This window comes from Streptomyces sp. NPDC029138, assembly GCF_055564375.1.
In genome coordinates this window covers 15,002-71,159 of the sequence record NZ_JBVHWM010000054.1, presented here as the reverse complement: position 1 = coordinate 71,159, position 56,158 = coordinate 15,002, and the positions used below count along the sequence as shown (strand labels likewise).

44 protein-coding genes, 1 tRNA gene and 1 other RNA gene are annotated in these 56,158 nt (G+C 72.2%); 30 read left to right on the top strand and 16 right to left on the bottom strand.

From position 1 onward, the window contains the following. From ACZ4WH_RS31945 to ACZ4WH_RS31925, 5 genes are all read right to left on the bottom strand, one after another. A partial coding sequence (locus ACZ4WH_RS31945; protein ID WP_468187390.1) for a glycosyltransferase family 2 protein occupies positions 1–919 on the bottom strand: 919 nt, incomplete at its 3' end. Positions 920–1,073: 154 nt separating this feature from the next. Further along, positions 1,074–1,982: a carbohydrate ABC transporter permease gene (locus tag ACZ4WH_RS31940; RefSeq protein ID WP_468187388.1), complete on the bottom strand. Its 909-nt coding sequence runs from the start codon at positions 1,980–1,982 to the stop codon at positions 1,074–1,076. After that, positions 1,979–3,322: a carbohydrate ABC transporter permease gene (locus ACZ4WH_RS31935; protein ID WP_468187386.1), complete on the bottom strand. Its 1,344-nt coding sequence runs from the start codon at positions 3,320–3,322 to the stop codon at positions 1,979–1,981. Before ACZ4WH_RS31935 ends, ACZ4WH_RS31940 begins: the two co-directional genes overlap by 4 nt. A gap of 7 nt (positions 3,323–3,329) precedes the next feature. Next, on the bottom strand, positions 3,330–4,709 hold the full coding sequence (locus ACZ4WH_RS31930) for an ABC transporter substrate-binding protein (RefSeq protein WP_468187384.1): 1,380 nt from the start codon (positions 4,707–4,709) through the stop codon (positions 3,330–3,332). A gap of 285 nt (positions 4,710–4,994) precedes the next feature. Then, positions 4,995–8,993 (bottom strand): FHA domain-containing protein, encoded by a 3,999-nt coding sequence (locus ACZ4WH_RS31925; protein WP_468187382.1) that lies wholly within the window; start codon positions 8,991–8,993, stop codon positions 4,995–4,997. A 397-nt stretch (positions 8,994–9,390) separates the two neighbouring features. Here ACZ4WH_RS31925 and ACZ4WH_RS31920 point away from each other — a divergent pair, with 397 nt between their 5' ends. The 4 genes from ACZ4WH_RS31920 (at position 9,391) to ACZ4WH_RS31905 (ending at position 14,911) form a co-directional block, all read left to right on the top strand. Beyond that, positions 9,391–11,127 (top strand): serine/threonine-protein kinase, encoded by a 1,737-nt coding sequence (locus ACZ4WH_RS31920; protein WP_468187380.1) that lies wholly within the window; start codon positions 9,391–9,393, stop codon positions 11,125–11,127. Positions 11,128–11,238: 111 nt separating this feature from the next. Further along, positions 11,239–12,465: a serine/threonine-protein kinase gene (locus ACZ4WH_RS31915; RefSeq protein ID WP_468187378.1), complete on the top strand. Its 1,227-nt coding sequence runs from the start codon at positions 11,239–11,241 to the stop codon at positions 12,463–12,465. An 84-nt stretch (positions 12,466–12,549) separates the two neighbouring features. Next, complete coding sequence (gene prfB / locus ACZ4WH_RS31910) at positions 12,550–13,656, top strand: peptide chain release factor 2 (protein ID WP_468187376.1); 1,107 nt, start codon at positions 12,550–12,552, stop codon at positions 13,654–13,656. A 295-nt stretch (positions 13,657–13,951) separates the two neighbouring features. Next, positions 13,952–14,911: a hypothetical protein gene (locus ACZ4WH_RS31905; protein WP_468187374.1), complete on the top strand. Its 960-nt coding sequence runs from the start codon at positions 13,952–13,954 to the stop codon at positions 14,909–14,911. 119 nt (positions 14,912–15,030) lie between these two features. Here the strand turns inward: ACZ4WH_RS31905 and ACZ4WH_RS31900 are convergent, their stop codons facing one another. Further along, positions 15,031–15,231 carry a hypothetical protein gene (locus ACZ4WH_RS31900; RefSeq protein WP_468187373.1) on the bottom strand — a complete coding sequence of 67 codons (201 nt, stop codon included), beginning with the start codon at positions 15,229–15,231 and terminating at the stop codon, positions 15,031–15,033. Between the two features lie 262 nt (positions 15,232–15,493). Between ACZ4WH_RS31900 and ftsE the strand changes: the two genes are divergently transcribed. The 5 genes from ftsE to ssrA all read left to right on the top strand — a co-directional run bounded on the left by ftsE (position 15,494) and on the right by ssrA (position 19,512). Further along, entirely contained in the window at positions 15,494–16,183 is a 690-nt protein-coding gene (gene ftsE / locus ACZ4WH_RS31895; protein ID WP_031159396.1) for a cell division ATP-binding protein FtsE, read from the top strand. 42 nt (positions 16,184–16,225) lie between these two features. Then, the gene (ftsX, locus tag ACZ4WH_RS31890; protein ID WP_468187371.1) at positions 16,226–17,143 is read left to right on the top strand and encodes a permease-like cell division protein FtsX; all 918 of its coding nucleotides are present in this window, start codon (positions 16,226–16,228) and stop codon (positions 17,141–17,143) included. A gap of 68 nt (positions 17,144–17,211) precedes the next feature. After that, entirely contained in the window at positions 17,212–18,399 is a 1,188-nt protein-coding gene (locus ACZ4WH_RS31885; RefSeq protein ID WP_468187369.1) for a S41 family peptidase, read from the top strand. An 81-nt stretch (positions 18,400–18,480) separates the two neighbouring features. Next, complete coding sequence (smpB, locus tag ACZ4WH_RS31880) at positions 18,481–19,023, top strand: SsrA-binding protein SmpB (RefSeq protein ID WP_468187396.1); 543 nt, start codon at positions 18,481–18,483, stop codon at positions 19,021–19,023. A gap of 119 nt (positions 19,024–19,142) precedes the next feature. Further along, positions 19,143–19,512, top strand: a transfer-messenger RNA (tmRNA) gene (gene ssrA / locus ACZ4WH_RS31875). 92 nt (positions 19,513–19,604) lie between these two features. Here the strand turns inward: ssrA and ACZ4WH_RS31870 are convergent. Further along, positions 19,605–20,885 carry an MFS transporter gene (locus ACZ4WH_RS31870; protein ID WP_468187367.1) on the bottom strand — a complete coding sequence of 427 codons (1,281 nt, stop codon included), beginning with the start codon at positions 20,883–20,885 and terminating at the stop codon, positions 19,605–19,607. Positions 20,886–20,969: 84 nt separating this feature from the next. Between ACZ4WH_RS31870 and ACZ4WH_RS31865 the strand changes: the two genes are divergently transcribed. From ACZ4WH_RS31865 to ACZ4WH_RS31855, 3 genes are all read left to right on the top strand, one after another. Next, positions 20,970–21,947 (top strand): LysR family transcriptional regulator, encoded by a 978-nt coding sequence (locus ACZ4WH_RS31865; RefSeq protein WP_468187365.1) that lies wholly within the window; start codon positions 20,970–20,972, stop codon positions 21,945–21,947. Positions 21,948–22,815: 868 nt separating this feature from the next. Continuing rightward, on the top strand, positions 22,816–23,499 hold the full coding sequence (locus tag ACZ4WH_RS31860) for a hypothetical protein (RefSeq protein ID WP_468187363.1): 684 nt from the start codon (positions 22,816–22,818) through the stop codon (positions 23,497–23,499). Positions 23,500–23,521: 22 nt separating this feature from the next. Continuing rightward, positions 23,522–25,672: a bifunctional polysaccharide deacetylase/glycosyltransferase family 2 protein gene (locus ACZ4WH_RS31855; RefSeq protein WP_468187361.1), complete on the top strand. Its 2,151-nt coding sequence runs from the start codon at positions 23,522–23,524 to the stop codon at positions 25,670–25,672. A 9-nt stretch (positions 25,673–25,681) separates the two neighbouring features. On the opposite strand, the gene ACZ4WH_RS31850 is transcribed toward ACZ4WH_RS31855, so the two are convergent. From ACZ4WH_RS31850 to ACZ4WH_RS31835, 4 genes are all read right to left on the bottom strand, one after another. Beyond that, positions 25,682–26,017, bottom strand: a complete 336-nt coding sequence (locus ACZ4WH_RS31850) for a hypothetical protein (protein ID WP_468187394.1) — start codon at positions 26,015–26,017, stop codon at positions 25,682–25,684. Between the two features lie 183 nt (positions 26,018–26,200). After that, complete coding sequence (locus tag ACZ4WH_RS31845) at positions 26,201–26,734, bottom strand: DUF6879 family protein (RefSeq protein WP_468187392.1); 534 nt, start codon at positions 26,732–26,734, stop codon at positions 26,201–26,203. A 135-nt stretch (positions 26,735–26,869) separates the two neighbouring features. Continuing rightward, a complete protein-coding gene (locus ACZ4WH_RS31840; RefSeq protein WP_468187359.1) occupies positions 26,870–27,067 on the bottom strand; it encodes a DUF397 domain-containing protein in 198 nt (65 codons plus the stop codon). A gap of 7 nt (positions 27,068–27,074) precedes the next feature. After that, complete coding sequence (locus ACZ4WH_RS31835; RefSeq protein WP_468187357.1) at positions 27,075–27,926, bottom strand: helix-turn-helix domain-containing protein; 852 nt, start codon at positions 27,924–27,926, stop codon at positions 27,075–27,077. 227 nt (positions 27,927–28,153) lie between these two features. Between ACZ4WH_RS31835 and ACZ4WH_RS31830 the strand changes: the two genes are divergently transcribed. Together ACZ4WH_RS31830 and ACZ4WH_RS31825 are read left to right on the top strand one after the other, a co-directional pair. Then, on the top strand, positions 28,154–28,630 hold the full coding sequence (locus ACZ4WH_RS31830) for an ATP-binding protein (protein ID WP_468187355.1): 477 nt from the start codon (positions 28,154–28,156) through the stop codon (positions 28,628–28,630). A 56-nt stretch (positions 28,631–28,686) separates the two neighbouring features. Continuing rightward, a complete protein-coding gene (locus tag ACZ4WH_RS31825; RefSeq protein WP_468187353.1) occupies positions 28,687–29,043 on the top strand; it encodes a hypothetical protein in 357 nt (118 codons plus the stop codon). Between the two features lie 269 nt (positions 29,044–29,312). Here ACZ4WH_RS31825 and ACZ4WH_RS31820 read toward each other — a convergent pair whose 3' ends face one another. Together ACZ4WH_RS31820 and ACZ4WH_RS31815 are read right to left on the bottom strand one after the other, a co-directional pair. After that, positions 29,313–30,464, bottom strand: a complete 1,152-nt coding sequence (locus ACZ4WH_RS31820; protein ID WP_468187351.1) for a uroporphyrinogen-III synthase — start codon at positions 30,462–30,464, stop codon at positions 29,313–29,315. 86 nt (positions 30,465–30,550) lie between these two features. Continuing rightward, positions 30,551–31,924, bottom strand: coding sequence for a nitrate/nitrite transporter (locus ACZ4WH_RS31815; protein ID WP_468187349.1), 1,374 nt, complete (start codon positions 31,922–31,924; stop codon positions 30,551–30,553). A 620-nt stretch (positions 31,925–32,544) separates the two neighbouring features. On the opposite strand from ACZ4WH_RS31815, the gene ACZ4WH_RS31810 reads away from it, so the two are divergent. From ACZ4WH_RS31810 to ACZ4WH_RS31785, 6 genes are all read left to right on the top strand, one after another. After that, positions 32,545–33,141 carry a CGNR zinc finger domain-containing protein gene (locus tag ACZ4WH_RS31810; RefSeq protein WP_468187347.1) on the top strand — a complete coding sequence of 199 codons (597 nt, stop codon included), beginning with the start codon at positions 32,545–32,547 and terminating at the stop codon, positions 33,139–33,141. Between the two features lie 348 nt (positions 33,142–33,489). Next, positions 33,490–34,074 carry a sigma-70 family RNA polymerase sigma factor gene (locus ACZ4WH_RS31805; protein WP_009188888.1) on the top strand — a complete coding sequence of 195 codons (585 nt, stop codon included), beginning with the start codon at positions 33,490–33,492 and terminating at the stop codon, positions 34,072–34,074. A gap of 62 nt (positions 34,075–34,136) precedes the next feature. Beyond that, on the top strand, positions 34,137–34,904 hold the full coding sequence (locus tag ACZ4WH_RS31800) for an anti-sigma factor family protein (RefSeq protein WP_468187345.1): 768 nt from the start codon (positions 34,137–34,139) through the stop codon (positions 34,902–34,904). Between the two features lie 69 nt (positions 34,905–34,973). Then, on the top strand, positions 34,974–37,331 hold the full coding sequence (locus ACZ4WH_RS31795) for a HelD family protein (protein ID WP_468187343.1): 2,358 nt from the start codon (positions 34,974–34,976) through the stop codon (positions 37,329–37,331). A 376-nt stretch (positions 37,332–37,707) separates the two neighbouring features. After that, on the top strand, positions 37,708–39,123 hold the full coding sequence (locus ACZ4WH_RS31790; RefSeq protein ID WP_468187341.1) for an NAD-dependent malic enzyme: 1,416 nt from the start codon (positions 37,708–37,710) through the stop codon (positions 39,121–39,123). Between the two features lie 323 nt (positions 39,124–39,446). Continuing rightward, complete coding sequence (locus tag ACZ4WH_RS31785; RefSeq protein ID WP_014673024.1) at positions 39,447–39,728, top strand: HU family DNA-binding protein; 282 nt, start codon at positions 39,447–39,449, stop codon at positions 39,726–39,728. A gap of 188 nt (positions 39,729–39,916) precedes the next feature. Here the strand turns inward: ACZ4WH_RS31785 and murA are convergent, their stop codons facing one another. Beyond that, positions 39,917–41,257: a UDP-N-acetylglucosamine 1-carboxyvinyltransferase gene (gene murA / locus ACZ4WH_RS31780; RefSeq protein WP_468187339.1), complete on the bottom strand. Its 1,341-nt coding sequence runs from the start codon at positions 41,255–41,257 to the stop codon at positions 39,917–39,919. Between the two features lie 278 nt (positions 41,258–41,535). Between murA and ACZ4WH_RS31775 the strand changes: the two genes are divergently transcribed. The 8 genes from ACZ4WH_RS31775 (at position 41,536) to ACZ4WH_RS31740 (ending at position 51,577) form a co-directional block, all read left to right on the top strand. Continuing rightward, on the top strand, positions 41,536–42,108 hold the full coding sequence (locus ACZ4WH_RS31775; RefSeq protein ID WP_468187337.1) for a YqgE/AlgH family protein: 573 nt from the start codon (positions 41,536–41,538) through the stop codon (positions 42,106–42,108). A 30-nt stretch (positions 42,109–42,138) separates the two neighbouring features. After that, on the top strand, positions 42,139–42,426 hold the full coding sequence (locus ACZ4WH_RS31770) for a DUF3039 domain-containing protein (protein ID WP_189294548.1): 288 nt from the start codon (positions 42,139–42,141) through the stop codon (positions 42,424–42,426). Positions 42,427–42,629: 203 nt separating this feature from the next. Further along, positions 42,630–44,282 carry a beta-N-acetylhexosaminidase gene (locus tag ACZ4WH_RS31765; protein ID WP_468187335.1) on the top strand — a complete coding sequence of 551 codons (1,653 nt, stop codon included), beginning with the start codon at positions 42,630–42,632 and terminating at the stop codon, positions 44,280–44,282. A 253-nt stretch (positions 44,283–44,535) separates the two neighbouring features. After that, positions 44,536–45,429, top strand: coding sequence for an FAD binding domain-containing protein (locus tag ACZ4WH_RS31760; protein WP_468187333.1), 894 nt, complete (start codon positions 44,536–44,538; stop codon positions 45,427–45,429). Next, positions 45,426–47,663 (top strand): 2Fe-2S iron-sulfur cluster-binding protein, encoded by a 2,238-nt coding sequence (locus ACZ4WH_RS31755; RefSeq protein WP_468187331.1) that lies wholly within the window; start codon positions 45,426–45,428, stop codon positions 47,661–47,663. Before ACZ4WH_RS31760 ends, ACZ4WH_RS31755 begins: the two co-directional genes overlap by 4 nt. Continuing rightward, complete coding sequence (locus tag ACZ4WH_RS31750; protein WP_468187329.1) at positions 47,660–49,969, top strand: xanthine dehydrogenase family protein molybdopterin-binding subunit; 2,310 nt, start codon at positions 47,660–47,662, stop codon at positions 49,967–49,969. Before ACZ4WH_RS31755 ends, ACZ4WH_RS31750 begins: the two co-directional genes overlap by 4 nt. Beyond that, positions 49,966–50,094 (top strand): hypothetical protein, encoded by a 129-nt coding sequence (locus tag ACZ4WH_RS31745; RefSeq protein WP_468187327.1) that lies wholly within the window; start codon positions 49,966–49,968, stop codon positions 50,092–50,094. Before ACZ4WH_RS31750 ends, ACZ4WH_RS31745 begins: the two co-directional genes overlap by 4 nt. A gap of 325 nt (positions 50,095–50,419) precedes the next feature. After that, positions 50,420–51,577, top strand: a complete 1,158-nt coding sequence (locus ACZ4WH_RS31740) for an SUKH-4 family immunity protein (RefSeq protein WP_468187325.1) — start codon at positions 50,420–50,422, stop codon at positions 51,575–51,577. Between the two features lie 54 nt (positions 51,578–51,631). Here the strand turns inward: ACZ4WH_RS31740 and ACZ4WH_RS31735 are convergent, their stop codons facing one another. Beyond that, the gene (locus ACZ4WH_RS31735) at positions 51,632–51,946 is read right to left on the bottom strand and encodes a hypothetical protein (RefSeq protein ID WP_468187323.1); all 315 of its coding nucleotides are present in this window, start codon (positions 51,944–51,946) and stop codon (positions 51,632–51,634) included. A 171-nt stretch (positions 51,947–52,117) separates the two neighbouring features. Next, positions 52,118–52,192: transfer RNA gene (locus ACZ4WH_RS31730), tRNA-Cys, on the bottom strand. A gap of 176 nt (positions 52,193–52,368) precedes the next feature. Between ACZ4WH_RS31730 and ACZ4WH_RS31725 the strand changes: the two genes are divergently transcribed. Then, positions 52,369–53,814, top strand: a complete 1,446-nt coding sequence (locus ACZ4WH_RS31725; protein ID WP_468187321.1) for an MFS transporter — start codon at positions 52,369–52,371, stop codon at positions 53,812–53,814. A 139-nt stretch (positions 53,815–53,953) separates the two neighbouring features. After that, complete coding sequence (locus ACZ4WH_RS31720; RefSeq protein ID WP_468187319.1) at positions 53,954–55,753, top strand: DEAD/DEAH box helicase; 1,800 nt, start codon at positions 53,954–53,956, stop codon at positions 55,751–55,753. Positions 55,754–56,158 lie beyond the last annotated feature (405 nt).

The following is a 56,158-nucleotide window of genomic DNA, read 5'->3' as shown; positions in this document are numbered from 1 at the left end:
GTTCCCCACCCCCCCCGGGGCGGGGCACCCCCCCCCGAGGCGCAGAGCCTTCGGTGTCCTCCCCCCCCCCCCCCCCCCCCCCCCCCCCCCCCCCCCCCCCCCCCCCCCCCCCCCGGCCCCGCCTGGTGAACACCACGGCGTAGTGGTCGACCATCCGACGGAACAGCTCCGGGCGCCAGCGGGCGAGTTCGGGTCGCTCCTCGACGTACGCGAACACCCGGTCGTACTGCTCGAACAGGTCGAAGTGCCCCCGGCTGGTGGTGCCGAGGATGCTGCCCCGCCGGCGCTGCCGGTAGTGCACGCACACCCGGTCCAGGGTGGCGAGCGACTCGGCCGTCAGCAGCACCGGGAAGGTCCAGGGGGTGTCCTCGTAGTAGCCCGGCGGGAACCGGAAGCCGTGCTGCTCGACGAAGTCCCGCCGGTAGGCCTTGTTCCAGGCCACCATCAGCACCCGCAGCAGCCCCGGCCGGTCCTCCAGCCGGAACGGTGCCGGGCCCTGCTCGGTGAGCTGGGCGGCGAGCTGGTTGCGCACCTGGCTGCCGTCCCAGTAGGTGCGCGCGTAGTCGAAGACCAGGACGTCCGGGTCGCCGGTCTCCTTCAGCCGGTCGGCGACCGCCCGCAGCGCGTCCGGGGTGAGCGTGTCGTCGCTGTCCAGGAAGATCAGGTAGTCGCCGGTCGCCTCGGCGAGCCCCGCGTTCCGGGCCCGGCCCAGCCCCTGGTTCTCGGCCAGGTGGACGGGCTTCACGCGTGCGTCGCGGGCCGCGTACTCGTCGACGATCGCGCCGCAGGCGTCGGGTGAGCAGTCGTCCACGGCGATCAGTTCCAGATCGGGATACGACTGCGAGAGCACCGAGTCCAGGCACGCGGAGAGATACGCCTGGACCTTGTACGCGGGAACAATGACACTGAACCTGGGCAAGGGACATCCATGGGTCGGTCGGCGCGGGCGTTCTGCCCGGGAACGGCCGATGGAGTGACTTGGTTACGGCCCCTACGGCATTCGGGTTACATCAGGTGAACGCGAAGAGGCGGGCCCCCGATGGCCCGCCCCCTGCGAGATGTCCCTTCTGTGGCTACTTGACCGCGCCCGCCATCACCCCGGACACGAACTGCCGCTGGAACGCGAAGAACACCGCCAGCGGGATCACCATGGAGATGAACGCGCCGGGCGCCAGCACGTCGATGTTGTTGCCGAACTGCCGTACCTGCGTCTGCAACGCCACCGTGATCGGCTGGGTGCCCGACTTGGTGAACACCAGCGCCACCAGCATGTCGTTCCACACCCACAGGAACTGGAAGATGCCGAGGCTCGCGATGGCCGGCCCGCCGAGCGGCATCACCACCCGGGCGAACAGCCGGAGTTCACCGGCGCCGTCCAGCCGGGCCGCCTCCAGCAGCTCGCGCGGGATCTCCGCGAAGAAGTTCCGCAGCAGGAACACCGCGAACGGCAGACCGAAGCCGGTGTGGAACAGGATCACCCCGAGGATCGTCCCGAACAGCCCGAGCTTGCCGAACAGTTCGGCGATCGGGATCAGCGCCACCTGCACGGGCACCACCAGCAGGCTCACCACGCCCAGGAACCACCAGTCCCGGCCCGGGAACTCCATCCACGCGAACGCGTACCCGGCAAGCGCCCCGACCACCACGACCAGGACCGTCGCCGGAACCGTGATCAGCACGGTGTTCACCAGGGAGTTGGTGATGTCCGAGTTCTCCAGCAGCTTCTGGTAGCTGTCCACGGTGAGCTGGGACGGCTTGGTGAACACCGTCCACCAGCCGCTCGCGCTCATGTCCTGCGGCGTGCGCAGCGAGGAGACGAGCAGGCCGATGGTCGGCACCAGCCAGAACAGGCCCACGACGATCAGGACCACGCGGACCAGCCCGCCGCTCAGCCGCTCCGCGATCCGGGACGCGACCGACTGCCTGGCCTTCACCGTCCCGGCCGGGTCGGCCTTCCCGATGCTTCCGGCGGTCGCCGTCATCGCCGCACCTCCCGCCTGAGCCGACGAATGTTGAACAGCATCACCGGGATCACCAGCAGCAGCAGGAACACCGAGATCGCGCTCGCGATGCCCGGCTGGCCCTCCGCGAAGCCCTTGCGGTACAGCTCCAGCGCCAGCACGTTCGCGTCGTCCTGGGAGGAGCCCGGCGCGATGATGAACACCAGGTCGAACACCTTCAGCACGTTGATCATCAGCGTGACGACCACGACCGCCAGCACCGGCGCCAGCAACGGCACGGTGACCTTGCGGAACACCTGCCACTCCGTCGCGCCGTCCACCCGCGCCGCCTCCAGCAGTTCCCGGGGCACGCCCGCGAGCCCGGCCGCGATCAGCACCATCGCGAAGCCCGCCCACATCCACACGTACGACGCGATGATCGCCGGGGTGACCAGCGCCGGGCCGAGCCAGTCGACCCCGTTGTACGGCTCCTTGAAGTTGCTCGCCGGCAGCCGGAGCCGCGCCCCGTCGGCCGCCGCGGGCAGGGTGAAGGTGCCGTCGGCGGACGCCTTCGCCGAGGCGACCACCTCGCCGTCCTTCACCGCCTCGATCCGCATCCCGGCATAGCCCACCTCGGACGGATCGGGCGCGCCGAGCTTGCCGACGCCCTTGCCGCGGGTGAAGTCCTGCCAGGTGGTGCCGGTGACCTTCCCCGGCTCCGGCTTCGCGGCGGCGGCCTTCTTCGCGTCGTCCGGCAACTGGTCCGGCGCGACGCCGACGAGCGGCAGGGCGACCGGCTGCCCGGCGTGCACGGCGGCCTTGGTGACAAAGCCTCCAGCCTGTGCCACGAGCGGCGATTCGCGGCCCGGGTGCGCCTTCGGAAACGCCGACGACTGCGCGAACGTGTCGTGCACGCCCACCCAGACCGCGTTCGCGACGCCCTTGTCCGGGTCCTGGTCGTACACCAGCCGGAAGATGATCCCGGCGGCCAGCATCGAGATCGCCATCGGCATGAAGACGACCAGCTTGAACGCCGTTCCCCAGCGCACCCGTTCGGTCAGCACCGCGAAGACCAGGCCGAGCGCGGTGGAGACCGTCGGCGCGAACACCACCCAGAGGACGTTGTTCTTCAGGGCGGTCCGGATGCCGTCGTCGGTGAACAGGGTCTCGTAGTTGTCGAAGCCGGCGAAGCCGTCACCGGAGGCGTTGTAGAAACTGCGGACGACCGAGTACCCGATCGGGTAGACCACGAGCGCGCCCAGCAGAACCAGCGCGGGCAGCAGGAACAGCGCCGCCACGGTTCTCCGGGTGCCGGTCACGCTCTTGCGACTGCGGGGCGCGGCGGGGCCCGGTGGGGCCCCGGCCGCCGCTGCCGACGCCATGGCCGGATCAGCCCCCGTTCCCGTACGCAGCCGCCGCGTCCTTCTCCAGCTTCGCCTGGGCGCCCGCGACGTCCTTCGGGTTCTTCAGGAAGTCCTGGAGATCCTTCCACTCGCCCTTGCCGGGCGTTCCGCCGAAGGCCTGCGGGGCCTGGTCGGACATGTCGAAGCGGAAGTCGTCGCCGGACGCGATCAGCGCCTTGGCGATCTTCTGCTGCACCGCGTTCGGGTACGCCGAGATCGGCACGTTCTTGTTCGGCGAGAGGTAACCGCCGAGCTTCGCCTGGATCGTGGCCGCGTCCGGGGAGGCGAGGAAGGTGGCGAGGGCCTGCGCCGCCTTGGAGTCCTTCAGGATCACCGCCGCGTCACCGCCGGAGACCACCGGCGCGCCGGCGCCCACCGCCGGGAACGGGAACACCTTCGCGTCCGTGCCCACCTTCGCCTTGGTCTCCCCGATGTTCACCTGCACGAAGTCGCCCTCGTACACCATCGCGGACTTCGGCTGGTCGCCGCCGGTGAAGGTCTGGGTGACCGACTGCGGGAACTCCGTCTGCAACGCGCCGGTCTGGCCGCCGGCCAGGTAGTCCTTCTTGCCCCAGATCTGGGCGAGGGTGGTCAGCGCCTGCTTCACCGACGGATCGGTCCACTTGATCTTGTGCTGGGCGAGCTGGTCGTACTTCTCCGGCCCCGCCTGGGACAGATACACGTTCTCGAACCAGTCGGTCAGCGGCCAGCCGTCCGCGCCGGCCACCGAGAACGGGGTGACACCCGAGTCGTACACCGCCTGCGAGGCGGTCAGCAGGTCCTTCCAGGTCTTCGGCTCCTGGGCGCCCGCGTTCTCGAAGACCTTGGCGTTGTACCAGATCAGCGACTTGTTGGCGGCCTTGTAGTAGACGCCGTACTGCTTGCCGTCGACCTTGCCGATGTCCTGCCAGCCCTGCGAGTAGTTCTTCGCCAGCTCCTTCTGGGCCTCCGGTCCGAGGGGCTTGGCCCAGCCCTTGTCGACCGCTTGCTTGATCGCGCCGGGCTGCGGGAGCAGCGCGACGTCCGGCGGCTGGCCGCCCGCGATCTTCGAACCGAGGAAGTTGATGATCGGGTCCTGCGCGGGCACGAAGGTGACCTGCGCGCCGGTCCGCTTCTCGAACTCGGCGAGGACCTTCTTGAAGTTGGCCTGCTCCCCGCCGGTCCAGACGGCGGCCACCTCCAGATGGGCGCCGTTCAGCTTCGGCAGGGTGACGGTGGAGCCGGCGGCCCCGCTGCTCTTGTCGCCGTTGTCCTTCTTGTCGTCGTCACTGCCGGAGCAGGCGGAGAGCGCGAGGGCTCCCGTGAGCAGTGCGGCGAGTGTGGTGACGGCCCTGTGTGTCCGGAACGTGCTGCTCTTGCTGCGCATCACTTCCCCGTTCGTCGTTCTTCGTTGAACGCTGTTGAACGTCAGAACTCTGTCCCGTGCGGTCCGGTGTACGCCGGGCCGCTCCGGGTGGGCAAGAGCGCCTGCGGTGTCCACCGGCTCATCGTGACCGGCTCGTGACCAGGGGCGCATGCGCGCGGATTTCCGACGGCGCGGGGCCGGGCGGGTTCGCCGGGGAGAGAGCGGGTTCACCTGGAGGGGTGACGGGGTTCTCTCAGTGCGACGGGTTCGCTCAGAGAGCGGGTCCTCTCAGCGCGACGGGTTCGCTCAGAGAAGGGAGGGCACCCGCGCCGCCGCGACCTCGCGGGCCGCCCGCTCCACCGCGCTCGCCAGCAGCGCCAGGTCGGTCGGGCCGTTGCCCAGCTCCCGCACGGGCCGGCGGGCCGGCGGGTCGCCCATGCGCTCCCAGTCCAGCGGGACGACGGTGGGCCGCTGGGTCGCGGTCCGCGGGATACGGCCCGTCACCCGGCCGCCCTGGAAACCGGTGGCCCGCCCGTCCGCGTACGTCAGCGTGCCCCGCCCCGGCGCCGGCTGGTCCGGCCCCGGCTGCGGGGCGTCCAGCGTGACCCGCAGGGCGGCCCGGCGCGCCGGCTCGGACTCCGCCGTACGGCCGTCGGTCCCGGCCGCCGCCACCAGGTGCACGCCGAGCCGCTCGCCCTCCCGGGCCACCGCCTCCAGCGCCCGTATCACCGAACCGGCGGCGGGCCGGCCGGGTGAGCCGAGCGCCGGGGAGACCAGCGCGTCCAGGTCGTCCACGACCACCACCAGCCGGGGCAACGGCGACACGGCCGCGGCCCGCTGCCGGGCGGCGCCCGGGCGCAGACGGAGGGTGGAGCTGGGAGGCGTCTCGATGTCACCGGAGGCGGAGCCGGACGCGGAGGCGGGTGCGGCGGTGGAGCCGGGGGTGGGGCCGCGCTGGGCCACCAACCGGCCGGAGACCTCCTGCCCGGCGTGCCACTGGGCGAAGTCGGTCCGGCCCAGCAGCTCCGCCCGGCGCTTCAGCTCGGCGGCCAGCGACTGCGCGAACTCCCGCATCCGGACGGGGTCGTTGGCGATGAGGTGCGTGGTCACATGCGGTATGTCCGTGCACACGCGCAGGCCCTCACCGCGTCCGGCGCCCGCACCGACCCCGTCCCGGCCGTCGAGCAGCACCATGGCCAGCCGGTCCGGCCGCTCGGCGGCGGCCAGCGAGGCGACCACGGCCCGCAGCAGCTCGGTACGGCCGCTGCCGGCCGGGCCCTCGATCAGCAGATGCGGCCCCTCGGCCACGAGGTCGACGGTGACCGGCCCGCGCGGCCCGGCGCCCAGCACCGCGCGGGCCCGCCCGCCCAGCGACCGGGTGTCGTCGGCCGCGTCGGCCCAGCGGGCCATCAGCGAAGCCGGGGTGGCCCGGGCCAGACCCAACTCGTCCAGCAGACGGGCCGACTGGGGCAGCGGCGTGGCCACGCGCGCGTGATGCTCGCCGGCGGGGCCGTCCGGACGCAGCGGTGCGAGTGCCCGCGCGAACCGCTCCGCCCAGGCGGCGGAGACCGCGTCGACTATGGCGGGCGAACCGGGGCCGACGGGACCGCCCGGCGCGACCCGCATCAGCTGGAGCGCGGCGGCGACGTCTCCGCTGAGCAGCGCCACGGCACCGCAGTGCCGGAACGTGGGCGTCACCGCGCAGGCGGCCTCGTACGTCGCCGTCACCGGGGAGGCGGGCGAGGCGGTCTCGGTCTCGGCGAGACACACCACATGCACCCCGGCCCGCGGCCCGGCCACGGCCAGCCGGGCGAGCGCTTCCCGCAGCGAGGCGCCGCCCGGGTCTCCGTCCACGACGACGACGGTGAACGGTCCGGCGAACCCACCACCGGCACCGGCACCGGGGGCTTCCCTGGCCCAGGAGGGGCGGCGGGTGGGGGGTTCGGCGTGCGAGGGGGCAGGGGGAGGGGCGGGCGTGCCGGGGCTTTCGGCGTACGGGGCTTGGCCGGGGCCGTCGGGGGCGCCGGGGTGTGCCGGGTGTCCCGGACCGCCGTAGGTCCCGTAGGCCCTGGGGAAGGCGTCCGGTCCGTGGTGGGCGTCGGTGCCGACCGGGGCAGTGGCCGAGCCCCGGGCGGTCGAGGCACCGGACGTACCGGACGCCGCGGTCGGTCCGGTCGGCCCCTGGGTGCCCGTCGCCCCCGCAGTGGGAGCCGCGTCGCGCGCAGGCGTGGGGTGGGCGGTCGTGCGGCCCGTCGCCGCGTGGTCCTCCACCCGGCGCAGCAGTTCCTCCGTGCGGGCCGCCGCCTGTTCACGGTCGTAGGCCAGCAGCAGCCGGCAGTCCTGGCCGTGGCCCGGCCGGACATGCGGCAGCCAGCCAAGCCAGGCCCACTCGGCCGTGCGGTCCGCCACCGGCCGCGAGTGGTCCGCGCTGATCAGCACGATCTCCAGCAGATCGGGGGAGTGCAGCGCGGCGAGCTGGGCCAGCACCGCGCGGGCCAGCCCCGACAGCCGGGGGCGCGGACCGGCCAGGCCCAGTGCGCCGGCCTCCCGCAGCGCGGCCGTCACCGGTACCGCCGGCAGCAGGCCCGAGCCGTCCGGTGTGCTCCGGTCGGCCGTGCCGAGCCGTACGGTCAGCGCCTCGGGGTGTCCCGGCCCGCGCTCCCACAGCCGGGGCCCGGGGCCCAGCGCGGTGAGCAGCAGTGCGGCCGGGTCCGGCCAGGTCTCCGGCTGCCGTGGGACATCGGCCGCCGGGGTGCCGCCGGCAGGGGCGGCCGTACCGTCGTACGACTCGGGACCGGCCGGCTGCTCCCCGCGCCCGCCGGCCAGCCGACGCGCCCAGGCACCGAGCCCGCGCCGCCGGACACCCTGCGGGATGTCGGTGCCCCTGAGCGGGGTCCCTTTGCGCCCGCGCGCCCGCGCGTCGTCGTCATCGGTCCCGCCGACACCGAATCGGCCCGCGTGGGTGTCCCCACCGGACGCCGCACCGGCGGTGCCCCCGCTCCGGTTCTCCACGCTCGGCGCCCCGGCCTGCCCCGGCACCACGGGCGACTGCCCACGCCGGTGCTCCTGAGCCCCCGCGTCCCAGCCGGCGGAGCCGTAGGGGTCGTAGGCATGCTGAGCACCCTCGGCGGAACCCCGCACACCGGAACGCCCACCGACGGAAGGCGCCCCGGCGCCGTGGGAACCCCCCGCACCACCGGCCGCCGCTCCTGCCCCACTGCCACCGACGCCGGCCTCACCGGCCCTGCCGGGCCCAGCCACACCGCCGGAAGGCGTCCCTGCCCTGCCGTACCCACTGGCACGGCCCGCAGCCTCGCCCGCCGCGCCGGGCCGGCCCACACCACCGGCCGAGTCTCCTGGCGCGCCATACTCACTGCCACCACCAAAAGCCGCTCCCGCCGCGCCGGGACCACTCACACCGGCGGAAGGCACTACACCCCCGCCGGAAGCCGTTTCCGCCCCTCCGGCGTACCGCGCACCCGCCGCAGGACCCGCACCGGCCGCCGCGGCCCGATCACCCGGACCCGCCGACGGCGACTGCCCCCCACCAGGGCCACCCGCGGGCGACAACGCGTCCCACATGGGTGGTGCGGCCCCCAGCGGACCCGTGCCCGACGACCCCCGCTCCCCGCCCACGGCAACCCGCACGCACCCCTCCCCGTCGGCCACCGTCCGCACCCGCGTCCCGGGTCCCCCGGACGGAGTCACCCGCAGGGCGGACTCGCCGATCCGCAGCAGGCCCCCGGCAGGGACCCGTACCGGCCGCTCCGTCACCCGCACGCCGTCCAGTGACGTGCCGTTCGTGGAGCCGAGGTCGGCCACCGAGACCCGGCCGTCCGCGCCGACGGTGACCTCGCAGTGCAGACGGGAGACGTCGGGATCGTCCAGCGGGACGTCCGCGTCGGCGGAGCGGCCGACCGTGATCCGGCCGCCGTGCAGCAGATGGACCCCGCCCGCGTCCGGGCCCGCGACCACGTGCAGCCGGGTCGGCGCGTCGTCCAGCTCGGGGTGCGGCTCGGGCGCCGCCGGGGTGCCCAGGGACAGGACGGCGCCGTCGACCAGCGGAGGCTCGCCGAGGGTGCTGCGGCGCGGGTCGAGCCGCTCGGTGCCCGCGTACAGCACCACGGACGCGCCGCCGGCCTCCCGTCCCGTGCCGCTCTCTCCGGTGACCGCCCCGGCCAGCGCCGACGCGACCGCGGCCAGCTCCGTGCCCGCGGGAGCCGTGACCAGCACGTCGCGGCTCGCGGCGCGGCCCCGCTGCGGGGACGGGCCGAGCGGGTCTACGACGGTCAGCCGGATCTGCATCGGCGTCAGCGGTCCCTTCTGCGCGGATCTGCGCGGGCGCGGACTTCCCCCCACCCCCACACGAGCACGTCGGCCAGTAGCCACTGGAGGCATCCCAGCGAGCTGCTGGAGGCATCCTCGCACCTGCCACCGACAGCGCGCCCCGGACCCGGGCAGAAGTGATCTTGATTGGTCGGCTCTGCCCCCAAAAATGCCTGACCAGTACGTCACCGGCGATCAGTTGAGATCGGTCACGTCCGGCCCCGGCAACCGACGGACCGGGACGCGCGTCTTTCCGTCGAGCCCCGCAGGCGTGCTCGGGAACGCGTACGTGATGCCGTGGAGCACGGCACTACAGTGGGTCGGAACACCGGAACGCAGGCAAGCAAGCAACAGCAACCAGCAGGGAGCGCGAGACGTGCGGCCAGTCGGCAGCAAGTACCTGCTTGAGGAACCGCTCGGACGCGGCGCCACAGGCACCGTCTGGCGTGCCCGCCAGCGCGAGACCGCGGGCGCCGAGGCGGCCGTGCCCGGACAGCCGGGAGAGACGGTCGCGATCAAGGTCCTGAAGGAGGAGCTGGCGAGCGACCCGGACATCGTGATGCGCTTCCTGCGCGAGCGTTCCGTGCTGCTCCGGCTCACCCACCCGAACATCGTCCGGGTCCGTGACCTGGTCGTCGAGGGCGACCTGCTGGCGCTGGTCATGGACCTCGTCGACGGCCCCGACCTGCACCGCTACCTGCGCGAGAACGGCCCCTTCACCCCGGTCGCCGCGGCCCTGCTGACCGCCCAGATCGCCGACGCGCTCGCCGTGAGCCACGCCGACGGCGTCGTCCACCGCGACCTGAAGCCCGCCAACGTGCTGCTCATGCAGCACGGCGGCCAGATGCACCCGATGCTGACCGACTTCGGCATCGCCCGCCTCGCCGACTCCCCGGGCCTGACCCGCACCCACGAGTTCGTCGGCACGCCCGCGTACGTGGCGCCGGAGTCCGCCGAGGGCCGCCCGCAGACCTCCGCCGTCGACGTCTACGGCGCCGGCATCCTGCTGTACGAGCTGGTCACCGGCCGTCCGCCGTTCTCCGGCGGCTCCGCGCTCGAGGTCCTGCACCAGCATCTGAGCGCCGAGCCGCGCCGCCCCTCCACCGTCCCCGAGCCGCTGTGGACGGTCATAGAGCGCTGCCTGCGCAAGAACCCGGACGAGCGGCCGAGCGCGGAGAACCTCGCGCGCGGGCTGCGGGTCGTCGCCGAGGGCGTCGGGGTGCACGCGAACGCCGCGCAGATCGCCGCCGCCGAGGGCGTCGGCGCGCTGCTCGCCCCCGACCCGGCCCCGACCGCCGTCCCGGGCGTGCCCGGCGCCGCCGACCCCACCCAGGTGCTGCCGACGAACGCGCCGCAGGGGGCGTACGACCCGAACGGCGCCACCAGCGTGCTGCCGCACACCGGCGGCCCGGCCGGCGCCGCCGACCCCACCGCCGTACTCCCGAACACGGGCGCGGCGGACCCGACGGCCGTCCTGCCGCCCGTCTCCCAGGGCCAGCAGGGTCAGCAGGGCCAGTACGGCCAGCAGCAGGGGCAGCAGGGGCAAGGGCAGGGCGAGCAGCCGCACCCCTGGCAGACCCAGCTGCGGGCCGCCCGCGACCGCAACGAGCAGACGCAGATCCAGTACCTGGACCCGGACGAGGACCCGCTGCGCCGCCGTCCCCAGCGGCAGGTGGCCCGGCCCCAGCAGCAGCCGCGTCCGGCCCCGCAGGGCCGCCCGCAGCAGCCGCAGCCGCGCGGCCGGCAGTACCAGCAGGGCGCCGGGTACGGCTACCCGCAGCAGCAGCCCCAGCAGTACGCCCCGCCGCAGCAGCCCCAGCAGCCGCAGCGGTACGCGCCCCCCGCCCCGCCCGCGCCGCAGCGGCCCGCGCGGGAGCCCCGGGAGCCGCGGCAGCGCAGCGCCAACCGGATGAAGATCCCCGGGCTGGGCTGTCTGAAGGGCTGCCTGTTCACGATCGTCATCCTGATCGTGGCGAGCTGGCTGATCTGGGAGCTGACCCCGTTGCAGGACTGGATCGGCACCGGCAAGGGCTACTGGGACCAGATGACCGACTGGATCGGCAAGGTGGGCGGCTGGATCAAGGATCTGGGCGGCTCCGGCAGCGGAAACTGATCGCTGGTTCGGGGATTTGTCGACATCTGCCGGGTGATTTCCGTCTCCGCGGTGAAGGTTGGCTCGTCGGACGCGTAGTTTTGGCGACAACACGCGTCTGTAGGAGCAGTCTTGGCACGGAAGATCGGCAGCCGGTACACCGCGAACCAGATCCTGGGGCGGGGGAGCGCCGGCACGGTGTGGCTGGGCGAGGGACCGGACGGCCCCGTCGCCATCAAGCTGCTGCGCGAGGACCTCGCCTCCGACCAGGAACTCGTCGGACGCTTCGTGCAGGAGCGCACCGCGCTGCTCGGCCTGGAGCACCCGCACATCGTCACCGTGCGCGACCTGGTGGTCGACGGCAACGACTTGGCCCTGGTCATGGACCTCGTGCGCGGCACCGACCTGCGCACCCGGCTGGAGCGCGAGCGGCGGATGGCCCCCGAAGCGGCCGTGGCGATCGTCGCCGACGTCGCCGACGCGCTGGCGGCGGCCCACGCGGCCGGGGTCGTCCACCGGGACGTCAAGCCCGAGAACGTCCTGCTCGACATGCAGGGCCCGATCGGGCCGGGCGGCTCCCACCCCGCCCTGCTCACCGACTTCGGGGTCGCCAAGCTGATCGACTCGCCGCGGCGGACCCGCGCCACGAAGATCATCGGTACGCCGGACTACCTGGCCCCGGAGATCGTGGAGGGCCTGCCGCCCCGGGCCGCCGTGGACATCTACGCGCTGGCGACGGTCCTGTACGAGCTGCTGGCCGGCTTCACGCCCTTCGGCGGCGGCCACCCCGGTGCGGTCCTGCGGCGGCACGTCACCGAGACCGTCGTACCGCTGCCCGGCATCCCCGAGGAGCTGTGGCAGCTGCTGGTGCAGTGCCTGGCCAAGGCGCCGGCCTCCCGGCTGCGCGCCTCGGAGCTGGCGGCGCGGCTGCGCGAGCAGCTGCCCACGCTGGCCGGGATGCCGCCGCTTGACGTGGACGAGCCGGACCTCGCCGAGGAAGCCGCCGAGGAAGCCGTGCCGCCGGCTCCGCAGGGTGAGCCGGTACGGCGGCGGGGGGCGGTGTCCCTCGTCCCCGGAGCCAAGCCCGACTCCAACCGCGACACGCACACGTCGATGCGGGTGCCGGGGCCGGACGAGCTGGCGGGCGGGGCCCACGGGACCGCCCGCGTGCCCCGGGCCCCCGGTGCCCCCCGCCCCGGCTCGGCCCGCCACAAGGCCGCGGTGCGGCGGCGCAGGGTGACCTTGGGAGTGGCCGGGGTGGTGGTGGCCGCGGTCGTGGCCGCCGGCGCGTGGCTCGCCTCCTCCGGCGGGGACGACGACCAGCCGGCCCCGGCCCCCCACAGCACGTCGGCCCCCTGACCCGAGCCTTGCCCGCCCTCCCGCCCGACTCGGCCGGCCGGGAGGCGGGCCGGGTCGCTTGCCACAGCCGTTACGCTGGATGGCGTGGCAGTCGTCGATGTATCCGAAGAGCTGAAGTCCCTCTCCTCGACCATGGAGTCGATCGAGGCCGTCCTGGACCTCGACAAGATGAGGGCAGACATCGCCGTGCTCGAGGAGCAGGCGGCCGCGCCGTCCCTCTGGGACAACCCGGACGAGGCGCAGAAGATCACCAGCAAGCTCTCCCACCTCCAGGCCGAGGTCAGGAAGGCGGAGGCGCTGCGCGGCCGGATCGACGACCTCGCGGTCCTCTTCGAGATGGCCGAGGAGGAGAACGACTCGGACACCCGCGCGGAGGCCGAGTCCGAGCTGACCGCGGTGAGGAAGGCGCTGGACGAGATGGAGGTCCGTACCCTCCTGTCCGGCGAGTACGACTCCCGTGAGGCGCTCGTCAACATCCGCGCCGAGGCCGGTGGCGTCGACGCCGCCGACTTCGCCGAGAAGCTCCAGCGCATGTACCTGCGATGGGCCGAGCAGCGCGGCTACAAGACGGAGCTGATCGAGACGTCGTACGCCGAAGAGGCCGGCATCAAGTCGACCACCTTCGCCGTGCACTCGCCGTACGCCTACGGCACCCTCTCCGTCGAGCAGGGCACGCACCGCCTCGTGCGCATCTCGCCCTTCGACAACCAGGGGCGCCGGCAGACCTCCTTCGCCGGTGTCGAGGTGCTGCCCGTCGTCGAGCAGTCCGACCACGTCGAGATCGACGAGTCCGAGCTGCGCATCGACGTCTACCGGTCCTCCGGCCCCGGCGGCCAGGGCGTCAACACGACCGACTCCGCGGTCCGCATCACGCACCTGCCCACCGGCATCGTGGTCTCCTGCCAGAACGAGCGGTCGCAGATCCAGAACAAGGCCACCGCGATGAACGTCCTCCAGGCCAAGCTGCTGGAGCGGCGCCGGCAGGAGGAGCAGGCCAAGATGGACGCTCTCAAGGGCGACGGCGGCAACTCCTGGGGCAACCAGATGCGTTCGTACGTGCTGCACCCGTACCAGATGGTCAAGGACCTGCGCACCGACTACGAGGTGGGCAACCCGGAGGCCGTGTTCAACGGCGAGATCGACGGGTTCCTGGAGGCCGGGATTCGCTGGCGCAAGCAGCAGGAGAAGTAACTTTGTCGACATGACAACTGCCGCCCGAGAGGCGGCAGTTGTCATTTGTCTGGGTTTTACATCACACTCACAGGCTTCAACTCTCCGCAAACGCCGCCCCATCGGACATTGCGCCCGCAACGCCCTTGACGTTGCTTTGAAAAATGGGAATGGTGTGGCGCGGCATGCGTACTCTTGGGGCGCATGTGAACCGGGGGATCGAGTTGACGCCACTTCGTCACCAGCTGCCTCCGTCGATCACGGCACGCCCCACGCGAAGCCTCATTGACGAACAGCTACTGGGGGTAGCAACCATATGACGAAGAAGACGCGGATCCGGGTCGCGCGGATAGCCGCCGGCGCCGTGATCGCGGCCGGTGCGTCGCTGACCGCCGCCGGCGCGGCTTCCGCCCTGGACCTCGATGTCCAGGCGGGCCCGATCAGCCTCGGCGTGAGCGGTGTCGGCGCCGACGGCGGCAACACCGACGGCGGTACCGACGGCGGCTGCCCGGTCGGCATCTGCACCGACGGCGGCACCACCACCGGTTCGGCCGGCACCGACGGCTCGGGCGGCGCGGCTGCCAGCGGCGGGGACGCCTCCACGGGTGGTGACGCGGCCACGGGTGGCGACGCCTCCACGGGCGGCGACGCTTCCACCGGCGGTGACGCCTCCACGGGTGGTGACGCCACCATCGGCGGCGACGTCTCCATCGGCGGTGTCATCGGCGGCGACGACAGCACCTCCGGCGGCAACGGCAGCGGCGGTGACGCCTCCACCGGCGGCGACAACGGCAACTCCGGCGGCAACGGCAACTCGGGTGGCAACGGCAACTCGGGTGGCAACAGCAACTCCGGCGGCAACGGCAACTCCGGCGGCAACGGCAACAGCGGTGGCAACGGCAACAGCGGTGGCAACGGCACCTCTGGTGGCAACAGCTCCGGCGGCGACAGCGGCACCAGCGGTTCCACCGGCGGCGGTTCCACCGACGGCGGCAGCAGCACCGGTGGCGGTTCCACCGACGGCGGCAGCAGCACCGGCGGCAACCACACCGGCCCCGAAGGCGGCAACAACAACGTCCCGCAGGACGAGGGCTCCTCGGCGCTGACCGACACCGGCTCCGACACCTCGGCCCAGGGCGGCGACAAGCAGCTCGCCGAGACCGGTGCCGGCCAGACCGCGTTCCTGCTCGTCGGCGCCGCGACGATGATCGCCGGCGGCATCGGCTTCCGCATGCTGCCGCGCCTCGTCGGCGGCCGCGGCGGCGCCGCCGCCTGACCGTAGCCACAAGGTCACGCACGGCACACACATAAGGGCCCGGAGCCTCACGCTCCGGGCCCTTACCGTTTGGGTCCCGCCCGCGCGCCTACGACGCCTCTGCGGGGTCTTTCAGGCGGTCACGCGGTCTGGTGCGCCAGCAGCGCCACCGCGGCGATCAGCACCGCCAGCAGCGCGATCAGCGCCATCGGGGTCAACCCGCCCAGGCCCCCGAAGAAGCCCTCCTGCTGAAGTCGCTCGCGGTTGGCACGGCACACCGGGCACCGGCCCTCGCTCACGGGCGCCGCGCAGTTCGCGCACACCAACCGGTCGTACGTCATGCGCTCGCCCTCCTTGCACCGGCCATCACATGCACAACGCTCACGAAGACGAGAACGTTCCCCCGCGTTCTCGTCGTCCTTCGTTTCCCTTCCACTGTGCCAGGTTCCCGCGGCGCGTGCGCGGGGCCTCCGGGAAGGGCATGCGGGAAGCGGCCGGTACAAAAACGTACAACTCTTGCCCAACCTCAACCCGCGACTGCACTTGCACACCCGGTTCGCGTATGGTCACGCTCATCTACCCCCGGCGACCCGTGGTGCATCCGTGATCCGATTCGACAACGTCTCCAAGGTCTACCCCAAGCAGACCCGCCCCGCACTCAGGGATGTCTCCCTGGAGGTGGAGAAGGGCGAGTTCGTCTTCCTCGTGGGGTCCTCCGGCTCCGGAAAGTCCACCTTCCTGCGGCTCGTCCTCCGCGAGGAGCGGTGCAGCCACGGTCAGGTGCACGTGCTGGGCAAGGACCTCGCGCGCCTGTCCAACTGGAAGGTGCCGCAGATGCGCCGCCAGCTGGGCACCGTGTTCCAGGACTTCCGGCTGCTGCCGAACAAGACGGTGGCGGAGAACGTGGCCTTCGCCCAGGAGGTCATCGGCAAGTCCCGTGGCGAGATCCGCAAGTCCGTGCCGCAGGTGCTCGATCTCGTCGGGCTCGGCGGCAAGGAGGACCGGATGCCGGGCGAGCTGTCCGGTGGTGAGCAGCAGCGTGTCGCCATCGCGCGCGCGTTCGTCAACCGGCCGAAGCTGCTCATCGCCGACGAGCCCACCGGCAACCTCGACCCGCAGACCTCCGTCGGCATCATGAAGCTGCTCGACCGCATCAACCGGACGGGCACCACCGTCATCATGGCGACGCACGACCAGAACATCGTGGACCAGATGCGCAAGCGCGTCATCGAGCTGGAGAAGGGCCGCCTCGTCCGCGACCAGGCCCGCGGCGTCTACGGCTACCAGCACTGACCGCACCAGCACCCAGTTCCGGAAAGGCCTGAAGAACCCGCCATGCGCGCCCAGTTCGTCCTGTCGGAGATCGGTGTCGGTCTCCGCCGCAATCTGACGATGACCTTCGCCGTCATCGTCTCCGTCGCCCTGTCCCTGGCCCTCTTCGGCGGTTCGCTGCTGATGAGCGACCAGGTGAGCACCATGAAGGGCTACTGGTACGACAAGGTCAACGTCTCGATCTTCCTGTGCAACAAGCACGACGCGGAGAACGACGTCCACTGCGCCAAGGGCGCGGTCACCGAGGACCAGAAGAAGCAGATCATCGCCGACCTGGACAAGATGCCGGTCGTCGACAAGGTGACCTACGAGTCGCAGGACGAGGCGTACAAGCACTACAAGGAGCAGTTCGGCAACTCCCCGCTGGCCGGCTCGCTGACGCCGGACCAGATGCAGGAGTCGTACCGGATCAAGCTCAAGGACCCGCAGAAGTACCAGGTGATCGCGTCCGCGTTCAACGGGCGGGACGGCGTGCAGTCGGTGCAGGACCAGAAGGGCATCCTGGACAACCTCTTCCAGCTGCTGAACCTGATGAACCGGGGCGCGCTCGGCGTGATGGCGATGATGCTGATCGTCGCCCTCCTGCTGATCGTCAACACCGTGCGTGTCTCGGCGTTCAGCCGACGGCGCGAAACCGGGATCATGCGTCTGGTCGGTGCCTCGGGCTTCTATATCCAGGCGCCGTTCATCGCCGAGGCGGCGGTCGCCGGACTCATCGGCGGCGGCCTCGCCTGCGTGGCGCTCGTGGTCGGCCGGTACTTCACCATCGACCACGGCATGGAGCTGTCCCACAAGCTCACGCTGATCAACTTCGTCGGCTGGGACGCGGTGTTGACCAAGCTGCCGCTGATCCTCGCCACGAGTGTCCTGATGCCGTCGCTCGCCGCGTTCTTCGCGCTGCGCAAGTACCTGAAGGTGTGACGCATGCCAAGGGGGCCGTACGCGCATCCGACCGTACGGCCCCTTCGCGTTGCCCTAGACTCGCCGCCATGTCAGGCCGTGACCTGTTCTGTCAGCCCCGCCGCGTCCGCCGTGGGGCCACCCTGACATTGGTCTTCGCCGGTGTGCTGATCGCCGGCGCCGCCACCGGCTCCTTCCCCGAACCCGACGGTCCCGCGCGGAAGGCCGCCGCCGGCCCGGCGGGCCCGGCCGCCCGGCACGAGGCCGTCGAGAGGGCCGCCGCCGAGGCGATGGCCGACGGCAAGTCCCCCGTGGAGGCGGCGGAAAGGGCCGTCAGCCGCAGCGGGGACCGCTGGGCCGCGGTCTATTCCGAGGGCGAGTACGAGGAGTTCCAGGACGCCCTCGACGGCCGGTACACCGGCGTCGGCCTGTGGGCGCGGCAGGAGGCGGACGGCCGGATCGTGGTGACCCGGGTGCAGCCCGACTCGCCCGCCGCCGACGCCGGCATCCGGGCGCGCGACCGGTTGCGGAGCGTCGACGGCAGGAAGGTCGACGGGCGGCCGGTCACCGAGGTGGTCGCCTTGCTCCGCGGCGACGCGCTGCGCGGCGGGACCGACGACGCCCCGGCCGGTACGACGGTCACCCTCGGCCTGGAGCGCGGCACGCGCGCGTGGACCGAGACGCTGCACCGGGCCCGGCTGTCCACCGACTCCGTGACCGTGCGCCGGCTGCCCGACGGGGTCACCGTCCTCAAGATCGCCGCGTTCACCAAGGGCTCCGCCGACGCGGTCCTCGAGGCCCTGCACGCCGTCCCCGCCGACGGCCGGACCGTCCTCGACCTGCGGGGCAACTCCGGCGGCCTGGTCACCGAGGCCGTGGACACGGCCTCCGCCTTCCTGGACGGCGGCCTGGTCGCCACCTACGACGTCGACGGCGCCCAGCGCGCCCTGCACGCCGCCCCCGGCGGCGACACCACCCGGCCCCTGGTCGTCCTCGTCGACGGCGGCACCATGAGCGCGGCCGAGCTGCTCACCGGCGCCCTCCAGGACCGGGGCCGCGCGGTGGTGATCGGCTCGCGCACCTTCGGCAAGGGCTCCATCCAGATGCCGACGAAGCTGCCCGACGGCTCGGTGGCGGAGCTGACCGTCGGCCACTACCGCACCCCCTCCGGCCGCGCGGTCGACGGCCGGGGCATCACCCCCGACCTGGAGGCGGGGCCGGAGCAGGCCCTGCCCCGCGCGCAGACGGTGCTCACCGGGCTGGGCGACCCCTCGTAGCCGCGCCGCGTGGCCAGGCGTAAACGGCTGTACGCACACCCCCTCTGTGGTGCGAAAATGGACGGCACTATGAGCAAGGGAATGTACGTACCGAAGGAGTCCCAGCCCAAGCAGGGCGGCGGGGCCGGCAAGGCCAGGGACGGCGAGAAGGGCGGCAAGCGCAAGATCGTCGCCCAGAACAAGAAGGCCCGGCACGACTACGCGATCATCGACACCTACGAGGCCGGGCTCGTGCTCATGGGCACGGAGGTCAAGTCGCTGCGCGAGGGACGGACCTCGCTGACCGACGGCTTCGTCCAGATCGACCGGGGCGAGGCGTGGCTGCACAACGCCCACATCCCCGAGTATCACCAGGGCAGCTGGACCAACCACTCCGCGCGCCGCAAGCGCAAGCTGCTCCTGCACCGGGAGGAGATCGACAAGCTGGAGTCGAAGTCGCAGGAGACGGGACACACGATCGTGCCCCTCGCCATCTACTTCAAGGACGGCCGGGCGAAGGCCGAGATCGCTCTCGCGCGGGGCAAGAAGGAGTACGACAAGCGCCAGACGCTGCGGGAGCAGCAGGACCGGCGGGAGGCGGACCGGGCGATCGCGGCGGCGAAGCGCAGGCAGCGCGGCGTCTAGCCGGCCGGCCGACCGACGGGAATAGGCTGGCATCGTCGGGCGTTGGTCACGTACGATGGCAGTGCACTCCACAGAGGGTGCGCTGACTCCCTCCACGGAGGGGATTGAAAAATCAACATGGGGATGATCGGTTTCGACAGCGGCTGTCGAAGCAGGGGAAGCGTGTCGAGGAAGCGGCAATGATCTCGTAAACCATATGTCGCAAAAAATAATCGCCAACACCAAGCGCGATTCCTTCGCCCTCGCTGCCTAAGTAGCGACTCGCGAAGTGTCAGCCCGGGGCTGTTCCCGACCCGGATCCTGGCATCAGCTAGGGAACTAAACCTCTAGACCCGGTCACGGGGTGTAGAGGGAAATCAAACAGTGACTGAGCCCGTCGGAGACTTGTCCGCGTGATCTCCGGGGCCGAGAAAAGCGCAGCGGACTGCACACGGAGAAGCCCTGATTCTGCACCGTTGGACGCGGGTTCGATTCCCGCCATCTCCACGAGGCCCCTTCCGGGGGCCGACCCCATGTGGGCAAGGCCCCGTCGCTTCTAGCGGCGGGGCCTTTGCCGTGGGCCAGCGCCGTGGGGGCGCTGGTCAGCTTCCGGCTGGGGGTGCGTCGTGGCTGGTCGCGCAGTACCCCGCGCCCTTACGGGGCGCGACCCGGCCGGCGCCCGTGAGAGTGGCCAACCCGAGGGCGAGGGTGGCGGCAGCCGCTGGTACGGCGTACGCGGTGGTGGGGGAGAGGTGTTCCGCCGCCCAGCCGCCTGTCGCCGAGCCGCAGGCGATCCCGGTGAGCAAGCCCGTCACCATCAGACTCATCCCTTCATTGAGCCGGTCGGCCGGGGTCCGCCGCTGCACCAGCGTCATGGCCGTCACCATGGTCGGCGCGGTCGCCATACCCGCCACCAGCAGCGCGCCCGCCAGCACCCACAGCGAACCGGCGACACCGGCGGCTGCCCACGGCAGCGTCATCAGCACGGCCATCCCCGCCAGGCAGTGGCCGAGCCGCACCCCCGCCGGCTTCCGCGCCCCGTACGCCAGTCCCGCCGCGCACGAGCCCGCCGCCTGGAGCGCGAGCACGGCACCGGCCGCCGTGCGATGCCCCTGCGCGTCGGCGTAGGCGATCGTGACGACCTCCATGGAGCCGAACACCGCGCCGGTCGCGGTGAAGCAGGCCAGCAGGGGCGGGATGCCCGGGCTGCGCAGCGGCGAGGGCGCCTGCGAGCGGGCCGTCGGCGGCGGCTCGGTCGCCCGCTGGGCGAGGAACAGCAGCATGCCGGCGAGTAGCAGCACCGCCCCGGTGAGCGTGCCCGCCTCCGGGAAGAACGTGCCGGTCAGAAAGGACGCGAGCACCGGCCCGAGCATGAAGCACAGCTCGTCCGCGGCCTGCTCGAACGCGTTCGCGGTGTGCAGCGCGCCGGGCTCGTCCCGCAGCAGATGAGCCCAGCGGGCGCGGGAGAGGCCGCCGATGTTGGGGGTCGCCGCGGTGCCGGCGTAGGCGGCGAACAGGGTCCAGTCGTGGGCGTCGTAGCGGACGCACAGCAGCAACGCGAGGCTGCCCAGCACGGAGACGGCCGTGGCCGGCAGCGCGACCCGGGCCTGCCCGTGCCGGTCGACCAGTCGCGCGAGCCAGGGCCCGGCCAGCGCGGTCGCCGCGAGCCCCACCGCGGTGACGGCACCGGCGAGGGCGTACGAGCCACGGGAACCGGCGATCATCACGACCGCGCTCACGCTGAACATGCCCATCGGCAGCCGGGCGAGGAGGTTGCCGGCGGTGAAGGCACGGGTGCCGGGGAGGCGGAACAAGAAGCGGTATGCGCCTATGTGGGGTCTTTCGCTGTCTGTTCGGCTGTCCTGGGCGGTCTTTTGCGGCATGGCTCAACGGTCGCCCGGAGCGGATCACCAGGTCCAACACCTTCTGCGTCCCGATTCACGCGTTCCCGTTGTAAGTTCGCTGCCATGTCCGCCCCCGCCGCCCACATGGACCCCCGCCTGCTGCGTTCCTTCGTCGTCGTCGCCGAGGAACTGCACTTCACCCGGGCGGCGGCCCGCCTGTACGTCGCCCAGCAGGCGCTCAGCCGGGACGTACGGCGGCTGGAACGGGAGCTGGGCGCCGAGCTGTTCGTACGGACCACCCGGCAGGTCACGCTGACGCCGGACGGCGAGCGCCTGCTGCCGCACGCGCGCCGGGTCCTCGCCGCCCAGGACGACCTTCTCGCCGCGTTCGCCGCCGGCCAGGCCCGCCCGCTGCTGGTCGACCTCAACTCGCCCGGCCTGGTCACCGGCCGCCGCGTCCTGCACCGGGCCCGCGAACTCGCCCCCGACTGCGAGCTGATGGCCCGCTACGAGAGCGGCCTGACCGGAGCCGCCGCCGAACTGCTCGCCGGCCGCATGGACGCCTCCTTCGGCCGGTTCGCCGGCCTCGACCCGGCGCTCCGCTCCGGGCTGGAGCAGCAGCCGGTGCGGTACGAGCCGATGGCCGTCGTGCTGCCCGAGGACCACCCGCTGGCCGCGTCACCGAGAGTGCCGCTGTCCGCGCTGGCCGGAGAGACGGTGTACGCCGGTGCCGGCAACCCGCGCACCCGGGAGTGGACCGACCTGGCCCAGCGCCTCTTCGAGGACCGCGCCATCCGGCTCGCCCCGCCTCTCCCGCTGGCCGTCGGCGACGAGGAGTTCGGCCGCATCATGGCGAAGACCCGGAACCCGGTGCTGGCCGTCGTGGACTTCCCGCCCCTGCCCGGGACGGTACGACGGCCCCTCGTCGACCCCGTCCCGCTGTCGCCCGTCTCCCTGGTCTGGCGGAAGGGGCTGGTTCATCCCGGCTTGACCGCGCTGCGGAAGGCGGTGGCCGAGATCGCACGGGTGGAAGGGTGGCTGCGGCGGCCTGCCGATGGATGGATTCCGGCCATGGACGAGGGCGTGATGAACGGCGTGTGACGGGCGGTGACGGGCGTCCGCCCGTACCGGCCCGGCGCGCGGCACTCCTCCGCGTGCGTTACATTCTTGGCCCGGGCACAGGGTGGTAGTGGGGGCGCTCGGACCGGGTGGGGGCCTGGTTCGATCGACGCATGCCCGGGATCGCGAGCGCGCCCGGAACTGTCCCGTGGGGGGATGAACGCGCGTGAAAAAGTGTCCTGAAGACGCCCAACCTGAAGGGCGAGAGGTGGCGCCTGTGGGGCGCGGTGCGCTGGTGGGCGGGGGCGAGGAACGGATGAAATCAGACGCGGACGCGGACGCGGGGGCTGCGCAGACTGCGCAGGCTGCGGGGGTTGTCGCCGAGTCTGGTGCTGGGGCCGAGATTGAGGCTGGTTCCGAGGCCGGCGCCGAGTCTCGTGTCGCGGTCGAGTCCGAAGCCGAATCCGGTGCCGAGACCGACGCCGGGTCCGTCACCGAGTCTGTTGCCGAGGCCGACGCCGACGCCGACGCAGAGACCGGTGATGCTGCGGAGTCTCCTGAGACGGTTGCCGAGGCGGCTGAGGCTGCCGAGCCTGATGAGTCCGGCGACTCTGCTGGACCTGAGCAGTCCGCCGAATCCGCGGCACCCGTCGAAGCGCAGCAGCAGCCCGCCGAATCGGCCGAGCCCACGGAACCCACGGAACCCACCGAGCCTGCCGAACCCACCGAGCCTGCCGAACCCACCGAGCCTGCCGAACCCACCGAGCCTGCCGAACCCACCGAGCCTGCCGAACCCGGCGAACCCGGCGAACCCGGCGAACCCGGCGAACCCGGCGAACCCGGCGAATCCGCTGAGTCTGCCGAATCTGCCGAGCCTGGCGAAGCCGCCGACCCCGCTCAGCCCGCCGCCGTGAAGGAGCCCTCCGACCCCACCGCCGATTCCCCGGCACCTTCCCCCGCCCTTGCTCCCACCTCACACGACGAGACCGTCCAGCTGGACGACGTACAACTCGGCGCTGTGGGCGCGGGGTCGGCCGTACGGGACCCCCGTGGCTCCGACGGGCCGGTCTTCGTGGACGAGTCCGGTCGTCGTAGCCGCCGTTTCCGGCGGCTCGGCGTGGCCGTGGCCGTCGCCTGTGCCGGTTACGCCGCCGTCATCGTCGCCACCCTGCTGTCCGGCAACTCCGCTGCCCCCTGGCTCCCGGTGCCGGGCCAGCACGAGGACAAGCCCGCCGGCAAGGTGGACACCTCGCCGCTGCCCAGCGTCTCCACGACCCCGACCCCGCCGGGGGCCGGCACGGTGACCGCACCGGTCGTGGGCGCCGAGGCGGGCGGCACCGCCGTACCGGGCAGCGGAGCGCCCGCCGGCGCCGACGCCTCCGCGTCCACCGATCCGGACGCCGGTACCGCCTCCGCGCCCGCCGACGCCGGCACCACCGGCTCCCCGACCTCGTCGGCCCCGGCCACCGACGTCTCTCCGGCGCCGTCCGCCACCGGTACCGCCACCGCTCCGGCCCCCACGCCGACCCCGTCGGGCCGTACCCACACCCCGCCCGGCCACACCCGGCGCCCGTACCCCAAGCTCTCCCTCTGACGACCAGGCGGAACACCCTCAGATGGCTTCACACCCCCGCCGCCGTACCCGGCTGCCGCTGCGCTACCTGCTCCCCCTCCTGGTCCTGGTGGCGACCCTGGCGATGCTCATGCTGCGTGGCTACGTGCACAACGAGATCCTCGCGGACCACCGCATCCGGCCGTCGGCGGCGAACGACGAGGTGCCGCAGCGCATCCTGGACGGCGGGCCGGTCATCGACACACGCAACGGCCGCGGTGACAGCCTGCGCATACCGGACCACCGCATCGTCCTCACCTTCGACGACGGCCCCGACCCGACCTGGACCCCGAAGGTGCTCGACGTGCTGAAGAAGCACCACGCGCACGCGGTGTTCTTCGTCACCGGCACCATGACCTCCCGCCACCCCGAGCTGGTCCGGCGCATGGTCGCCGAGGGCCACGAGGTCGGCCTGCACACCTTCGGCCACCCGGACCTGTCGTACCACTCCACGAAGCGCATCGACTGGGAGCTGTCCCAGAACCAGCTGGCGCTCGCCGGAGCGGCCGGTATCCGCAGCTCGCTGTTCCGGCCGCCCTACTCCTCCTCCGCCAACGCGATCGACAACCGGTCGTGGCCGGTCACGCGGTACATCGGCAGCCGGGGCTATCTCACCGTCGTGGACGACGCCGACAGCGAGGACTGGCGCAAGCCGGGCGTCGAGCGGATCATCCGCAACGCCACGCCCCACGGCGGCCGGGGCGCGGTCGTCCTCATGCACGACTCGGGCGGCGACCGGCACCAGACCGTCCAGGCGCTCGACAAGCTGCTGCCCCGGCTCCAACAGCAGGGCTACACCTTCCAGACCCTCACCGGCGCGCTGCGGGCCCCGAGCGCGGACACCCCGGTCACCGGCCTCGACCTGTGGAAGGGGAAGGCCTGGATCTTCCTGGTGAAGGCGTCCGACAACATCACCACGGTGCTCGTCGCCGGGCTCGCCGTCGTCGGCTGCCTCGTCTTCGCCCGTTTCGGCCTGATGCTGCTGCTGTCCGGCGCGCACGCCCGCCGCACCCGGCGCCCCGGCTTCCGATGGGGCGAGGAGCCGGTCACCGAGCCGGTGTCGGTGCTGGTGCCGGCGTACAACGAGGCCAAGTGCATCGAGAACACGGTCCGTTCACTGATGCGCAGCGAGCATCCCATCGAAGTGCTGGTCATCGACGACGGTTCGGCGGACGGCACGGCCGACATCGTGGAGGCGCTGGACCTGCCCGGCGTGCGGGTGATCCGCCAGGCCAACGCGGGCAAGCCGGCGGCCCTCAACCGGGGCCTGGCGAACGCCCGGTACGACCTGGTCGTGATGATGGACGGCGACACCGTCTTCGAACCGGCCACCGTCCGTGAACTCGTCCAGCCGTTCGCCGACCCGCGCGTCGGCGCCGTCGCCGGCAACGCCAAGGTCGGCAACAAGAACCGGCTCATCGGCGCCTGGCAGCACATCGAGTACGTGATGGGCTTCAACCTCGACCGCCGCATGTACGACATCCTGCGCTGCATGCCGACGATCCCGGGCGCGGTCGGGGCGTTCCGCCGCTCGGCCCTGCAACGGGTCGGCGGGATGAGCGACGACACGCTCGCCGAGGACACCGACGTCACGATGGCCCTGCACCGCGACGGCTGGCGCGTGGTGTACGCCGAGAAGGCCCGCGCCTGGACGGAGGCGCCCGAGTCGGTCCAGCAGCTGTGGTCCCAGCGCTACCGCTGGTCGTACGGCACCATGCAGGCCATCTGGAAGCACCGCCGCGCGCTGTTCGAGCGGGGCCCGTCGGGCCGCTTCGGCCGCGTGGGCCTGCCCCTGGTCTCGCTCTTCATGGTCGTGGCCCCGCTCCTGGCCCCCCTGATCGACCTCTTCCTGGTCTACGGCCTGGTCTTCGGCCCGACGACCAAGACGATCGTGGCCTGGTGCGCCGTCCTGGCCATCCAGGCGGCCTGCGCGGCCTACGCCTTCCACCTGGACCGCGAACCCCTCATCCCCCTCCTCTCCCTCCCCCTCCAACAGCTGCTCTACCGCCAGCTCATGTACGTCGTCCTGCTCCAGTCCTGGATCACCGCCCTCACCGGCGGCCGACTGCGCTGGCAGAAACTCCGCCGCACGGGCGGGGTGGCGGCACCGCCGGCCGAGCGACCCCCGGTGCCGGAGGCGACCCCCGCTGGATGACCAGCAGCCCTACTCCGGGTGGGCCACGGCGTCCTTCTGCAACTGGACCGCCGCCAGCAGGCTCAGACCCGGCTCGGCCTGACGCAACGCCTTCACGGCGGCGACGGAGCCGACGTCCCCGGTGAACCCGACACCGGCCAGCCTGGCGCGGACCCAGTCCGCCCGCAGCTGTCCCTCACTGGCGCCGGCGGCGGCCCCGACGAGCGCGACCGCCCTCTCCAGCCCGGCCCGCTCCTCCTGAGAAGCCCCGTCCAACGCCTCCCGCAGCTTTGCGGCGACCAGGTCCGAGTCCCGGATGACCAGCACGAGGTCTTGCTTCTTGCCGAATCCCGCGAGTCCCTTCATATGGCCAGGGTGGACGCCGGGAGCGGCCTTCTTCAAACCACTTGAGGAGTTCCAGAGCCTTGCGCCGCCCCCGGACACCCCTATGGCGGTGAGGATCTGCTCCACGTCCACGACGCTCGGCATGACACTGCCGTTCTCGATCTTCGACAGCTTCGATGCGGACATGGCCGCGTTCAGATCTGTTCACTCCGCGTGCTGCGCCCACCAGTCCGTGAACGGTACGGCATGCGCGAGTGCGGTGACCCGGTAGTGCCGGAATTGGGTCAGCCGGTTATCCTCGTTCAGAAATTCACTTCCCAGGTACTTCCCGGCACCGTCGTACGCCATCACACCGACCGCCCTGTCGTCGAACATCCAGAAGTCGGGCGCGTCAGGGATCGGGTTGTCCCGCTCGGTGGTGTCGAGGATGAAGAACTCCTCGCCGACGGTCATGTTCCGTCGGTATCCCCAGGACAGCTCGAATCTGAGGTAGTCCGTCAGCGGACGGGACAGGACGTGCACGCGGTACACGCGCTTGCCGGCCGCGGTCGCGTTCCCCACCGTCGTCAGCCATGCGGCGGCCTTGTACGACTCCGGCTGGTCTCGTCCTGCCAGGAATGCCCGGTAGGCCTCGACCCCGCCCGACTGGCTGTAGTCGTCCAGTGTCTCCAGCCGAAATGTTTCACGCTCGAACGTGGTGAACCAGTCCGCCAGAGAAAGGCTAGATGAGGTCGTCAGGGACAGCCTTCCTGATCAGTTCGACGGGGACTTCCACAAGCGCTTCATGCGCCGGGACCTCTCTGCCGTGGTCGGTCAGGAGTCCTCCCTGTACGGCAAGGGTTCCGCGGTCCGTGACAACTGTCAGGACTGATGTCAACGCGAAGCGGACGAGGAGTCGATGTGCGCCGCGTACGGCAGGAACTCCGCCCAGGTGGAGGGGGTGACCGTGAGGTGGCGGTCGGTGGGAGTCTTGGAGTCGCGGATGTGGATGGTGGTGGGGGTGGTGGCTATCTCCACGCAGTTGGAGGCATCAGGGCTGTAAGTGGACTTCTTCCAGGCGAGTTCGGGCACGGTTACCTCAGAGACTTTGGGCGATGTGGTGGATCAGGTCACGGGACTCTGCCGGCTTGAGAGCGTTCGCCTCCATACGGTCGAGGACGATGCGGTACTTCTCCAACTGTGCTTCCGCATCCAGGAACTCGCACCCGTGGTGGGTGTCCAGTTGAACGGTGTCAAGCTGAGTAACCGGCCCCGCCAGATAGTCGACGGACTGTCCGGTACCCGGGAAGGAGCCCTTGCCGAAGGGAATGACCCTCACGGTCACATGTTCCATTTCGCTCATCTCCAGCAAGTGGTCGAGCTGAGCGCGAACCGTGGCGGTGCCGCCGTATCCCATGTGCAGCGCGCACTCGTGGATCACCGCGGTGTACGGGGGCGGGTTGTCCCGGTACAGAATCTCCTGCCGCTTGACCCGGTGACTGACGCGGTGCTCGATCTCGTACGGCCTCAGTGACGGCACCGCCTCCTTGAAGAGGGCGCGAGCGTGATCGGTCGTCTGGAGCAGGGCCGGAATGTGGATGACCAGGGCAACGCGCAGCGCCGCCGCGTGGTACTCCAACTCGGCGAGGTCGATAAGGCCGACCGGCAGGTGGTCACGGTAACTGTCCCACCAACTATGTGCCTGGCGCTGAGTCATCGCGGCCAGCGCGTCCACCAGGGCTGCGTCCCCGCAGTCGTAGGCGCGGGCGAGGGAGCGGACGCGGTCGGCGCTGAGGGGACTGCGCCCAGTCTCGATCATGCTGACGCGGCCTTGGTTGACCCCCAGGCGGGCGGCGGCGCTGGTAGCCGTAAGGCCTGCTCGCTCACGAAGCTTTCGCAGCTCAGCCCCAAGGCGCCGTTGGCGCAGGGTGGGTGTGTTGCTGGGTGGCAACGAGCCTCCTTTCAGTCGCCGTCTCGACGCACGGGTACCTCACGCGAGTTAATTACTGATGCACTTCCCTCGATTCGCTGAGAAGTATCTCAGTGCTGCGCTAGCGTACAGCGCATCGCCCAACTGCCCGCGCTTGTAAGCCGGAAGCGCACCTCCCAGGCAATGCCACCGCCTGGCGTAATCGGTTGAGCGAGTCCAGGTCGTCCCTTCTCTCACCGGAGGTTTTCATGGGCACCGTATCCCTGCCCGACACCTGGGTGTACGCCCTTCGGCTGCCGCATGATCCCCGCGCGGCACGCGTCGCACGTATGACCGTACGGGCCGTGCTCAGCGGGCACGGCAGACACGAAGTCCTCGACGCCGTCGAACTGTTGACGTCCGAGCTGGTCGGCAACGCCTACCGGCACACCCGAGGCCCCGCCTCCCTCCGGCTCACCGCCCTCGCGGACGGCCGGCTGCGGGTCGGGGTGTGGGACAGCCACCCCTGTATCCCCGCGCCCTTCGGGCAGCCGCCCTGGGACCGCGTGCCGCCTGCTCCGGTGGACGCCGAAGAGGGTCGCGGGCTGCACCTCGTACAGGAGTACGCCGACACCTGGGGCGGCTTGTCCCTGGCGGACAGCCCGCTGGACCGGGGTGCCGGGAAACTGCTGTGGTTCGAGGTGGGCGGGGTACCGCTGCGCCGGATGCCACGTCGCTGTCCGTGATGCCCAGTACGGTGGGGTGCAGGAAGCTGAGCACGTGCGCACGGAGGAGCCGCCGCGTGACCACACAACCGGACCACAGCCATGAGCTGATCCCGCGCCCCGAGGGCACTCCGGCGGCGGTTCGCATCGCACTGGCGCGCATCGCCCCGCATCGCCTGGGTGAAATGGAACAGCACAAGGAGCAGGCCCTGGGGGCCGCCCTCCAGGACGGCAAGATCGGCCACCTTCAGTACTGGCTCACATACTGGCAGGCACAGGTGGAGATCGAGCGGCGGCCCGACCTGCGTTCCCGCTACCAGGCCGCCCTTGTCGCCGTGCACAACGCCGGCAGTCGGGACGACCCCGAGTTCCGCACGGCGATGGCAGAACTGCGCACCGTCGAGACCGAGGCCCGGCAGGCGGTGTCCGCGTGACGTGGCGGTGGGAGTACGACCCGGATGAGGCGTACGTCATCGGCGGCGCTCCACCCGCCTTCGTGGCCGAGGTCGAAAAGCAAGCCGACGAGCTGGTCCGCGCGGCCGCAGCGTTCTACCTCGACGGTGCCTCATATCAGGAGGGGCGGGCCCGAAAGGGAACGTCTCGCACGTGCCCGGCGGGTTCTTCCTCTACTTGATCGTCCCGCGGCACGAGTGCTTGTACATCCATCAAGCCACCTACTTGTGAGACGAGCCCGGGCGCCGGCTCACGCGTCCGCGTACTTCGCGTCCGCCGCCGGGTCCAGGGCCAGGCGGTAGCCCCGTTTCACCACCGTCTGGATCAGCTTCGGCGCTCCCAGAGCCGTGCGGAGGCGGGCCATCGCCGTCTCGACGGCGTGTTCGTCGCGGCCCGCACCCGGCAGCGCGCGGAGCAGGTCGGCGCGGGGGACGACCCAGCCGGGGCGGCGGGCGAGGGCGCGGAGCAGGGACATGCCGGCCGGGGGCACCGGCTTGAGGTCGCCGTCGACCAGGACCGCGTGGCCCCGGATCTCCACCCGGTGCCCGGCGATGGGCAGGGACCGGGCGCGGGCCGGGAGTTCCTGGCACAGGAGCTGGACCAGGGGGCCCAGACGGAAGCGTTCCGGCTGGACCGTGTCCACCCCGCGGGCCTGGAGGGGGATCGCGGTGACCGGGCCCACACAGGCCGGGAGGACGTCGTGGGCCAGGGCGGCCAGCAGGTCGTCCAGCAGGCCGCGGTCCTCCGCGCGGGAGAGGAGGGAGGCCGCGGCGGGGGCGCTGGTGAAGGTGACGGCGTCCAGGCCGCGGGTGACGGCCGCGTCCAGGAGACGGTCGAGGGGGTTCAGGTCCTCCGGGGGCATCCAGCGGTAGACCGGGACGGGCACCACCTCCGCCCCGGCGGCCCGCAGCGACTCCACGAAGCCGGGGAGGGGTTCGCCGTGGAGCTGTACGGCGATGCGGTCGCCGTCGACGCCCTCCTCCAGGAGCCGGTCCAGCACCTCGGCCAGGGATTCCGAGGAGGGCGACCATTCCTCGGTGAGGCCCGCCGCGCGGATCGCGCCCTTGACCTTCGGGCCGCGGGCCAGCAGGCGGACCCCGCTCAGCCGGCCCAGCAGCTGTTCACCGAGGCCCCAGCCGTCGGCGGCCTCGACCCAGCCCCGGAAGCCGATCGCCGTGGTGGCCACGACGACGTCCGGCACCTGGTCGATGATCTCCTTCGTGGCGGCGAGCAGTTCGCCGTCGTCCGCGAGCGGCACGATCCGCAGGGCGGGGGCGTGCAGGACGGTGGCGCCGCGCCGCTGGAGCAGGGCGCCCAGCTCCTCGGCCCGGCGCGCGGCGGTGACGCCCACGGTGAATCCGGCGAGGGGGCCGTGCTCGGGGTGCTGCTCTTCGTCGTACATGGGCTCTCCTAGCTGACCGGCGCGCCGAACGAGCCTGTCAACGATGCGTGACAGGCTCGGTTCCGCTCGATGTCGCCGGTGTTACGTCACACCTCGGCATAGCTGAGCTGGGCCTTCGCCTCCGACGCGGCAGCCGTGGCCGGAACCCGCGCCGCCGTACGACGAAGGTATACGGCCCAGGTGACCGCGAAGCAGACGCCGTAGTAGGCGAGGAAGGCGACGAACGCGCCGGTGCCGGATCCGTAGGACAGGAAGGACTGGCGGAAGGAGAGGTTGATGCCGACACCGCCGAGCGCGCCGACCGCTCCGATGAGGCCCATGGACGCGCCGGACAGCCGCCGGCCGTGGGCGACGGCCGCCTCGCCCTCCAGGCCCTTGGCCAGCGCCTTGGCCTGGAAGATGCCCGGGATCATCTTGAACGTCGAACCGTTGCCGAGCCCGCTCAGCACGAACAGGACGACGAAGACGGACACGAACAACGGCAGCGACTTCTGCATGCTGGCGACGATGAGTACGGCGGTGGCGGCGGCCATGGCGACGTAGTTCCACAGGGTGATGCGGGCGCCGCCGTAGCGGTCGGCGAGCCAGCCGCCGAGGGGGCGGATGAGGGAGCCGAGCAGCGGGCCGATGAAGGTGAGGTACGCGGCCTGGAGCGGAGTGCGGCCGAACCCGTTCGTCAGCACCTGGCCGAAGGCGAAGCTGTAGCCGATGAAGGAGCCGAAGGTGCCGATGTAGAGGAAGGACATGATCCAGGTGTGGGCGTCCCGGGCGGCGTCCTTGGCCGCGCCGGTGTCGTTCCGCACCGAGGACAGGTTGTCCATGAACAGCGCGGCGAGTACGGCGGCCACGACGATCAGCGGGATGTAGATCCCCAGCAGCACGCGCGGGCCGCCGCTCGCGCCGATGATGGCGAGCGCGACGAGCTGGATGACGGGGACGCCGATGTTGCCACCGCCCGCGTTGAGGCCGAGCGCCCAGCCCTTCTTGCGCAGCGGGAAGAAGGCGTTGATGTTGGTCATGGAGGAGGCGAAGTTGCCGCCGCCGATGCCGGCCAGCAGGCCCACCAGGAGGAAGGTGGAGAAGGACGTCCCCGGTTCCATCACCCAGAACGCGGCGACGGTCGGGATGAGCAGCAGGCTCGCCGAGATGATCGTCCAGTTACGGCCGCCGAAGACGGCCACGGCGAAGGTGTACGGCACCCGGACCACCGCGCCGACCAGCGTGACCACCGACGTCAGCAGGAACTTGTCGGCGGGGGTGAGGCCGTACTCCGGGCCCATGAACAGGATCAGGACCGACCACAGGGTCCAGACGGAGAAGCCGATGTGCTCGGAGAGGACGGAGAACCAGAGGTTCCGGCGGGCGACGCGCTCCCCGGTCGCCTTCCAGAATGCCTCGTCCTCCGGATCCCAGCGCTCGATCCAGCGGCCACTGCGACGGGTTGGGGCTGGGGCTGTCATCACGCCTCCACGGTGCTCCGGCTGCTCGGTCTGCCGACCACTGACTCAGCCCGAAGGTAGGGAGAACGCGTTTCCGGCCTGTGGCTGTGGGTGACCGGAAGGGAACGTTGCTCTCACTCGGCCGGGGAAGGGCCGGTGAGGCCCGCCGCCGCCGTCACCGGTCGGCACCGCGCAGGTCCCGGACGCACCGGTCGAGCCGGGTGCCGCTGCCCTGGTCCTGGCCCGATACCGGGCTGCCGGGGCGGGTGAACCCGGCCCGGCGCGAGACAGCGGCGGACGGGGGGTTGTCCGGCTCGACCTGGATGACCGCCTCCTGTCCGCCCTCGCAGGCCGCGTACCGGAACGCCAGGAGGACCGCGCGGGTGCCAGGCCGCGGCCCCTCCAGGCGGGGTACAGGCCGTACGCGGCATCCACCTGGCCGGGGGCCGGTCCCTCTGCCGCGCACCGCAGGTCGACGTCCCCGCGAGCGTCTCGTCGGGGCCCACCCGGACACCGAAGGCGCGGAGCGGCCCGGACGTCTCCGGCCGTGCCGGCGCGGTGCGAGGGGTTCCGGTGTTCCCTTCGCGCGGGCACTGTGGGGGGAGACCCCGCACGGTTCCTGCCTAGGCGGTGACTGGCACATGGCACTCGGTAGCGCCCCCTCCGCGTACGAGCCGCGGTTCGACGCCGGGCGGGTGTGCCTGGATCTCCTCGCGACCACGCATCCGGGCGAACGGCTGGACGGCGTCGGCGCGTTGTGCGCGTGGATCGGGGGTGCCGGGCTCGTGCCCGGCGGTACGGCGCTCGGTCATGCCGACGGGTCCTGGCTGACCGGGTTCCGGGAACTGCGCCGATGCGTGGGGGTGTTGGTGCGGGGGCCGTACCCCGGGGACGCCTTGTCGTACGGGCGGGCGCTCGGGCGCGTGAACGAGCTGGCCCTCGGCGCGACCCCCGCACCCGTCGCCGTACGCACCGAAGGCGGCGGCCTCGTGCGGGAGTTGGCCGGGCCGCCCAGTTGCGCCGCGCTGCTCGCCCTCGTGGCCCGGGACGCCGTCGAGCTGCTCACCGACCCCGTCGCGCGGGCCGCCGTACGGGAGTGCGAGGGCGACAACTGTCCTCTCGTCTACCTCGACACCTCCCGCGGACGGCGCCGCCGCTGGTGCTCCAGCGAGGTCTGCGGCAACCGGGAACGAGTCGCCCGCCACCGCCGCCGAACAGCCGCCCTCACCGAGGCCTGACGGCCACGCTCCCGCACCAGCCCTGACGCTCGCCCTCACTCTCCCCCGCCCCAGCCCCTGACGCTCGCCCTCACTCGCCCCCTTCACACCCCTGACGCTCGCGCCCCCACGCACCCCCGAAGCCCGAGTGATTTCTGTAACACCGGGTTTGAGTGGTCCGTACACAGGAAGTCGGCGTCGCCCGAACCGGCGTGTCGGAGATGTGAAGATCGCGCGGTGGGAATGTGCGCGCATGTCCCGCTCGTCACGTCACCCCCAAGAAATCTGTCACTCGGGTTTGAACACCGGGCCGCCCCCGTCCGTACGGGTGGGCGAGCGACCGACTGGGGGAACCCCCGGACACCGGAGGTGGGCGTGCGCAAGGATGCGGCCGTGGCCAATGAACGTGGAGCGAGGGCCCGACATCGCATGTCCTCACAGCCCTCGGAGCCGGATGAGGAGCTGATGCGTGCCCTGTACCGGGAGCACGCCGGACCTCTGCTCGCGTATGTCCTGCGGCTGGTCGCCGGTGACCGGCAGCGCGCCGAGGACGTCGTACAGGAAACGCTCATCCGTGCCTGGAAGAACGCCGGTCAGCTCAATCGGGCGACCGGTTCGGTACGCCCCTGGCTGGTGACGGTCGCGCGCCGCATCGTCATCGACGGCCACCGCAGCCGGCAGGCCCGGCCGCAGGAGGTCGATCCGTCGCCGCTGGAGGTCATCCCCGCGGAGGACGAGATCGACAAGGCGCTGTGGCTGATGACGTTGTCGGACGCGCTCGACGACCTGACCCCGGCCCACCGGGAGGTGCTCGTCGAGACGTACTTCAAGGGGCGTACCGTCAATGAGGCGGCCGAAACACTGGGCATACCGAGCGGAACGGTCCGTTCCCGGGTCTTCTACGCCCTGCGGTCGATGAAGCTGGCACTGGAGGAGCGGGGGGTGACGGCGTGATGAGCAGCGGGTACGGGGGAATGCAGGGATTCGGACCGGGTGGTCCGGGTATGTCTGGTCCCATGAGCCCCAGTCAGGGATCTTCGGTGCCGAGCGAGCACGAGACCGTCGGCGCCTACGCCCTCGGGATTCTCGACGACGCCGAGGCAACCGCTTTCGAGGCCCACCTCGCCGGCTGCGAGTGGTGCGCCCAGCAGCTGGACGAGCTGGCCGGGATGGAGCCGATGCTGGCCGCGCTCGCGGACCTGCCGGGCTCCGGCAGCACGCCCGCGATCGGCGAGTCGCTGTCCGCCAGGCCCAGCCCCCGGCTGGCGGAGAAGCTGGTGGACGAGGTCGCCGAGAAGCGCGCCCAGAAGCGCCGGCGCAGCTTCTACATGATCGCGGCGGCGGCCGCGCTGATCATCGCCGGGCCGCTGGCCGCGGTGGCGGTCAACGGCGGCTCGGACGGGGGCGGGCAGGTCACCGCCACGCCGGCCCAGGCGACCTTCCGGACCATGTCCGACAAGAAGTCCGCCACGGACGCGTCGACCCACGTCAGCGCGACCGTCGCCATGGCGGAGAAGGACTGGGGCACCCAGGCGGTCCTGGAGCTGAAGAACGTCAAGGGCCCGCTGAAGTGCTCCCTGGTGCTCGTCGCCAAGAACGGGCAGCGCGTGACCATGTCGTCGTGGTCCGTGCCGAACTGGGGATACGGGGTCCCGGACGCCAGGACGGAGCAGGCCAAGCAGCCGCTCTACATCGGCGGGGCCGCGGCCTTCCAGCCCAATGAGATCGACCACTTCGAGGTGGTGACGTTCGAGGGCAAGAAGCTCGTGCAGGTGGACGCGTAGCCACCGTAGCTTCGACGGGTCCCCTTCGCGTACGGTTGACGGCTGCCCAGCACGTCAGAAGGGGGCCCGGTGGCCGCTCAGGTTCAGCAGTCCGCGGTCGGCTCGGTACACGACGCAGAGGATTCCGTCCGCGACCGAGAGATCAGCGTCGAGCAGGAACACCTGGACCGGGTGTACCAGCGCCTCGAGGAGAAGATCCACGAGGCCGAGTTCCTGATGCACGACGCGGCCAAGCGTGGTCAGGTCGGCACCCCGGGCGCGCTCGCCGAGCGGGACGCGCAGGTCTTCCGCGCCGGTGTCCACCTGAACCGGCTGAACAACGAGTTCGAGGACTTCCTCTTCGGGCGGATCGACCTGCTGCTCGGCAAGGACGGCAAGAAGGGGCCCGACGGGGCCTACACGGCGGTCGAGCCGGCGGAGGGGGCCGTCCGGCCGGACAACACCGCCGACATCGCCGAGACCCTGCACATCGGCCGTATCGGCGTCCTGGACGAGGACTACTCCCCGCTGGTCATCGACTGGCGCGCCCCCGCCGCGGCCCCCTTCTACCGGTCCACGCCGGTGGAGCCCGGACGGGTGGTACGGCGCAGGGTCATCCGCTCCAAGGGGCGCCGGGTCCTCGGCGTCGAGGACGACCTGATGCGGCCCGAGCTGACGGCCTTCCTGGACGGCCACGAGCTGCCCGTCATCGGCGACGGCGCCCTGATGGCCGCGCTCGGCCAGGCCCGCGGCCACACCATGCGGGACATCGTCTCGTCCATCCAGGCCGAGCAGGACATGGTCATCCGGGCCCCCGCCGCCTCCATCACCTACGTGGAGGGCGGCCCGGGCACCGGCAAGACCGCCGTCGCCCTGCACCGGGCCGCCTACCTGCTCTACCAGGACCGCAGGCGCTACGCGGGCGGCATCCTCATCGTCTCCCCGACCCCGCTGCTCGTCGCCTACACCGAGGGCGTGCTGCCCTCGCTCGGCGAGGAGGGCCAGGTCGCGATCCGCGCGATCGGCTCGCTGGTCGACGGCGCGGAGGCCGCGCTGTACGACTCCCCGGCCGTGGCCCGCGCCAAGGGCTCGTACCGGATGCTGAAGGTGCTGCGGAAGGCCGCCCGGGGCGCCCTGGAGCTGGGGCCGGCCGCCCCGGGGAAAGCTCCGGGGGGCGCTCCGGGGGAGGAAACCGTCACCGGTCCGCCCGCCCGCCTCCGCGTCGTCGCCTTCGGGCGACGCCTGGAACTGGAGGCCGACGAGCTGGAACGTATCCGCCGTACCGCCCTCGGCGGCACCGCGCCCGTCAACCTGCTCCGCCCGCGCGCCCGCAAGCTGCTGCTGGACGCCCTGTGGGACCGGTCCGGCGCCGCCGGCCGGCACACCGACCCGGAGCTGGCGGCCGAGCTGCGCTCCTCCTTCGACGAGGACATCACGAGCGAGGACTCCTTCATCGGCTTCCTCGACGCCTGGTGGCCCGAGCTGACCCCGAAGGCCGTGCTCGCCGCCATGGCCGACGAGAAGCGGCTCGGCCGCTGGGCCCGGCGGATCCTCAACCCCGGCGAGGTCCGCAAGGTCGCCCGCGCGCTGAGGCGGGACGGGTACTCCGTGCACGACATCGCCATGCTGGACGAACTCCAGGCGATCCTCGGCGCCCCGGCCCGGCCGCGCAGGAAGCGGGAGCTGGACCCGCTGGACCAGCTCACCGGCCTGGAGGAGCTGATGCCGGTGCGCGAGGAGTCGCAGCGGGAGCGGGCCGAGCGGCTGGCGCAGGAGCGCACCGAGTACGCGCACGTCATCGTGGACGAGGCGCAGGACCTCACGCCGATGCAGTGGCGCATGGTCGGCCGCCGCGGCCGGCACGCCACCTGGACGGTCGTCGGCGACCCGGCGCAGTCCTCCTGGTCCGACCCGGACGAGGCGGCCGAGGCCCGCGACGAGGCCCTCGGCACCCGGCCCCGGCGCCGCTTCCAGCTCACCGTGAACTACCGCAACCCGGCCGAGATCGCCGAGCTGGCCGCGAAGGTGCTGGCGCTCGCCATGCCCGGCTCCGAGGCGCCGTCGGCGGTGCGCTCCACCGGCGTACAGCCGCGCTTCACCGTCGTACGCGACTCGCTGGAGAAGACCGTGCGCGCGGAGGCCGAGCGGCTGCTCGGGCTGGTGGACGGCACGGTCGGCGTGGTGGTCGCGATGAACCGGCGCGCGGAGGCACGGCGCTGGCTGGCCGGGCTCGGCGACCGGGTGGTGGCGCTCGGCAGCCTGGAGGCCAAGGGGCTGGAGTACGACGCGACGGTCGTCGTCTCGCCCGCGGAGATCGCCGACGAGTCGCCGGCCGGCCTGCGCGTGCTGTACGTGGCGCTGACCCGGGCCACCCAGCAGCTGACGGTGGTGTCGGGGGAGCGGGACGAACCGGACGCGGCGGGGGTCCCGGATCTGCTCAGGGACTGAACCTCCCGTACGGGAATGGCCTTACGGGATCCGTTTGTTAGCCTGGGTGTGGCACCGGCCCGATCCAAGCCCCCGGGCCCAACCTTCGTCCCTCAGAGGGACCACTTGCCGCGAGGCGAGCATGGCGGGTCGGTGTCATGAGCGTGGGAGGCCCACGTCACGGATGTGACGTGGGCCTCTTTCTTTGCCCCGTGAGCCCCTTTCCCCAGCTGATCGTTTCTCGTATGGTGGAAGTGTTTTTCCGAAACCAGCACCCGCCGGGGAACCCCGCGTGAACACAACGTCCGTAACCCAGGGCGACTACCACGTACTGAGCGGTAGGTGCGACGATCGGACGGCACAGCTCGCGACACGGTGAAAGCAGAGGAAGTCGGCCATGGCAACGGCGCCCAGCGTCTCCTACTCGATGACGATCCGGCTGGAGGTGCCCGCGAGCGGAACCGCCGTCTCGCAGCTCACCACCGCCGTGGAGTCCTCCGGAGGCTCGGTGACCGGCCTCGACGTCACCGCGTCCGGCCACGAGAAGCTCCGCATCGACGTGACCATCGCGGCCACCTCCACGGCCCACGCCGAGGAGATCGTCGAGAAGCTGCGCGGCATCGAGGGCGTCACGCTGGGCAAGGTCTCCGACCGTACGTTCCTCATGCACCTCGGCGGCAAGATCGAGATGGCGTCGAAGCACCCCATCCGCAACCGTGACGACCTGTCCATGGTCTACACGCCCGGTGTGGCCCGCGTCTGCATGGCCATCGCCGAGAATCCCGAGGACGCCCGCCGCCTCACGATCAAGCGCAACTCCGTTGCGGTCGTGACGGACGGCTCCGCCGTGCTCGGCCTCGGCAACATCGGCCCCAAGGCCGCGCTGCCCGTCATGGAGGGCAAGGCGGCCCTCTTCAAGCGCTTCGCCGGCATCGACGCCTGGCCGATCTGCCTGGACACCCAGGACACCGACGCGATCGTGGAGATCGTCAAGGCGATCGCCCCCGGCTTCGCCGGCATCAACCTGGAGGACATCTCCGCGCCGCGCTGCTTCGAGATCGAGGCCCGGCTGCGCGAGGCCCTCGACATCCCCGTCTTCCACGACGACCAGCACGGCACCGCCATCGTCGTGCTCGCCGCGCTGACCAACGCCCTGCGCGTCACGAACAAGGCGATCGAGAACATCCGGGTCGTCATGTCCGGCGCCGGCGCGGCCGGCACGGCCATCCTCAAGCTGCTGATCGCCGCCGGCGTGAAGAACGCCGTCGTCGCCGACATCCACGGGGTCGTGCACGCCGGCCGCGAGGACCTGGTGAACGCCCCGGCCGACTCGCCGCTGCGCTGGATCGCCGACAACACCAACCCCGAGGGCCTCACCGGCACCCTGAAGGAGGCCGTGCGCGGCGCCGACGTCTTCATCGGCGTCTCCGCCCCGAACGTCCTGGACGGCGACGACGTGGCCGCCATGGCCGAGGGCGCCATCGTGTTCGCGCTCGCGAACCCGGACCCCGAGGTCGACCCGGCGATCGCCCGGCAGACGGCGGCCGTCGTGGCCACCGGCCGCTCCGACTTCCCGAACCAGATCAACAACGTGCTGGTCTTCCCGGGTGTCTTCCGCGGCCTGCTGGACGCCCAGTCCCGCACGGTCAACACCGAGATGATGCTCGCCGCCGCGAAGGCCCTCGCCGACGTGGTGACCGAGGACGAGCTGAACCCGAACTACATCGTCCCGAGCGTCTTCAACGACAAGGTCGCGGGCGCCGTGGCCGGGGCGGTCCGCGAGGCCGCCAAGGCGGCCGGCGCGACGGTCTGACCACGGAGTGCCGTAATGTGCAGGGGGGCTGTGAGCATCACCACGGCGGCCCCCCGCACCGGCGCGTCGTGGAACCCCGCGATGCCGGGCGCGCTCTAGGGTGACGGCCGAGCAGGCGCTTTTCGTGTGACTCCCCAGGGTGTTCTCACGACTCCTACGGGTGCCGGATTGGCTTTCCCGCCGCAGGTAGGGGCAGGATGCTCCCCCAGGGACTTCGTCCCCGGGGGCACCCTCAAGGGCGCGAGCGCATCGGCATCGCAGTGCCTCGGGCGGCTCCGCCGCGTGGCACACCCCAACGGCAAGAAAAACACGGGAGTAACAACATGAACCGCAGTGAGCTGGTGGCCGCGCTGGCCGACCGCGCCGAGGTGACCCGCAAGGACGCCGACGCCGTGCTGGCCGCGTTCGCCGAGACCGTCGGCGAGATCGTCGCCAAGGGCGACGAGAAGGTCACCATCCCCGGCTTCCTGACCTTCGAGCGCACCCACCGTGCCGCTCGCACCGCGCGCAACCCGCAGACCGGCGAGCCCATCAACATCCCGGCCGGCTTCAGCGTGAAGGTCACCGCGGGCAGCAAGCTCAAGGAAGCCGCCAAGGGCAAGTAAGCGGAAGCGCTCCGCTTCGGGCGCCGGTCCACTGGAGCGCCGTGGCACGGAGCGCCGTGGGTGACCGCGGGTCCGCTGTGGCTGGTCGCGCAGTTCCCCGCGCCCCGTCGCGGCGCCCCGTCTGAGGACGCCTGAAAAGGGCGGCCCCCCTCCACCGAGGGGGGCCGCCCTTTTGTCGTTCGTGGTGCCTAGCCGAGGGCCTTGCCCGGCAGCTCGACCTTCGCGCCGAGTTCCATCAGCTTTTCCATGAAGTTCTCGTAGCCGCGGTTGATGAGGTCGATGCCGTGGACACGGGACGTGCCCTCGGCCGCCAGGGCCGCGATGAGGTACGAGAAGCCGCCGCGCAGGTCGGGGATGACCAGGTCGGCGCCCTGGAGCTTGGTGGGGCCCGAGACGACCGCGGAGTGCAGGAAGTTGCGGGCGCCGAAGCGGCAGGCGGAGCCGCCCAGGCACTCCCGGTAGAGCTGGATGTGCGCGCCCATCTGGTTCAGCGCGGAGGTGAAGCCGAGGCGGGACTCGTAGACCGTCTCGTGGATGATGGACAGGCCCGTGGCCTGGGTCAGGGCCACCACCAGCGGCTGCTGCCAGTCGGTCTGGAAACCGGGGTGCACGTCCGTCTCCAGCGCGATGGACTTCAGCTGCCCGCCGGGGTGCCAGAACCGGATGCCCTCGTCGTCGATCTCGAAGGCACCGCCCACCTTCCGGTAGGTGTTCAGGAACGTCATCATGGAGCGCTGCTGGGCGCCGTGGACGTAGATGTTGCCGTTGGTCGCCAGCGCCGCGGAGGCCCAGGACGCGGCCTCCAGACGGTCGGGCAGGGCGCGGTGGGCGTAACCGCCGAGCTTGTCGACACCGGTGATGCGGATCGTGCGGTCGGTGTCCATCGCGATGATCGCGCCCATCTTCTGCAACACGCAGATGAGGTCCTCGATCTCCGGCTCGACGGCCGCGTTGGACAACTCCGTGACGCCTTCGGCCAGTACGGCCGTCAGCAGCACCTGCTCGGTCGCGCCCACGGACGGGTACGGCAGCCGGATCTTCGTGCCGCGCAGCCGCTGCGGAGCCTCCAGGTACTGCCCGTCCGCCCGCTTCTCGATGGTCGCGCCGAACTGCCGCAGCACGTCGAAGTGGAAGTCGATGGGCCGGCCGCCGATGTCACAGCCGCCGAGGCCCGGGATGAAGGCGTGCCCGAGGCGGTGCAGCAGCGGACCGCAGAAGAGGATCGGGATACGGCTGGAACCCGCGTGGGCATCGATGTCGGCCACGTTGGCGCTCTCGACGTGCGTCGGGTCGAGCACCAGCTCGCCGGGCTCCTCGCCCGGACGGACCGTCACCCCGTGCAGCTGGAGCAGGCCACGGACGACCCGCACGTCACGGATGTCCGGAACATTGCGCAGTCGGCTCGGCTCGCTGCCCAGCAGGGCGGCGACCATGGCCTTCGGTACGAGGTTCTTCGCACCGCGGACACGGATCTCGCCCTCCAGCGGGGTTCCGCCGTGGACAAGCAGGACATCGTCGTTGACGGTCATGAATCTCGCGTTCCGATGAGTTGGTCAGGGGCCGGCCGATCACTGTGCGCACGGGCCGGGAAGACAGGGTAATCGCCGATTACCCCCCTCCCGTAAGCCCAAGTACCACCCAGCCACGTCATAGCTGTGTCACAACACGAACCGTTCCCCGCCGGGCACATGGGGTCACCGGCGCGGGGATGTGCGCGGGGGTCGCTCCCGTACGCCCTGAGCTGCCTTCACTCCCGTGCCCCCGATTGGCTCCCCACTCCGGGGGAAGATGCGGGATCATGTCTGGCATGACCGAGGTGTCCTCGCTCACAGGGCGGCTGCTCGTGGCCACCCCCGCCCTGGCGGACCCGAACTTCGACCGTGCGGTGGTGCTCCTTCTCGACCACGACGAGGAGGGCTCCCTCGGCGTCGTCCTCAACCGGCCCACCCCGGTGGTCGTCGGCGACATCCTGGAGGGCTGGGCCGACCTCGCCGGCGAGCCCGGCGTCGTCTTCCAGGGCGGCCCCGTCTCGCTGGACTCGGCGCTCGGCGTGGCGGTGATCCCCGGCGGCGCGAACGGGGACGGCGCGCCACTGGGCTGGCGGCGGGTGCACGGCGCGATCGGACTGGTCGACCTGGAGGCCCCGCCGGAACTGCTCGCCTCCGCCGTCGGCTCCCTGAGGATCTTCGCCGGGTACGCCGGCTGGGGCCCCGGTCAGCTGGAGGACGAGCTGGTGGAGGGCGCCTGGTACGTCGTCGAGTCCGAGCCGGGTGACGTGTCCTGTCCGGCCCCGGAGAGACTCTGGCGCGAGGTGCTGCGCCGCCAGCGCAACGAGCTGGCGATGGTGGCCACGTACCCGGACGACCCTTCGCTCAACTGATGCGTATGAGCTTTCAGTACCCTTGCTGATATGAGCACTCTTGAGCCCGAGCGCGGGACTGGTACGGGGACCCTCGTAGAGCCGACGCCACAGGTGTCCCACGGCGACGGCGACCACGAGCGCTTCGCCCACTACGTCCAGAAGGACAAGATCATGGCGAGCGCCCTCGACGGCACTCCCGTCGTGGCGCTGTGCGGCAAGGTCTGGGTGCCGGGCCGCGACCCGAAGAAGTACCCCGTCTGCCCCATGTGCAAGGAGATCTACGAGTCCATGGGCAGCGGCGGCGACGAGGGCAAGGGCAAGGGCGGCGACAAGTAGGTCGTCCCCGGTCCGCCCGCGGACGGTGAGGTCCCCGGGGCGCGTGTGAGCGCGTCCCGGGGATCTTCGTGTTTTCCGGCCGCCAAGTGGTCCAGACCTCTTGTGGGGCACTCGCGCAGTCCCTAGCCTTCGAGGCGATGGGGCACGTTGTGCAATGCGGCAGGGGTGTTGCGTCACACGCAACGCGGTGAGGGGCTGATGTCGTGGAACTGATTCCGGCGCCGCGCGCGATCGAGGGCCCGACCGGGTCCGCCCCGACCGGGTCCGCCGTGCCCTTCGGCCGTGGCACCACGCTGTGGGCCGGCCCGGGCACGGACCGCGCCGAACGCTGGCTGCGCGCCACCCTCGGCACGGCCCTGGGCCTGCCGCTGCGTCCCGGACCGCCGGACGCCCCCGACGGCGTGCGGCTGCTGCTGGACGGCACGCTGGAACCGGAGGCGTACCGGCTCAGTGCCGCCGCCGGCCGGGGCGTGGAGATCCGCGGCGGCGGGCCCGCCGGTGTGTTCTGGGGCGCGCAGACCCTGCGCCAGCTGCTCGGCCCCGACGCCTTCCGGCGCGCCCCCGTACGCCCGGACACCGCCCTCGGCGTCCCGGACCAGGTCATCGAGGACGCCCCCCGGTTCCGCTGGCGCGGGCTGCTCCTCGACGTCGCCCGGCACTTCATGCCCAAGGAGGGCGTGCTGCGCTATCTGGACCTGATGGCCGCGCACAAACTCAACGTCCTGCACCTCCACCTGACGGACGACCAGGGCTGGCGCATCGAGATCAAGCGCTACCCGAGACTGACCGAGACCGCCTCCTGGCGCACGCGGACGAAATTCGGCCACCGGGCCTCACCGCTGTGGGACGAGAAACCCCACGGCGGTTACTACACCCAGGACGACATCCGCGAGATCGTCGCCTACGCCGCCGAGCGGCATATCAGCGTCGTCCCCGAGATCGACGTACCGGGCCACTCGCAGGCCGCCATCGCCGCGTACCCCGAACTCGGCAACACCGACGTCATCGACACCACCGCCCTCTCCGTCTGGGACACCTGGGGCATCTCGTCCAACGTACTGGCCCCCACTGACACCACCCTGCGGTTCTACGAAGGGGTGTTCGAGGAGGTCATGGAGCTGTTCCCCGCGGACGCCGCCGAGTTCTCGGAGTTCGTCCACGTCGGCGGCGACGAGTGCCGCAAGGAGCAGTGGACCGAGTCCGTGACCGCCAAGACCCGCATCAGCGACCTCGGCCTCACCGACGAGGACGAGTTGCAGTCCTGGTTCATCGGGCACTTCGACGCCTGGCTCGCCGCGCGCGGGCGCCGCCTCATCGGCTGGGACGAGATCCTGGAGGGCGGTCTGGCGCCCGGCGCCGCCGTCTCCTCCTGGCGCGGCTACGGAGGCGGCGTCGCCGCCGCGCGGGCCGGCCACGACGTGGTCATGTGCCCCGAGCAGTACGTGTACCTGGACCACCGTCAGGCCCCGGGCGAGGACGAGCCCGTACCGATCGGCTTCGTGCGCACCCTGGAGGACGTCTACCGGTTCGAACCCGTGCCGGACGGGCTCACCGAGGAGGAGGCCCGGCACGTGCTGGGCACCCAGGCCAACGTGTGGACCGAGGTGCTGGAGGACAGCGCGCGCGTGGACTACCAGGCTTTCCCCCGCCTCGCGGCCTTCGCCGAGGTCGCCTGGAGCCCGCTGCCCGCCCCGGCGGACCGCGACTACGCGGACTTCGAACGCCGGATGACCGCCCACTACCGGCGACTTGACGCCCTCGGCGTCGCCTACCGGCCGCCGGCCGGGCCGCGCCCGTGGCAGCGCCGCCCCGGCGTGCTCGGCCGCCCGATCGAGGGGCCGCCCCCGAACAGGTGAACAGCGCGGGGCCGGCTCCGAACAGGTAACGGAAAAACCCCGGCAGTATCACCGAAGAGTGGCAATCCGCGCGCACCGGTGATGCCGTGCGAAAACGGATCATCTCCCTGGTGAGGTGGGCGAATGCCTCCTAGCGGACCCCCGCGTTCGGGCGTTGCGAAGATGTGCCAGAGTTGCGTCGTCCGCCCTGTCAGCACGTACCGTACGGCAACACAGGCGGGACCAGGTGGGGCAGCGGGAAGGGGCAGCCGGTTTGACCACGCACGCACCGCAGGCGGCGCAGGCCGTCACGTTGCCCACGACGCTGGACGAGGCCGTGGCGGCCCTCACCGCCATGCCCGCCGCCGTCCCCGTGGCGGGCGGCACCGACCTGATGGCCGCCGTCAACTCCGGTCAGCTCAGGCCCGCCGCGCTGGTGGGCCTCGGCCGGATCAGCGAGATCCGCGGCTGGCAGTACCAGGACGGCCACGCGCTCCTCGGCGCCGGCCTCACGCACGCGCGCATGGGCCGCCCCGACTTCGCGGCCCTGATCCCGGCGCTCGCCGCCGCCGCGCGCGCCGCGGGCCCGCCGCACATCCGCAACGCGGGCACCCTGGGCGGCAACATCGCCTCCGCCGCCCCCACCGGGGACGCGCTGCCGGTGCTGGCCGCCCTGGAAGCGACACTGATCATCGCGGGCCCGGGCGGAGCCCGCCGGGAGATCCCGGTGTCGCACCTGCTGGCCGGCGTGGAGATGCTGCGCGGCGGCGAACTCATCGGCTACGTGCGCGTACCGCTGCTGCACGCCCCGCAGGTCTTCCTGAAGGCGACCGGACGCACCGGCCCGGGCCGCGCTCTGGCCTCCGTGGCCCTGGTCCTCGACCCGGCCCGGCGCGGCGTGCGCTGCGCGGTCGGGGCCATAGCGCCGATGCCGCTCAGGCCCCTGGACGCCGAGCAGTGGGTCGCGCGCCTGATCGACTGGGACAACGACCGCGCGCTCGTCCCGGAGGCCCTGCACGCCTTCGGCGAGTACGTCGCCGCGGCCTGCATCCCCGACCCGGCCCCCGAGCCCGACGGCTCGGTGACCCCGCTTCCGCCCGCCGTACTGCACCTGCGGCGCACCGTCGCCGCGCTGGCCCGACGAGCACTGGGGAGGGCGCTGTCGTGACCGACGACCAGCACGGAGAGGGCACGCCCCAGGGCGGCGGACGCTGGGACCCGCTGCCCCAGGGCGACTACGACGACGGCGCCACCGCCTTCGTCAAACTCCCCGAGGGCGGCATCGACGCCCTGCTGTCCGGCGACAGCCCCCTGGCCGCGCCCGGACACGGCTATGTGCCGCCGCGGATCACGGCCACGCCCACCGACGCCACCACGGGCACCTGGCCCGCGCCCGACGGCGGCGGCCAGTGGCCCGACCCGAACGCCACGCCGGCCCAGCCGCACGCCGTGGACGACCGGTTCACCTACCAGCCCGCCGCCACCCAGCACTGGACCTTCGAGGAGCCCGCGGCACCGGCCGCCCCGGGGCACGACGTCACCGGGCAGTGGTCCATCCCCGTCGCCGGGGGCGACCTTCCGGACGAGTCGGGCGAGTTCACCACGTCCTCGCTGGTCGAGCAGTGGGGCGGCGCACCGCCCGCCACGCTGCCCGGCGGCGCGCCGGCCCCCTGGGCGACGGACGGCACGGGTCACGCGTGGGACCGCCCGGCCGCCCAGCCGACCCCGCCCGACCCCAGCGGCGACACCGGCCACACCGCCCTGCCGGACCACGCCGGCACGCATCCCTCCGGGGGCGAGCCGGTGGACGCGCCGGTGGGTGGTGCTCCGGTGGGCGCGCCGGACGGGTACGGGTCGGAGGAGGCGTACGGCGCCGAGGAGGCGTACGGGGCCGAGGAGGCGTACGGGGCCGAGGAGGCGTACGGCTCGGAGGACGGGTACCGCGCCGAGGGCTCGTACGTTCCGGAGGACGGGTACGGCTCGGAGGGCGGGTACGGGCACGGTCCGGCCGGTCACGCGGAGAGCGGTCACGCCGGGGCCGGTCGTCACGAGGTCGGGCACCAGGACTCCGGTCAGGCGGGCGCCGGTCATGACGAGGGCGGCCACGCCGGAGTCGGTCATCAGGGCGCCGGTCACGTCGGCGCCCCCGACACGCCCGGCGGTACGGCCGGTTCCGGCGCGTCCGCCGAACCGGCCCCGTCGGCGCACCAGTCGGCCGGGCCCGGTACGGCGCCGGAAGGCGACGCCCACCGCCTCGCCGAAGCCCCTGAGCGCCCCGCTGACGCCCCCGCGGGCCACGAGCGACCGGCAGACCCGGCGGCCGCGTCCCGGCCCGCCACGACGCCGGCCACGGGCGACGCGTCGACACGGGGAGCCTCCGCTCACCCGGCGGACTCCGCCGACTCGGCGTCCCCCGCCCACCCCACGGCCGCCAACGACGCGCCCGGCGCGCCCGGCACCCCGACCGCAGCCGCCGGCGCGGAGGACCCGGCCGCCTCCCCGGCCCCGGAGCCCGCCGCCGACCCGGCCGCACCCGCGCCGTCGGACGGGACGGCCGTACCGGAGCCTGCCGCCGAGGCGTCCGCGCCGGACGCGCCCTCAGAAGGCACCGGCGCCCCAGAGGACGCCGACGGGGCCGCCGTACCGCTCCCGCCGCACGAGGACCACCCGCTCGCCTCCTACGTCCTGCGCGTCAACGGCACCGACCGCCCGGTCACCGACGCCTGGATCGGTGAGTCCCTGCTGTACGTGCTGCGCGAGCGGCTCGGCCTCGCGGGCGCCAAGGACGGCTGCTCGCAGGGCGAGTGCGGTGCCTGCAACGTGCAGGTCGACGGCCGTCTGGTGGCCTCCTGCCTGGTCCCGGCGGCCACCGCCGCCGGCAGCGAGGTGCGGACGGTGGAGGGTCTGGCCGAGGACGGTCAGCCCTCCGACGTACAGCGCGCGCTCGCCCGCTGCGGTGCCGTGCAGTGCGGTTTCTGCGTGCCCGGCATGGCGATGACCGTGCACGACCTGCTGGAGGGCAACCCGGCGCCGACCGAACTGGAGACCCGGCAGGCCCTGTGCGGCAACCTGTGCCGGTGCTCGGGCTACCGGGGCGTCCTGGACGCCGTCAAGGAGGTCGTCGCCGAGCGCGAGGCGTCCCACGCCGGCCCCGGGACGGACGGGGACGAGGCCCGTATCCCGCGCCAGGCGGGCCCCGGCTCCGGCGGCGTCCACGCGTCGGCGTTCGAGGCGCCGGGCGCGTTCGACACCCCGCAGCGGCAGGACGCGTACGACACGCCCGACGCGTACGACACGCCGGACGCGTACGGCGGCCCGGACCCGTACGACACACCGGACCCGTACGGCACGCCGCCGGGACCGCACGACCAGCACTACGGCCAGGACGGAGGCCAGGCGTGAGCAACGAAGCCGGCACCGCGACCACCGCCGCGGACCCCGCCCCCGAGGCCGAGGCGTTGCCGCACGGCCTCGGCGCCTCCCTGCCGCACGCCGACGCCCGCGCCAAGACCGAGGGCACCTTCCCGTACGCGGCCGACCTGTGGGCCGAAGGCCTGCTGTGGGCGGCCGTCCTGCGCTCCCCGCACGCGCACGCGCGCATCGTCTCCATCGACACCACCCACGCGCGCGAGATGCCGGGCGTCCGCGCGGTCATCACCCACGAGGACGTGCCCGGCACCCCCCGCCACGGCCGGGGCACACCCGACCGGCCGGTGTTCGCCTCCGAGGTCGTACGCCACCACGGCGAGCCCATCGCGGCCGTGGCCGCCGACCACCCGGACACCGCGCGGATGGCCGCCGCCGCCGTCATCGTCGAGTACGAGGTGCTCGACCCGGTCACCGACCCGGAACAGGCCTTCGAGGCCGAGCCGTTGCACCCGGACGGCAACCTGATCCGGCACATCCCGCTGCGCCACGGCGACCCGGAGGCGGTCGGCGAGGTGGTGGTCGAGGGCCTGTACCGCATCGGCCGCCAGGACCCGGCCCCGATCGGCGCCGAGGCCGGTCTCGCCGTACCGCGCCCGGACGGCGGGGTGGAGCTGTACCTGGCCTCCACCGACCCGCACACCGACCGCAACACGGCAGCGGCCTGCTACGGCCTGTCCCCCGACCGGGTGAAGATCGTCGTCACCGGGGTGCCGGGCGCCACGGCCGACCGTGAGGACCAGGGCTTCCAGCTCCCGCTCGGCCTGCTCGCCCTGAAGACCGGCTGCCCGGTGAAGCTGACGGCGGCCCGCGAGGAGTCCTTCCTCGGCCACGCCCACCGGCATCCGACGTTGTTGCGCTACCGCCACCACGCCGACGCCGAGGGCAGGCTGGTGAAGGTGGAGGCGCAGATCCTGCTGGACGCGGGCGCGTACGCCGACACCTCCGCCGACGCCCTGGCCGCCGCCGTCTCCTTCGCGTGCGGTCCGTACGTCGTCCCGAACGCGTTCATCGAGGGCTGGGCCGTGCGCACCAACAACCCGCCCTCCGGTCATGTGCGCGGCGAGGGCGCCATGCAGGTGTGCGCCGCCTACGAGGCGCAGATGGACAAGCTGGCGAAGAAGCTGGGCCTGGACCCGGCCGAACTGCGCCTGCGCAACGTCCTGGCGACGGGAGACGTCCTCCCGATCGGCCAGACGGTGACGTGCCCGGCACCGGTGGCGGAACTCCTCCAGGCGGTACGTGACTTCCCGCTCCCGGCGCTGCCCAAGGACGCGCCCGAGGAGGAGTGGCTGCTGCCCGGCGGCCCCGAGGGCGCGGGCGAGCCGGGCGCGGTGCGCCGGGGCGTCGGCTACGGCCTGGGCATGGTGCACATGCTCGGCGCGGAGGGCGCCGACGAGGTGTCGACCGCGACGGTCAAGGTCCACGACGGCATCGCGACCGTGCTGTGCGCGGCCGTGGAGACCGGCCAGGGCTTCACCACCCTGGCCCGGCAGATCGTCCAGGAGACCCTCGGCGTCGAGGAGGTCCACGTGGCCCCCGTCGACACCGACCAGCCGCCGGCCGGCGCGGGCTGCCGGGGCCGGCACACCTGGGTGTCGGGCGGCGCGGTGGAGCGGGCGGCCAAGATGGTCCGCGCGCAGCTGCTCCAGCCCCTGGCGCACAAGTTCGGCATGTCCACAGAGCTGCTCCAGATCACGGACGGCAAGATCACGTCCTACGACGGCGTGTTGTCGACCACCGTCGCGGAGGCGATGGAGGGCAAGGAGCTGTGGGCCACGGCCCAGTGCCGCCCGCATCCGACCGAGCCGCTGAACGCCTCCGGCCAGGGTGACGCCTTCGTGGGCCTCGCCTTCTGCGCGATCCGCGCGGTCGTCGACGTCGACGTCGAACTGGGCTCGGTCCGGGTGGTGGAACTGGCGGTCGCCCAGGACGTGGGCCGGGTGCTGAACCCCTCGCAGCTGGCCGCGCGCATCGAGGCGGGCGTCACCCAGGGCGTGGGCATCGCCCTCACCGAGAACCTGCGCACGCCCCGCGGCCTCATCCGCCACCCCGACCTCACCGGCTACGCCCTGCCGACCGCTCTGGACGCCCCCGACATCCGGATCGTGAAACTGGTGGAGGAACGGGACGTGGTGGCCCCCTTCGGCGCCAAGTCCGTGAGCGCGGTCCCGGTGGTGACGGCCCCGGCGGCCATCGCCTCCGCCGTCCGCGCGGCCACCGGCCGCCCGGTCAACCGCCTCCCGATCCGCCCGCAGGCGGCCGTGGTGACGGACCGATGAGCACGCCGCCGCCCGGCGAGCCGCGCTACGAACCCCCGCCCGGCGTGGGCAAGTTGTTCCTGTGGATCGTGCTCTTCGCCGTGGCGGCGCTGGCCGTGGTGCTGGGCGGGGTCTACTTCACCTGAGGGTGGGGCACGTGCCCGGGGCGGGCGGGGAGTACGTGTCCGGGGCGAGCGGGTGCGGGCGTACGTCGGCGGGGTCCGCACCGTGCCCCCTGGCCGGGGAGCCGCGCCTGCGCACCCCGCGCACCGGCTTCGGTCGGACGCCGGACGAGACGGTGCGGGCGATTCCCGCGGACGCGCAACGGGCCCGGGTCGCCTGACGTCTTTCCTCGTGAGGGCCGTTGTCAGTGGGGCGGCGTAGTGTGTCGAGCAGTGGGGGCACCTGCCCGGAGGCCGCGTACGACGGTGTACGCGGGCCTGTCACGCACAGGGAGATCGCGGGGGAGCGATGAGCACGACGGACGCCGAAGTTCCGGCGATCACGCTGACCGAGGCGGAGCTGGACCGCTACGTCACGCACGCGCCGACGCGCGGCCTGCTCGCGGGCGCCGGCCTGCCCGCGGAGACCGACCTGCTGACCTTCTCCCCGCTGCGCACGCACGGCCTGCGCACGCTCGCCGACGCCGCCGACAGCCCCTTCCACCTGGCGGAGGAGCTGCGCGGCCGCCTGGTCATAGGCGAACTGCTCACCCCGGCGGGCCTGGAGCGCCAGTCGATCCTGCTCGACGGCGTCACGGGCGAGCTGACGACGGCCTACCTCTTCGACCCGTCCGACCCGAGCCCCTTCGCGCCCTCCCTGGACACGCTGCTGCGCTTCGCCGCGGTCACCGAGGAACTGGCGGGTCTGCGCGGCCGGTTCGCCTCCCTGGCGGGCCAGTACGGCCCGAGGACGGTGACCGAGGCCTCCCGTCGCCTCCTCACCCTCTTCGAGGAGGGCACGGGCGGCGAGGTCCCGCCGTACTGGAAGGCGGCGGCCCTGATCCGCCCGCTCTCCCTCATCGCCGGCCCCGGCACGGCATCGGGCCTCACCCTGGACGTCCCCGCGCGCGTCCTGGACCAGCAGTTCGGGCACGGCAGGGTGGCCCGCTTCGAGGAGGTCGACTTCCCGAAGACGCTCACCCACGAGCCGACCCGCCGCTTCCTGCGCGAGACGGGCCTGCCGGAGGAGGCGGTCTTCTTCCACGCCGACACGGACGTCCCGCTCCCCACGCTCCGCGAGTACTTCACCCAGGAACGCCCCGACTATCCCCTCGCCGAACTCCCGGCCCACTGCGACCACTTGATCCGCCTCGGCCACCTCCTGGAGGAGAACAGCCTGGTGATCGACGGCAGAACGGGCGCGGTCCTCACGTTCAACGAGCCGGAGGCGACGCTCTACCCCCTCAACACCGACGTCTCCACCCTGGCCTTCACCCTGTGGCTCATCCACCACGAGCGAACGATCGACACCCACCTCGCCCACGAACTGTCCACCCGCGCCTACGACCACCTGGTCGCCCTGATGATCCACACCCTCCACGCGATCGACCCGACGGGCACCTCACCGGAAACGACCTGGCACTACTGGACGGACCTCTTCCAGGACGAGGCGGGCGGCGTGTTCTGACCCCTGCGGTCGAGCGAAAGGTCTTCCAGCGTCGGCGGGGAGAGGCCACCGCTTCTAGACCTCCCCGCCCGTCAGGGTGCCGATCATGTCGACCCCGCCCATCTCGTGGAGGACGGTCGGCAGTCCCAGGGTCCCGCATTGGTTGCCGGGGCTGCTGACGGGCAAAACGGCACGGAGGCCGGTGACGGTTCCGCTGTGCTGCTGAGTGGCGCCGTCGACGCGAGGGCCGCCGTGGTTGACGCAGGCGTTGTCGAAGGCCGCGTTGCCGAAGCCGATGACCGAGGTGGCGCTTGCGGGTGTCGCGGTGCTGAGGGCGCTGACGGCCGCGGCGACCAACGTCAGCCCGCCCATGGCGTGGATACGGTTCATGCACTGACCAACGCGCACCGTCCAGTCCGGACACGCGGCCGAGCGTGACGTGGAGAGCTGCTTGGAGGCCGTGGCGGGAATTGAACCCGCGTAACTCCCCGCGGGCGGAGCCCGCTGATGGATGCGGTGCAGGCGAGTCCCTGAAGCACTCGGGCACACGCGGTTGCCGCTTGGAGGCCGTGGCGGGAATCGAACCCGCGTAACTCGCTTTGCAGGCGAGTCCCTGAACCACTCGGGCACACGGCCGTGTTCGTGTTGACGAACGTACGGGGCCGGGGGTGACGGGCTCAAGGGGATGGGACGGGGTGCAATGGGACTGCCATACGCCGTTCATGAAAGGGGTGGGAGTACGACCAAGGGCCTAGGGACGGTCGGACCTCTGACAGGGGCGTAAGCGGGGTGTGGGGCTTACTCTGAGCTGCATGAGTGCCCTTGAGTCCCGCGAGCCAGAAGTTCTCGATCCAGCCGGTCGGCAGGGTGACGGGGTGCTGGGCAGGGCGTATCGGGCGCTCAGTGTCGGGATCGTGTCCGTCGTGGTGCTGATCGCGTTCGAGGCGACCGCCGTCGGCACCGCCATGCCCGTTGCCGCGCGCGAGCTGGACGGGGTGGCGCTGTACGCGTTCGCCTTCTCCGGGTACTTCACCACCAGCCTCTTCGGGATGGTGCTCGCCGGGCAGTGGTCCGACCGGCGCGGACCGCTCGGGGCGCTCACGACCGGCATCGGTGCCTTCGCGGTGGGACTCGTCGTCGCCGGGACCGCGCAGGCCATGTGGATGTTCATCCTCGGGCGGGCCGTGCAGGGGCTCGGGGGCGGGCTGGTCATCGTGGCGTTGTACGTCGTCGTGGGCCGCGCCTATCCGGAGCGGTTGCGGCCCGCGATCATGGCCTCCTTCGCCGCCGGCTGGGTCGTCCCCTCCATCGTCGGCCCCCTCGCCTCCGGCGCCGTCACCGAGCACCTCGGCTGGCGCTGGGTCTTCCTCGGCATCCCGGCCCTCGTCGTGTTCCCGCTCGCCCTCGCCCTGCCCCAGATACGGCGGCGGGCGGCGGGCCCGGTGGACGCGGAGGCCGGCGCCGGCTCCTTCGACCGGCGGCGGATCCGGCTCGCGCTAGGGATCTCCCTCGGCGCCGGGCTCCTCCAGTACGCCGCCCAGGATCTGCGGCCCCTCGCCCTGCTCCCGGGGCTGGCCGGGGCAGCCCTCCTGGGGCCCGCCGTTCTCGGGCTGCTGCCCCGCGGCACCTACCGGGCCGCCCGTGGCCTGCCCTCCGTGGTGCTGCTGCGCGGACTGTCCGCGGGGTCCTTCGTCGCCGCCGAGTCCTTCGTGCCGCTGATGCTGGTCACCCAGCGCGGGCTGTCGCCGACGCTCGCCGGTTTCTCGCTGGCGGCCGGCGGCGGGACGTGGGCGCTGGGCTCGTTCGTGCAGTCCCGGCCGCGCCTGGCGCCCTACCGGGAGCGGCTGATGACCGTGGGGATGGTGCTGGTCGCCGCCGCGATCGTCACCGCGCCGAGCGTGCTCCTGCACTCCGTGCCCGTGTGGACCGTCGCCGTGGCCTGGGGCGTCGGCTGCTTCGGGATGGGCCTGGTGATCTCCTCCACCAGCGTGCTGCTGCTCCAGCTGTCCGCGCCCGAGGAGGCCGGCGCGAACTCCGCCGCGCTCCAGATCTCCGACGCCCTCTCCAACGTCATCCTCCTGGCGGCCACCGGCGCGGCCTTCGCGGCCCTCGGCGGTGGGAGCACGGCGGCCACCACGGGGACCGACGGCGGGCATCCCGCCGCCTTCGCCGCCGTCTTCCTGCCGATGGGGGTGGTGGCGGTGGTGGGCGCCTGGGTGGCCACGCGGCTGCGGGAGCGGAAGGCGCCGGTGCGGTGAGTGCCGTGGGGCAGCTGCGGCTGTTGTGACGTGGCTCCCACCCACGGGCGACCCGGGGTTGTTCGCGCGTTGAGCGGAGGGCGGCGCCGGTAGGGTGGCCCGGTTGTCATACGTAGCCGCCCTACCCCGCTCGGAGACCGTGACTACCACCGCCGCCTCGTCCGCTTCTTCCCACCACCTCTCGCCCGCCTTCCCGGGCCGGGCCCCCTGGGGTACCGCCAGCAAGCTGCGCGCCTGGCAGCAGGGGGCGATGGAGAAGTACATCCAGGAGCAGCCGCGTGACTTCCTCGCCGTCGCCACACCCGGCGCCGGCAAGACGACCTTCGCGCTGACGCTGGCCTCCTGGCTGCTGCACCACCACGTCGTACAGCAGGTGACCGTGGTCGCGCCCACCGAGCATCTGAAGAAGCAGTGGGCGGAGGCCGCGGGCCGGATAGGGATCAGGCTCGACCCCGAGTACAGCGCGGGCCCGCTCGGCCGGGAGTACGACGGCGTGGCCGTGACGTACGCCGGTGTCGGGGTGCGTCCGATGCTGCACCGCAACCGGGTCGAGCAGCGCAAGACGCTGGTGATCCTGGACGAGATCCACCACGCCGGTGACTCCAAGTCCTGGGGCGAGGCCTGTCTGGAGGCCTTCGAGCCGGCGACGCGGCGCCTCGCGCTGACCGGTACGCCGTTCCGGTCCGACACCAACCCCATCCCCTTCGTGACGTACGAGGAGGGGGCGGACGGGATCCGGCGGTCCGCCGCCGACTACACGTACGGCTACGGGTCGGCGCTGTCGGACGGGGTCGTCCGGCCGGTGATCTTCCTCTCCTACAGCGGCAACATGCGCTGGCGGACCAAGGCCGGGGACGAGGTCGCCGCGCGGCTCGGCGAGCCGATGACCAAGGACGCGATCAGTCAGGCCTGGCGTACGGCCCTCGACCCGCGCGGCGACTGGATGCCGAGCGTGCTGCGCGCCGCCGACCAGCGGCTGACCGAGGTCCGCAAGGCCATCCCGGACGCGGGTGCGCTCGTCATCGCCTCCGACCAGGACTCCGCGCGCGCCTACGCCAAGCTCATCCGGGAGATCACCGGGACGAAGGCGACGCTCGTGCTGTCGGACGACGCCGGGGCCTCGAAGAAGATCGACGAGTTCAGCGCGAGCGACGACCGGTGGATGGTCGCCGTGCGGATGGTGTCCGAAGGCGTCGACGTGCCGCGGCTCGCGGTGGGTGTGTACGCCACGACCATCTCGACGCCGTTGTTCTTCGCGCAGGCCGTCGGGCGATTCGTACGGTCCCGGCGGCGCGGCGAGACCGCGTCCGTGTTCCTGCCGACCGTGCCCGACCTGCTGACCTTCGCCAACGAGATGGAGAAGGAGCGGGACCACGCCCTCGACAAGCCGAAGAAGGAGGGCGAGGAGGACCCGTACGCCGAATCCGAGAAGGAGATGGAAGAGGCGAACAAGCAGCAGGACGAGGACACCGGCGAGCAGGAGATGCTGCCCTTCGAGGCGCTGGAGTCCGACGCCGTGTTCGACCGGGTGCTGTACGACGGCGCCGAGTTCGGCATGCAGGCGCACCCCGGTAGTGAGGAGGAGCAGGACTATCTGGGGATTCCGGGGTTGCTGGAGCCCGAGCAGGTGCAGTTGCTGTTGCAGAAGCGGCAGGCTCGGCAGATCGCGCACAGCCGGAAGAAGCCGGACACCGAGGCCGACCTGCTGGAGCTGCCGGCCGAGCGGCGGCCGGTGGTCACGCACAAGGAGCTGATGGAGCTGCGGAAGCAGCTGAACACGTTGGTCGGCGCGTATGTGCATCAGAGTGGTAAGCCGCATGGGGTGATCCACACCGAGCTGCGGAGGGTGTGTGGGGGGCCGCCGAGTGCCGAGGCTACGGCGGGGCAGTTGCGGCAGCGGATCGAGAAGGTGCGGGAGTGGGCTACGCGCATGCGGTGACGCTGCGCTGGGCTTGGGGGTTTTTGCCCACCCACCCACCCGACTCGGCCAGCTGAAAACGCGCCGCCCAGGGGCTTCGCCCCGGACCCCGGGTGAGTGGGGTGACTCGGGCGGGTGAGTGGGCGTCGCCCGGGGGCTTTGCCTCGGGCTCGGGGGTGGGTGGGGTGACTCGGTCGGTTGAGAGGGCACCGCCCGGGGGCTTCGCCCCGGACCCCGGGTGGGTGGGGCGACTCGGTCGGCTGAGGGGGCACCGCCCAGAGGCTTCGCCTCGGGCTCCGGGTGCCTCGGGCGGGTGAGTGGGCGCCGTTCGGGGGCTTTGCCTCGGGCTCGGGGGTGGGTGGGGTGACTCGGTCGGTTGAGAGGGCACCGCCCGGGGGCTTCGCCCCGGACCCCGGGTGGGTGGGG

Excerpts from the sequence above, each read along its gene's own strand:
- ACZ4WH_RS31940 (WP_468187388.1), bottom strand. The coding sequence starts at position 1,982 with ATGACGGCGACCGCCGGAAGCATCGGGAAGGCCGACCCGGCCGGGACG.
- ACZ4WH_RS31800 (WP_468187345.1), top strand. The coding sequence starts at position 34,137 with ATGAGCCCCAGTCAGGGATCTTCGGTGCCGAGCGAGCACGAGACCGTC.
- ACZ4WH_RS31770 (WP_189294548.1), top strand. The coding sequence starts at position 42,139 with ATGAGCACTCTTGAGCCCGAGCGCGGGACTGGTACGGGGACCCTCGTA.
- ACZ4WH_RS31870 (WP_468187367.1), bottom strand. The coding sequence starts at position 20,885 with ATGCCGCAAAAGACCGCCCAGGACAGCCGAACAGACAGCGAAAGACCC.
- ACZ4WH_RS31745 (WP_468187327.1), top strand. The coding sequence starts at position 49,966 with ATGAGCACGCCGCCGCCCGGCGAGCCGCGCTACGAACCCCCGCCCGGC.
- smpB (WP_468187396.1), top strand. The coding sequence starts at position 18,481 with ATGTACGTACCGAAGGAGTCCCAGCCCAAGCAGGGCGGCGGGGCCGGC.
- ACZ4WH_RS31810 (WP_468187347.1), top strand. The coding sequence starts at position 32,545 with ATGGCACTCGGTAGCGCCCCCTCCGCGTACGAGCCGCGGTTCGACGCC.
- murA (WP_468187339.1), bottom strand. The coding sequence starts at position 41,257 with ATGACCGTCAACGACGATGTCCTGCTTGTCCACGGCGGAACCCCGCTG.
- ACZ4WH_RS31925 (WP_468187382.1), bottom strand. The coding sequence starts at position 8,993 with ATGCAGATCCGGCTGACCGTCGTAGACCCGCTCGGCCCGTCCCCGCAG.
- ACZ4WH_RS31740 (WP_468187325.1), top strand. The coding sequence starts at position 50,420 with ATGAGCACGACGGACGCCGAAGTTCCGGCGATCACGCTGACCGAGGCG.
- ACZ4WH_RS31865 (WP_468187365.1), top strand. The coding sequence starts at position 20,970 with ATGTCCGCCCCCGCCGCCCACATGGACCCCCGCCTGCTGCGTTCCTTC.
- ACZ4WH_RS31850 (WP_468187394.1), bottom strand. The coding sequence starts at position 26,017 with ATGAAGGGACTCGCGGGATTCGGCAAGAAGCAAGACCTCGTGCTGGTC.
- ACZ4WH_RS31885 (WP_468187369.1), top strand. The coding sequence starts at position 17,212 with ATGTCAGGCCGTGACCTGTTCTGTCAGCCCCGCCGCGTCCGCCGTGGG.
- ACZ4WH_RS31935 (WP_468187386.1), bottom strand. The coding sequence starts at position 3,322 with ATGGCGTCGGCAGCGGCGGCCGGGGCCCCACCGGGCCCCGCCGCGCCC.
- ACZ4WH_RS31820 (WP_468187351.1), bottom strand. The coding sequence starts at position 30,464 with ATGTACGACGAAGAGCAGCACCCCGAGCACGGCCCCCTCGCCGGATTC.
- ACZ4WH_RS31855 (WP_468187361.1), top strand. The coding sequence starts at position 23,522 with ATGGCTTCACACCCCCGCCGCCGTACCCGGCTGCCGCTGCGCTACCTG.
- ACZ4WH_RS31930 (WP_468187384.1), bottom strand. The coding sequence starts at position 4,709 with ATGCGCAGCAAGAGCAGCACGTTCCGGACACACAGGGCCGTCACCACA.
- ACZ4WH_RS31815 (WP_468187349.1), bottom strand. The coding sequence starts at position 31,924 with ATGACAGCCCCAGCCCCAACCCGTCGCAGTGGCCGCTGGATCGAGCGC.
- ACZ4WH_RS31900 (WP_468187373.1), bottom strand. The coding sequence starts at position 15,231 with ATGACGTACGACCGGTTGGTGTGCGCGAACTGCGCGGCGCCCGTGAGC.
- ACZ4WH_RS31790 (WP_468187341.1), top strand. The coding sequence starts at position 37,708 with ATGGCAACGGCGCCCAGCGTCTCCTACTCGATGACGATCCGGCTGGAG.
- ACZ4WH_RS31735 (WP_468187323.1), bottom strand. The coding sequence starts at position 51,946 with ATGAACCGTATCCACGCCATGGGCGGGCTGACGTTGGTCGCCGCGGCC.
- ACZ4WH_RS31785 (WP_014673024.1), top strand. The coding sequence starts at position 39,447 with ATGAACCGCAGTGAGCTGGTGGCCGCGCTGGCCGACCGCGCCGAGGTG.
- ftsX (WP_468187371.1), top strand. The coding sequence starts at position 16,226 with ATGCGCGCCCAGTTCGTCCTGTCGGAGATCGGTGTCGGTCTCCGCCGC.
- ACZ4WH_RS31775 (WP_468187337.1), top strand. The coding sequence starts at position 41,536 with ATGACCGAGGTGTCCTCGCTCACAGGGCGGCTGCTCGTGGCCACCCCC.
- ACZ4WH_RS31905 (WP_468187374.1), top strand. The coding sequence starts at position 13,952 with ATGACGAAGAAGACGCGGATCCGGGTCGCGCGGATAGCCGCCGGCGCC.
- ACZ4WH_RS31725 (WP_468187321.1), top strand. The coding sequence starts at position 52,369 with ATGAGTGCCCTTGAGTCCCGCGAGCCAGAAGTTCTCGATCCAGCCGGT.
- ACZ4WH_RS31830 (WP_468187355.1), top strand. The coding sequence starts at position 28,154 with ATGGGCACCGTATCCCTGCCCGACACCTGGGTGTACGCCCTTCGGCTG.